The sequence below is a fragment of the Streptomyces sp. SID12501 genome (assembly GCF_010550245.1).
Lineage (GTDB): Bacteria > Actinomycetota > Actinomycetes > Streptomycetales > Streptomycetaceae > Streptomyces.
This window is the reverse complement of record NZ_JAAGLU010000017.1, coordinates 115344-170174: the sequence shown is the minus strand read 5'-3', so window position 1 is coordinate 170174 and position 54831 is coordinate 115344. Positions and strand designations below refer to the sequence as shown.

The 54831-nt window shown below is 70.4% G+C and carries 56 protein-coding genes and 4 pseudogenes (2 of these 60 running past the window's edge); 31 read left to right on the top strand and 29 right to left on the bottom strand.

Features of this window, described 5'->3' with window-relative positions; genetic code table 11:
- Nucleotides 1-1250: the end of a DEAD/DEAH box helicase gene (locus tag G3I71_RS21925; RefSeq protein ID WP_164316530.1), read on the top strand. It extends 1264 nt beyond the left edge of the window; only the last 1250 of its 2514 coding nucleotides appear in the window; its start codon lies beyond the left edge, outside the window; its stop codon occupies nt 1248-1250.
- A 19-nt stretch (nt 1251-1269) separates the two neighbouring features.
- Entirely contained in the window at nt 1270-2139 is an 870-nt protein-coding gene (locus G3I71_RS21920; protein ID WP_164316529.1) for an acyl-CoA thioesterase II, read from the top strand.
- Between the two features lie 15 nt (nt 2140-2154).
- On the opposite strand, the gene G3I71_RS21915 is transcribed toward G3I71_RS21920, so the two are convergent.
- Nucleotides 2155-3153, bottom strand: coding sequence for a DUF6397 family protein (locus G3I71_RS21915; RefSeq protein ID WP_164316528.1), 999 nt, complete (start codon nt 3151-3153; stop codon nt 2155-2157).
- A gap of 126 nt (nt 3154-3279) precedes the next feature.
- Nucleotides 3280-3693: a roadblock/LC7 domain-containing protein gene (locus tag G3I71_RS21910; protein ID WP_164316527.1), complete on the bottom strand. Its 414-nt coding sequence runs from the start codon at nt 3691-3693 to the stop codon at nt 3280-3282.
- A 95-nt stretch (nt 3694-3788) separates the two neighbouring features.
- Here G3I71_RS21910 and G3I71_RS21905 point away from each other — a divergent pair, with 95 nt between their 5' ends.
- A complete protein-coding gene (locus tag G3I71_RS21905) occupies nt 3789-4217 on the top strand; it encodes a PPOX class F420-dependent oxidoreductase (RefSeq protein ID WP_164316526.1) in 429 nt (142 codons plus the stop codon).
- 32 nt (nt 4218-4249) lie between these two features.
- Here G3I71_RS21905 and G3I71_RS21900 read toward each other — a convergent pair whose 3' ends face one another.
- The 5 genes from G3I71_RS21900 to G3I71_RS21880 form a co-directional block, all read right to left on the bottom strand.
- Complete coding sequence (locus G3I71_RS21900; protein WP_164316525.1) at nt 4250-4855, bottom strand: ATP/GTP-binding protein; 606 nt, start codon at nt 4853-4855, stop codon at nt 4250-4252.
- Between the two features lie 234 nt (nt 4856-5089).
- Nucleotides 5090-5503, bottom strand: a complete 414-nt coding sequence (locus G3I71_RS21895) for a DUF742 domain-containing protein (RefSeq protein WP_164316570.1) — start codon at nt 5501-5503, stop codon at nt 5090-5092.
- Nucleotides 5504-5525: 22 nt separating this feature from the next.
- On the bottom strand, nt 5526-5963 hold the full coding sequence (locus tag G3I71_RS21890) for a roadblock/LC7 domain-containing protein (RefSeq protein ID WP_164316524.1): 438 nt from the start codon (nt 5961-5963) through the stop codon (nt 5526-5528).
- Nucleotides 5960-8488 carry a nitrate- and nitrite sensing domain-containing protein gene (locus G3I71_RS21885; RefSeq protein WP_164316523.1) on the bottom strand — a complete coding sequence of 843 codons (2529 nt, stop codon included), beginning with the start codon at nt 8486-8488 and terminating at the stop codon, nt 5960-5962. Before G3I71_RS21885 ends, G3I71_RS21890 begins: the two co-directional genes overlap by 4 nt.
- A 64-nt stretch (nt 8489-8552) precedes the next feature.
- Nucleotides 8553-9329, bottom strand: a complete 777-nt coding sequence (locus G3I71_RS21880; RefSeq protein WP_164316522.1) for an MHYT domain-containing protein — start codon at nt 9327-9329, stop codon at nt 8553-8555.
- A 143-nt stretch (nt 9330-9472) separates the two neighbouring features.
- Here G3I71_RS21880 and G3I71_RS21875 point away from each other — a divergent pair, with 143 nt between their 5' ends.
- The 3 genes from G3I71_RS21875 to G3I71_RS21865 all read left to right on the top strand — a co-directional run bounded on the left by G3I71_RS21875 (nt 9473) and on the right by G3I71_RS21865 (nt 11576).
- Nucleotides 9473-10081, top strand: coding sequence for a class I SAM-dependent methyltransferase (locus tag G3I71_RS21875; protein ID WP_203730995.1), 609 nt, complete (start codon nt 9473-9475; stop codon nt 10079-10081).
- A gap of 132 nt (nt 10082-10213) precedes the next feature.
- Entirely contained in the window at nt 10214-10510 is a 297-nt protein-coding gene (locus G3I71_RS21870) for a hypothetical protein (protein WP_164316520.1), read from the top strand.
- Between the two features lie 136 nt (nt 10511-10646).
- Nucleotides 10647-11576, top strand: coding sequence for a hypothetical protein (locus tag G3I71_RS21865; RefSeq protein ID WP_164316519.1), 930 nt, complete (start codon nt 10647-10649; stop codon nt 11574-11576).
- Nucleotides 11577-11701: 125 nt separating this feature from the next.
- Here G3I71_RS21865 and G3I71_RS21860 read toward each other — a convergent pair whose 3' ends face one another.
- Together G3I71_RS21860 and G3I71_RS51280 are read right to left on the bottom strand one after the other, a co-directional pair.
- On the bottom strand, nt 11702-11884 hold the full coding sequence (locus G3I71_RS21860) for a hypothetical protein (RefSeq protein ID WP_164316518.1): 183 nt from the start codon (nt 11882-11884) through the stop codon (nt 11702-11704).
- Nucleotides 11885-11990: 106 nt separating this feature from the next.
- Nucleotides 11991-12148 (bottom strand): annotated as a pseudogene (locus tag G3I71_RS51280) (acyl-CoA desaturase); the annotation flags it as partial.
- Nucleotides 12149-12401: 253 nt separating this feature from the next.
- Here G3I71_RS51280 and G3I71_RS21855 point away from each other — a divergent pair.
- On the top strand, nt 12402-15257 hold the full coding sequence (locus tag G3I71_RS21855) for a DEAD/DEAH box helicase (protein ID WP_343243030.1): 2856 nt from the start codon (nt 12402-12404) through the stop codon (nt 15255-15257).
- Nucleotides 15254-16597, top strand: coding sequence for an SWF or SNF family helicase (locus G3I71_RS21850; protein ID WP_239149276.1), 1344 nt, complete (start codon nt 15254-15256; stop codon nt 16595-16597). The genes G3I71_RS21855 and G3I71_RS21850 overlap by 4 nt, the downstream gene beginning before the upstream one ends.
- A 116-nt stretch (nt 16598-16713) precedes the next feature.
- Here G3I71_RS21850 and G3I71_RS51275 read toward each other — a convergent pair whose 3' ends face one another.
- Nucleotides 16714-17406, bottom strand: a complete 693-nt coding sequence (locus tag G3I71_RS51275) for a hypothetical protein (protein ID WP_239149275.1) — start codon at nt 17404-17406, stop codon at nt 16714-16716.
- Nucleotides 17407-17771: 365 nt separating this feature from the next.
- A complete protein-coding gene (gene xylA, locus G3I71_RS21840; protein ID WP_164316517.1) occupies nt 17772-18938 on the bottom strand; it encodes a xylose isomerase in 1167 nt (388 codons plus the stop codon).
- Nucleotides 18939-19140: 202 nt separating this feature from the next.
- On the opposite strand from xylA, the gene xylB reads away from it, so the two are divergent.
- The 8 genes and pseudogenes from xylB to argG all read left to right on the top strand — a co-directional run bounded on the left by xylB (nt 19141) and on the right by argG (nt 28872).
- Nucleotides 19141-20586, top strand: coding sequence for a xylulokinase (gene xylB / locus G3I71_RS21835; protein ID WP_164316516.1), 1446 nt, complete (start codon nt 19141-19143; stop codon nt 20584-20586).
- 132 nt (nt 20587-20718) lie between these two features.
- Entirely contained in the window at nt 20719-21927 is a 1209-nt protein-coding gene (locus tag G3I71_RS21830; RefSeq protein ID WP_164316515.1) for an ROK family transcriptional regulator, read from the top strand.
- A 219-nt stretch (nt 21928-22146) separates the two neighbouring features.
- The gene (locus G3I71_RS21825) at nt 22147-23160 is read left to right on the top strand and encodes an acetamidase/formamidase family protein (protein ID WP_164316514.1); all 1014 of its coding nucleotides are present in this window, start codon (nt 22147-22149) and stop codon (nt 23158-23160) included.
- 119 nt (nt 23161-23279) lie between these two features.
- Nucleotides 23280-23879: an N-acetylmuramoyl-L-alanine amidase gene (locus tag G3I71_RS21820; protein WP_164316513.1), complete on the top strand. Its 600-nt coding sequence runs from the start codon at nt 23280-23282 to the stop codon at nt 23877-23879.
- Between the two features lie 106 nt (nt 23880-23985).
- Nucleotides 23986-25266: a GAF domain-containing protein gene (locus G3I71_RS21815; RefSeq protein WP_203730993.1), complete on the top strand. Its 1281-nt coding sequence runs from the start codon at nt 23986-23988 to the stop codon at nt 25264-25266.
- A 245-nt stretch (nt 25267-25511) separates the two neighbouring features.
- Nucleotides 25512-27035, top strand: a complete 1524-nt coding sequence (locus tag G3I71_RS21810; protein ID WP_164316512.1) for an aldehyde dehydrogenase family protein — start codon at nt 25512-25514, stop codon at nt 27033-27035.
- Nucleotides 27036-27074: 39 nt separating this feature from the next.
- Nucleotides 27075-27352 (top strand): annotated as a pseudogene (locus tag G3I71_RS21805) (VOC family protein); the annotation flags it as partial.
- A 65-nt stretch (nt 27353-27417) separates the two neighbouring features.
- On the top strand, nt 27418-28872 hold the full coding sequence (argG, locus tag G3I71_RS21800; protein WP_164316511.1) for an argininosuccinate synthase: 1455 nt from the start codon (nt 27418-27420) through the stop codon (nt 28870-28872).
- Nucleotides 28873-28960: 88 nt separating this feature from the next.
- Here the strand turns inward: argG and G3I71_RS21795 are convergent, their stop codons facing one another.
- From G3I71_RS21795 to G3I71_RS21755, 10 genes and pseudogenes are all read right to left on the bottom strand, one after another.
- Nucleotides 28961-30646, bottom strand: coding sequence for a HEAT repeat domain-containing protein (locus tag G3I71_RS21795; RefSeq protein WP_164316510.1), 1686 nt, complete (start codon nt 30644-30646; stop codon nt 28961-28963).
- Between the two features lie 775 nt (nt 30647-31421).
- Complete coding sequence (locus G3I71_RS21790) at nt 31422-32639, bottom strand: helix-turn-helix transcriptional regulator (protein ID WP_164316509.1); 1218 nt, start codon at nt 32637-32639, stop codon at nt 31422-31424.
- Between the two features lie 195 nt (nt 32640-32834).
- Nucleotides 32835-33050 (bottom strand): hypothetical protein, encoded by a 216-nt coding sequence (locus tag G3I71_RS21785; RefSeq protein WP_164316508.1) that lies wholly within the window; start codon nt 33048-33050, stop codon nt 32835-32837.
- A complete protein-coding gene (locus G3I71_RS21780; RefSeq protein ID WP_164316507.1) occupies nt 33038-33226 on the bottom strand; it encodes a hypothetical protein in 189 nt (62 codons plus the stop codon). Before G3I71_RS21780 ends, G3I71_RS21785 begins: the two co-directional genes overlap by 13 nt.
- Before the next feature lie 61 nt (nt 33227-33287).
- A complete protein-coding gene (locus G3I71_RS21775) occupies nt 33288-34247 on the bottom strand; it encodes a hypothetical protein (protein WP_203730990.1) in 960 nt (319 codons plus the stop codon).
- Nucleotides 34244-34888: a hypothetical protein gene (locus tag G3I71_RS21770; protein WP_164316506.1), complete on the bottom strand. Its 645-nt coding sequence runs from the start codon at nt 34886-34888 to the stop codon at nt 34244-34246. The genes G3I71_RS21775 and G3I71_RS21770 overlap by 4 nt, the downstream gene beginning before the upstream one ends.
- A gap of 5 nt (nt 34889-34893) precedes the next feature.
- Nucleotides 34894-35757 (bottom strand): HAD hydrolase family protein, encoded by an 864-nt coding sequence (locus tag G3I71_RS21765; protein WP_164316505.1) that lies wholly within the window; start codon nt 35755-35757, stop codon nt 34894-34896.
- Nucleotides 35754-35909: a hypothetical protein gene (locus tag G3I71_RS51270; RefSeq protein ID WP_239149274.1), complete on the bottom strand. Its 156-nt coding sequence runs from the start codon at nt 35907-35909 to the stop codon at nt 35754-35756. Before G3I71_RS51270 ends, G3I71_RS21765 begins: the two co-directional genes overlap by 4 nt.
- Nucleotides 35910-35939: 30 nt before the next feature.
- Nucleotides 35940-36038, bottom strand: a pseudogene (locus G3I71_RS52940) (HAD family hydrolase); the annotation flags it as partial.
- Between the two features lie 723 nt (nt 36039-36761).
- The gene (locus G3I71_RS21755; protein ID WP_164316504.1) at nt 36762-37115 is read right to left on the bottom strand and encodes a hypothetical protein; all 354 of its coding nucleotides are present in this window, start codon (nt 37113-37115) and stop codon (nt 36762-36764) included.
- Nucleotides 37116-37150: 35 nt separating this feature from the next.
- Here G3I71_RS21755 and G3I71_RS21750 point away from each other — a divergent pair, with 35 nt between their 5' ends.
- From G3I71_RS21750 to G3I71_RS21710, 9 genes are all read left to right on the top strand, one after another.
- Nucleotides 37151-37471 carry a hypothetical protein gene (locus G3I71_RS21750; RefSeq protein ID WP_164316503.1) on the top strand — a complete coding sequence of 107 codons (321 nt, stop codon included), beginning with the start codon at nt 37151-37153 and terminating at the stop codon, nt 37469-37471.
- A gap of 105 nt (nt 37472-37576) precedes the next feature.
- Entirely contained in the window at nt 37577-37756 is a 180-nt protein-coding gene (locus tag G3I71_RS21745; RefSeq protein WP_164316502.1) for a (2Fe-2S)-binding protein, read from the top strand.
- A 134-nt stretch (nt 37757-37890) separates the two neighbouring features.
- Nucleotides 37891-38286 carry a 6-carboxytetrahydropterin synthase gene (locus G3I71_RS21740; protein ID WP_164316501.1) on the top strand — a complete coding sequence of 132 codons (396 nt, stop codon included), beginning with the start codon at nt 37891-37893 and terminating at the stop codon, nt 38284-38286.
- Between the two features lie 148 nt (nt 38287-38434).
- The gene (locus G3I71_RS21735) at nt 38435-39106 is read left to right on the top strand and encodes a 7-carboxy-7-deazaguanine synthase QueE (protein WP_343243029.1); all 672 of its coding nucleotides are present in this window, start codon (nt 38435-38437) and stop codon (nt 39104-39106) included.
- Nucleotides 39107-39706, top strand: coding sequence for a GTP cyclohydrolase I FolE (gene folE / locus G3I71_RS21730; RefSeq protein ID WP_343243028.1), 600 nt, complete (start codon nt 39107-39109; stop codon nt 39704-39706). It abuts the gene before it with no gap.
- 14 nt (nt 39707-39720) lie between these two features.
- Entirely contained in the window at nt 39721-40878 is a 1158-nt protein-coding gene (locus G3I71_RS21725; RefSeq protein WP_203730988.1) for an IMP dehydrogenase, read from the top strand.
- Nucleotides 40875-41459 (top strand): phosphoribosyltransferase, encoded by a 585-nt coding sequence (locus tag G3I71_RS21720; RefSeq protein ID WP_164316500.1) that lies wholly within the window; start codon nt 40875-40877, stop codon nt 41457-41459. The genes G3I71_RS21725 and G3I71_RS21720 overlap by 4 nt, the downstream gene beginning before the upstream one ends.
- A complete protein-coding gene (locus tag G3I71_RS21715) occupies nt 41456-42724 on the top strand; it encodes a UbiD family decarboxylase (RefSeq protein WP_164316499.1) in 1269 nt (422 codons plus the stop codon). Before G3I71_RS21720 ends, G3I71_RS21715 begins: the two co-directional genes overlap by 4 nt.
- A 40-nt stretch (nt 42725-42764) precedes the next feature.
- Nucleotides 42765-43271 (top strand): NUDIX domain-containing protein, encoded by a 507-nt coding sequence (locus tag G3I71_RS21710; protein ID WP_164316498.1) that lies wholly within the window; start codon nt 42765-42767, stop codon nt 43269-43271.
- Here G3I71_RS21710 and G3I71_RS21705 read toward each other — a convergent pair.
- On the bottom strand, nt 43219-44145 hold the full coding sequence (locus G3I71_RS21705; protein WP_164316497.1) for a PfkB family carbohydrate kinase: 927 nt from the start codon (nt 44143-44145) through the stop codon (nt 43219-43221). The genes G3I71_RS21710 and G3I71_RS21705 overlap by 53 nt on opposite strands.
- A 52-nt stretch (nt 44146-44197) precedes the next feature.
- On the opposite strand from G3I71_RS21705, the gene G3I71_RS21700 reads away from it, so the two are divergent.
- Nucleotides 44198-45478, top strand: coding sequence for an MFS transporter (locus tag G3I71_RS21700; RefSeq protein WP_275409247.1), 1281 nt, complete (start codon nt 44198-44200; stop codon nt 45476-45478).
- Nucleotides 45475-46191: an HAD family hydrolase gene (locus G3I71_RS21695; protein WP_164316495.1), complete on the top strand. Its 717-nt coding sequence runs from the start codon at nt 45475-45477 to the stop codon at nt 46189-46191. The genes G3I71_RS21700 and G3I71_RS21695 overlap by 4 nt, the downstream gene beginning before the upstream one ends.
- A gap of 125 nt (nt 46192-46316) precedes the next feature.
- Here G3I71_RS21695 and G3I71_RS52935 read toward each other — a convergent pair.
- Nucleotides 46317-46478 (bottom strand): annotated as a pseudogene (locus G3I71_RS52935) (hypothetical protein); the annotation flags it as partial.
- Between G3I71_RS52935 and G3I71_RS21685 the strand changes: the two are divergent.
- Nucleotides 46408-46575 carry a hypothetical protein gene (locus G3I71_RS21685; RefSeq protein ID WP_164316407.1) on the top strand — a complete coding sequence of 56 codons (168 nt, stop codon included), beginning with the start codon at nt 46408-46410 and terminating at the stop codon, nt 46573-46575. The pseudogene G3I71_RS52935 and the gene G3I71_RS21685 overlap by 71 nt on opposite strands.
- Before the next feature lie 82 nt (nt 46576-46657).
- Here G3I71_RS21685 and G3I71_RS21680 read toward each other — a convergent pair whose 3' ends face one another.
- The 5 genes from G3I71_RS21680 to G3I71_RS21660 form a co-directional block, all read right to left on the bottom strand.
- Nucleotides 46658-47107, bottom strand: coding sequence for a condensation domain-containing protein (locus tag G3I71_RS21680; protein WP_239149285.1), 450 nt, complete (start codon nt 47105-47107; stop codon nt 46658-46660).
- The gene (locus G3I71_RS21675; protein WP_164316493.1) at nt 47104-49044 is read right to left on the bottom strand and encodes a condensation domain-containing protein; all 1941 of its coding nucleotides are present in this window, start codon (nt 49042-49044) and stop codon (nt 47104-47106) included. The genes G3I71_RS21680 and G3I71_RS21675 overlap by 4 nt, the downstream gene beginning before the upstream one ends.
- Complete coding sequence (locus tag G3I71_RS21670) at nt 49041-49280, bottom strand: MbtH family NRPS accessory protein (RefSeq protein WP_203730986.1); 240 nt, start codon at nt 49278-49280, stop codon at nt 49041-49043. The genes G3I71_RS21675 and G3I71_RS21670 overlap by 4 nt, the downstream gene beginning before the upstream one ends.
- A gap of 88 nt (nt 49281-49368) precedes the next feature.
- Nucleotides 49369-49593 (bottom strand): hypothetical protein, encoded by a 225-nt coding sequence (locus G3I71_RS21665; RefSeq protein ID WP_164316491.1) that lies wholly within the window; start codon nt 49591-49593, stop codon nt 49369-49371.
- A gap of 1203 nt (nt 49594-50796) precedes the next feature.
- On the bottom strand, nt 50797-51144 hold the full coding sequence (locus G3I71_RS21660; protein WP_164316490.1) for a hypothetical protein: 348 nt from the start codon (nt 51142-51144) through the stop codon (nt 50797-50799).
- Between the two features lie 243 nt (nt 51145-51387).
- On the opposite strand from G3I71_RS21660, the gene G3I71_RS21655 reads away from it, so the two are divergent.
- A complete protein-coding gene (locus G3I71_RS21655) occupies nt 51388-52368 on the top strand; it encodes a helix-turn-helix domain-containing protein (RefSeq protein WP_164316489.1) in 981 nt (326 codons plus the stop codon).
- A 307-nt stretch (nt 52369-52675) separates the two neighbouring features.
- Here the strand turns inward: G3I71_RS21655 and G3I71_RS51260 are convergent, their stop codons facing one another.
- Complete coding sequence (locus tag G3I71_RS51260; protein WP_239149272.1) at nt 52676-52825, bottom strand: hypothetical protein; 150 nt, start codon at nt 52823-52825, stop codon at nt 52676-52678.
- Between the two features lie 236 nt (nt 52826-53061).
- On the opposite strand from G3I71_RS51260, the gene G3I71_RS21645 reads away from it, so the two are divergent.
- On the top strand, nt 53062-54309 hold the full coding sequence (locus G3I71_RS21645; RefSeq protein WP_164316488.1) for a hypothetical protein: 1248 nt from the start codon (nt 53062-53064) through the stop codon (nt 54307-54309).
- Nucleotides 54310-54403: 94 nt separating this feature from the next.
- Nucleotides 54404-54831, top strand: partial view of a histidine kinase gene (locus G3I71_RS21640; protein WP_343243027.1) — the beginning only. It continues 1057 nt past the right edge of the window; the window shows 428 of its 1485 coding nt (coding positions 1-428); the start codon lies at nt 54404-54406; its stop codon lies beyond the right edge, outside the window.

Here is a 54831-nt window from a genome sequence, read left to right as displayed (position 1 = left end):
ACCCCGAGCCTCTGACGTCCCGCTTCCGGGTGACCCACACGATGCTTTTGTCGGTGATCGCCCGCCCCGGAAACGCCTTCGACGCGATGCGGCACCTGCTGGAGGACAACCACGAGCCGCGCAAGCAGCAGCTGCGGCACATCCGGCGCGCGATCGCCATCTACCGCTCGCTGCTGGACGGCGGCGTCGTCGAGAAGCTGGACGAGCCGGATGCGACCGGCCGTATCGTGCGCCTGACCGTGGACCTCCAGCAGGACTTCGCGCTCAACCAGCCGCTGTCCACCTTCGCGCTGGCCGCTTTCGAGCTTCTGGACCCGGAGTCGCCGTCGTACGCGTTGGACATGGTGTCGGTGGTCGAGTCCACGCTGGACGACCCGCGCCAGATTCTCGCGGCCCAGCAGAACAAGGCGCGCGGTGAGGCCGTCGGGGCGATGAAGGCGGACGGCGTCGAGTACGAGGAGCGCATGGAGCGCCTCCAGGACGTTTCGTACCCGAAGCCGTTGGAAGAGCTGCTCTTCCACGCCTACAACACGTACCGCAAGAGCCACCCGTGGGTCGGCGATCATCCTCTCTCCCCCAAATCAGTCATCCGTGACATGTACGAACGGGCCATGTCCTTCACCGAGTTGGTGTCCCACTACGATCTGGCCCGCACCGAGGGCATCGTGCTGCGCTATCTCGCCGGCGCCTTCAAGGCCCTCGACCACACCGTCCCCGACGACCTCAAGTCCGAGGACCTGCAGGATCTGATCGCCTGGCTGGGCGAGATGGTGCGCCAGGTCGACTCCAGCCTCCTGGACGAGTGGGAACAGCTCGCCAACCCGGAGGTGATGACCGCCGAGGAGGCCCAGGAGAAGGCGGACCAGGTCAAACCGGTCACGGCCAACGCGCGCGCGTTCCGTGTCCTCGTCCGCAACGCCATGTTCCGCCGCGTCGAGCTGGCCGCGCTCGACCAGGTGCAGGCGCTGGGCGAGTTGGACGCGGAGGCCGGCTGGGACGCCGACGCGTGGGGCGAGGCGATGGACAAGTACTGGGACGAGTACGAGGACCTCGGCACCGGCCCCGACGCCCGCGGCCCCCGGCTGCTGATGATCGAGGAGGAGCCGCAGAACAGGCTGTGGCGCGTCCGGCAGGCCTTCGCCGACCCGAACGGTGACCATGACTGGGGCATCAGCGCGGAGGTCGACCTCGTGGCCTCCGACGCGGAGAGCCGGGCAGTCATCAAGGTCACCGCCGTCGGCCAGCTGTGAGCACAGGAGAATCGCACGTATGACGAACGCAGCCGAGAGACTCGTCGACCTGCTCGATCTGGAGCAGATCGAGGTCAACATCTTCCGTGGCCGCAGCCCCGACGAATCCCTCCAGCGGGTCTTCGGCGGCCAGGTGGCGGGCCAGGCACTGGTCGCCGCCGGGCGCACCACGGACGGCGAGCGCCCGGTGCATTCGCTGCACGCGTACTTCCTTCGCCCGGGCCGGCCGGGCGTGCCGATCGTGTACCAGGTCGAACGGGTCCGTGACGGCCGGTCGTTCACGACCCGGCGGGTCACGGCCGTGCAGCAGGGCCGCACGATCTTCAATCTCACCGCCTCCTTTCACAAGCCCGAGGAAGGCAGCTTCGAACATCAGCTGCCGCCGGTCCGGAAGGTCCCCGATCCGGAGTCCCTGCCGAACGTCACCCAGGAGATCAAGGAGCATCTCGGCACGCTGCCCGAGCAGTTCGAGCGAATGGCGCGCCGTCAGCCCTTCGACATCCGTTATGTGGACCGATTGCTCTGGACCGCCGAGGAGGTCCAGCAGTTGGAACCGCGCAGTGCTGTGTGGATGCGCACGGTCGGTCCGCTGGGGGACGACCCGCTCGTCCACACGTGCGCGCTGACGTACGCCAGCGACATGACGCTGCTCGACGCCGTCCGCCTCCCGGTGGAGCCCTTGTTCGGCCCGCGGACCTTCGACATGGCCTCGCTGGACCACGCCATGTGGTTCCACCGGCCGTTCCGTGCGGACGAGTGGTTCCTGTACGACCAGGAGTCCCCCATCGCCACGGGCGGGCGCGGGCTGGCCCGCGGCCGGATCTACGACGTCGAGGGCAGGCTGCTCGTCTCCGTGGTCCAGGAGGGGCTGTTCCGAAAGCTGGGCTGAGGAGCCTCGTCCTGTTCAGACTCGCGCGGCGTGCTTCCGGTCCCGGGCGGGGCGTGGGTTTCTGCCGCGCAGTCGGCTCAACAGACCGCGGGTTCGCTCGGGTGCCTCGGGGCGGCTGTCCTGCTGCGGGGGCACGGACCGAACAGCCTCCTGCTCGAGCTCTTCGCCCGGGGGCGGGATCTGTTCCGCCCCCGGGCGCGGTGCGGGTCGGTGGTCACGGGCTTCGGCCAGGGTTCCGGTCAGGTCTGCGCGGAGCCAGCCGATCTCGTCCGGGTCTTCCGCCGTCATGATCCGTTCCGCGAGCCGGGCGGCGGGCGAACCCGGCACCCCGTGGGTCGGCTGCTCCGGCCGGAAGCGGTTCAAGTAAGAGCGTTCGTAAGGGTCGTTGACGAGTTCCGCGACCTGGGCGGGGTCGAGGAAGGACGCCACGACGGCGGCCCGCGCCCACGGGTCGTCGGCTGTTCGGAGCAGGAATCCCAGTTGTCGTCCCCGCCAGTTGCGGGGCCGCAGGTCAAGGCCTGCTTCGAGTCGGTCCCGCAGGCTCTGGGAAGTGCGGCCGGTCAGCAGCGGGGCGGAGTCCGTGCCTGCGGCGAACTGCCGTAGTTCGTCGGCGAGATACAACCAGACCACGGCCCTGTAGCGGTTGAGGTAGAAGTTCACCGGTGTCACCAGCCCAAGCCGCGCCAGGCGGGTGAACCGGGTGGGCGGTACATCCATGAGCTTCGCGCCATCCGCCGTACCCACCGCCCGGACGCGTTCTCGCAGTGTCCCCGGGAAATGTGCGTCGTTGCGCAGACGGTCGATCTCGTCGCGCGCGACGCGTCGGCCCCCACCCCCTTCGTCAGGCACGGTCCGGACACACCCGAGATGGACCGCGAGGTCGAACTCGCGGCGTTTCAGCCCCAGTTCGCGTGCGGCACGGCTGGGCGCGAACGGCGCGCCGGAGGTGCGGAGCGTGCCGGCGGCCGATGCGGTGGCCGTCTGGGTGGGTCGTGTGATGCTGACGCCGGACATGGTAGGTCTCCCCGTGGAGTGGATGGCCCGCGCCGTGTGCGCCGGCCTCGGGAAAAACCGTAGCCGGTTCGGCGCTCCGACCGGCGAGCCTGTGGATAACTCTCTCAGCGAGGCCGTATCCGCAGGTCAGATGTCTGACGCCGGAGTTTGCTCGGGTTGTCTGGCATCCACGTCGAGGTGTTCGCCGACCCGATTGACAAGCAGTGTCATCTCGTAGGCGATCTGGCCGATGTCGGCCTCCGCGGCGCTGAGTACGCACAGACAGCTGCCGGTGCCGGCCGCCGTGACGAACAGCACCGCGTCATCGAACTCGATCATCGTCTGACGCACCTTGCCCGCGCCGAAGTGGCGTCCCGAGCCTTTCGCCAGGCTGTGCAGGCCCGACGACACAGCTGCGAGATGCTCGGCGTCCTCTCGTCGAAGTCCTGTGCTGGCGCCTGTCACCAGCCCGTCGTTCGACAGGACTAGGGCATGCCGTATGTGTTCGACACGCTCGGTCAGATCGTCGAGCAGCCAGCCAAGTCCTTGGTTCTGCACCATGTTTGTGGTCTCCCCGTGCGGCAGGTCCTCCAAGCCGAAGGATCCGGTCAGTCAGCCTTCCCCACGGCCGACCCCCGAGCAAGGAGGATGGGTGCATGGCACAGAAGATGACTGCCGAGGAATGGCGGGCCTTCGTCTCGCACGGCACCCGCACCGGAAAACTGTCGACCGTCCGAGCCGACGGGAGCCCTCACGTGGCCCCGATCTGGTTTCTGCTCGACGGTGACGACCTTGTGTTCAACACGGGGAAGGACACGGTGAAGGGACGCAACCTGGCCCGTGACGGCCGGGTCGCCCTGTGCGTGGACGACGACCGGCCACCGTTCGCCTATGTGGTGATTCAGGGCCGGGCGACGCTGTCGGAGGAACTCGACGACGTCCGGCACTGGGCCGCGCGCATAGGCGCGCGCTACATGGGTGAGGCACGGGCCGAGGAGTTCGGTGCCCGCAACGGCGTTCCGGGGGAACTGCTCGTCCGCGTACACATCGAGAAGGTGTTGGCGCAGACGGCCGTCGCCCACTGAGGAGGACGCGGCTCAGCCGCGTCCTCCTCGCGTCAGCTCACGGAGTCGAGCAGCCGGGCGGTGTGCATCCGCCCGGCGTACTCGACCAGCCGGATCAGTACTTCTTTGCCCGAGTCGCGGTTGCGGGCGTCGCAGAGCACCACGGGCGTGCCCTGGTCGAGGTCGAGGGCGCGCGACACGTCCTGGGCGACGTAGGAGCGGGCGCCCGCGAAGCAGTTGACGGCCACCACGAACGGGATGTGCCGGTGCTCGAAGTAATCGACGGCGGGGAAGCAGTCCTCCAGTCGGCGGGTGTCCGCGAGGACGACGGCTCCGAGGGCGCCCTGCGACAGTTCGTCCCACAGAAACCAGAAACGGTCCTGGCCCGGCGTACCGAACAGGTACAGCGAGAGGCCTGAGCGGATGGTGATGCGGCCGAAGTCCATGGCGACGGTCGTCGTGACCTTCTGGTCCACGCCGTCGGTGTCGTCCACCAACTGGCCGGCCTCGCTCAGCAGTTCCTCGGTGCGCAGCGGCCTGATCTCACTGACCGCGCCCACCATGGTGGTCTTGCCCACGCCGAACCCGCCGGCGACCAGTATCTTCAACGCCAGGGCGGACGTCTCGTCGTCCGTGGCGTCGGAGTGCTCGGAGACCATCGATCACTTCTCTCGGGAGGGCCGGCAACGGTCGACGTCCATTGGTGCGTGCCGCGCCCTCGCGGTGGGTCCGCGCGCGGCGTCGCTGCGTGTGTGCGAGGTCAGCATCATGGCAACTGCCGGCCCCCGCCGGGGGATTGGACTGCTATTAGACCGATGTGACCGACTCGCACCCGTTCGGTGTCCGGAAGGGTGCACAACTCGGCGTGGTCCGGATGGTTCCGTGTCTCTCATCTACAGCGCCCTCAGTCCTTCGATCACCTCGCGCAGAATGCGTTCGTCGGGCAGCTGGGCAGGCGGCACCGGACGGCTGACGGTGACGCAGCCCAGCTCCAGCAGGTCGCCGAGCAACACCCTCACCACCCCTACGGGGAGGTCGGCGTCCGCGGCGAGTTCGGCGACGGACTGCGTCTCCGTACGGCACAGGTCGATGAGCGCCCGATGCTCGGGGCCGAGCGCGGTGTCGTCGTCCATGCCGGGCGCGCCCGGGTCGAGCGTGACGAGCGCGATCAGGTCGAAGCGGACCCCCGTGGGGCCGGATCTGGTGCGTCCGCCCGTCATGGCGTAAGGGCGCACGAGGGGCCCGGCCTCGTTGTCGTACCACTGGCTGCCCGGTTCCTGCGGGGTGCCTGTCGTGTCCTCGGTCATCTGCACGGACCGCCCTCTCGCCTCATCCTGCGGCGGGCGGGCGGCCCGCTGCCCGCGGCGCCGTGTGGAGGTGCTCACCCACGCGTTTCACCAGTCGCGCCATCTCGTACGCCACGAGGCCCATGTCGGCGGTCGCGGCGGTGAGCACCGCGAGGCAGGAGCCGTCGCCCGCGGCGGCGACGAACAGGAAGCCGTCGTCCATCTCCACCATGGTCTGGCGCACGCCACCGGCGCCGAAGTGGCGGCCTGCGCCCTTGGCCAGGCTGTGGAAGCCGGAGGCGACCGCGGCGAGGTGCTCCGCGTCCTCGCGTTTGAGATCGGTGGAGGCGCCCACCGCGAGTCCGTCGTTGGACAGCACCACCGCGTGCCGTACCTCGCTGACGCGCAGTACCAGGTCGTCCAGCAGCCAGTCGAGCTCACCGGACCGCCGATCCGCCCTCGTGCTCGAGTCCTTGATCATGCGCGGTCTCCTTCGCTGCTGTCGCTGCCGGTTTCGGGGCCTCGGGCGGCTCCGCGGCCGGGTGAACTGCCGCCACCGCGCACCCAGCCGTCGCGATAGGCCACCATGCGGTCCCGTACGGCCTCGGGGGTGCGCTTCTCCTCGTTCCGGGAACCCGGCGTGCGGGTCGGCTCCTCGGGGCGCTGTTCGCGCAGTTGCGGGGCGAGGTGCGCCTGCCGGACGCGGCGTGGGAGGTCGTCGGACTCCTCCGCGTCGCCAGGGTCCTCGGGCGTCCGGTGCAGTCGCAGGGCGGTCACTCCTGGTGGTGGGGTTTCGGGGGCGGTATCCGCCGGGGCCTGTGCGGTCGCCACCAGTGCGGGGCGGTCCGCCGGTGCCCGGACCGGTTCCTGGTGCGGGGCGGCGGCAGCGGGCACGCGCGCGTACTCGCGTTCGACGGCCGGCTCACGGTCCACCGCTGCGCGGGGGGAGCGTTCCGCCGCGCCACCGTGCAGCAGGGCCGTGGGCAGCAGGACGACCGCGGTCGTACCGCCGTAGGGAGAGGTCCGCAGGTGCACCTTGATGCCGTGCCGTGCGGCGAGTCTGCTGACCACGAAGAGGCCGAGCCGGTCGCTGTCGAACAGGTCGAGCGTCTCGGACTGTTCGATGCGGCGGTTCGCCTCGGCGAGGGTGTCCTTGCCCATCCCCAGTCCCCGGTCCTCGACCTCCACGGCATAGCCGTTGCCGACAGGTTCACCGGTGATGCGCACCCTGGTGTGCGGGGGTGAGAACTGGGCGGCGTTCTCGACGATCTCGGCCAGGAGATGCGTGAGGTCGGCGACCGCGGCGCCGGTGACGGACGCCTCGGGGAACTGACGTACCTCCACGCGCGCGTAGTCCTCGACTTCGGAGACGGCGGCGCGGACCACGTTCGTCAGGGAGACCGGCAGCCGCCAGGCCCTGCCGGGTGCCGCTCCGGAAAGGATGATCAGACTCTCCGCGTGGCGCCGCATACGTGTGGTGAGGTGGTCGAGCCGGAACAGGTCGCTGAGTTCGTTCGGGTCGTCGGACCTGCGCTCCATGCTGTCGAGGAGGCTCAGCTGACGGTGTACGAGGACCTGGCTGCGGCGCGCGAGGTTGACGAAGACGCCGGAGATGCCGCTGGCCAGTTCCGCGCGTTCCACGGCGGCGCGCAGGGCCGCGCGGTGCACGGTGCCCAGGGCCTCCGCGACCTGTTCGGTCTCGTCCTCGGCGGGCGGTCCGGGGGGCGCCTCGGCCCGGATGTCGATCTCCTCTCCCGCGCGCAGCTTGAGCATGGCCTGCGGGAGTTTGTGCCGGGCGATCTCCAGGGCGGTATTACGCAGACTCACCAGCTCGACGACGAGGCCCCGTCCGATGCGTACGGAGATCACCAGGGACGCGACGACGGAGGCCAGGCCGAACAGCACCGCAGCACCGGCGGGGGTGAGCAGGCCCCGGGTGAAGGGATCGGCCCGGTCCGCGACGTCGTGGCCGGCGTCCGCCTCGATGGCACGCATGCCGCCCTGCACGCGTGCGTGTGCCTTGGTCCAGGTGGCTTCGGGCGCGGCTGCGATCGCCTTGGTGCCCGGGCGTGCGCCCAGCACCTTGTCCTCGACAGCGGCCAGTGTGGAGTACGCGGTGCCTGCCGCGACGTTCTGCCAGGTCGCTCGTTCCGGCCCGCGCAGGTCCGAGGCGGTGGCTTCGAGGAGGGTGCGGCGGGTGTCGACGGCTCCGGTGAACAGCCGCAGCCGCGGCCCGTCGAGGCGGCCGGCGAGCCGCGCCCCGGCGAGAACGGCGTCCTCCTGGGCCAACGCCTCTCCCGCGCGGGAGAATTCGAGCAGTACGCGCGCGTCGGAGCCGAGTTCGGCGTCCTGGATACCGGTGAGCGCACCGCCCACGGCGAAGGCCGCCGAGATGCTCCTGGTGTACTGCGCGTACGTCTCGGCCCATCCGGTACGGCGGTCCAGTACCGAGGTCCGCAGCGTGCGCAGTTGTTCCACGCCGGCGACGAAGCTCTCCAGGCGCTCCGCGACTCCGGCGGGCAGTTCCTCGCCGTCGGCGACGGTGTTGCGGCCGCCGAGGCGCAGCTTCGCCACGGTCCGGTCGGTGCGCTCGCCGAGCGTCCTGAGGTCGATGCCCGGGACCGCCGCCGGATCGGTGGCGTGGCGTACGGCGGCCGTGCGTTCGGCCTGGAGTGCGGCGACGGCGGCGGCGACCGGCGCGCGCACCTGGGAGTCGACACGCTGCAACTGCCGCAGCCGGGCAACGTCCTGGGCTGTGGTGACGGTGGCGTACGCCCACAGCGCGAGCAGGGAGACAACCGGCACCATCAGGAGACAGACGATCTTGGCGCGGACGGTTCCCGGCCGCAGGCGCCAGCGTCCCTCACGTGTGGGTACCTCGTCGGGCAGGGCTCCGAACGATTCTTCGGAGTCTTCTTCGGCCGGCGGGCCGGCGTGCGCGCGGCGTCCGCGCGGCGGGGGCGCCGTCCCGGCGCCGGGTATCGGGGTCCTACGGGGTGTGCGCATGGCCTCCTCGCTCGTACGTCGTTCGGGGTGTGCTCGCCGGGCGTCGCCGACCCGGTGCGCGCGACTACCGGGCAGCGACGCTGTCGACCGGTCGCTGGGCGGACGCGGATGCCTCGCGTTCCCCGGCCGTCGGCGACAACGCGACGAACGCCGAGGTCAGGAAGAGGTAGGACCCGAGGCCGACGGCGAGGGGGAAGATGAACTGCATCGCCGTGGCCCCGGGCAGCGTCTCGCCGGAGGGCGTGACGGCCACCTGCACCGCGAACATCCCGGTGTAGTGCATGCTGCTGACGGCCGCCCCCATGACGAGCGAGGCGACGGTCACCGCGATCGGTGACTTGATGTTCAGCGCCGCCCACAGGGCCGCGGTGGCCGCGACGACGGCGATCACCACGGAGAGCGCGACGAGCGCCGGGTCGTACTTCACGTCACCGTGCAGCCGTACCGCCGCCATGCCGAGGTAGTGCATGCTCGCCACGCCCAGCCCGGTGGTGAGTCCACCGACGAAGAGCGCGCGGGCGCGGTCGTGCCCGTAGCCGACGGCGAAGACCCCGGCGGAGACTACGGCCATGGCGACGAGGAGGCTGAGGATGGTCAGCGGCACGTCGTAGCGGATGTCGGTGCCGCGGACGCTGAAGCCGAGCATGGCCACGAAGTGCATGGTCCAGATGCCGGTGCCGATCGCGGAGGCCGCGGTGACGAGCCAGTTGCGGCGCGAGCGGCCGGTCGCGCCGAGCGCACGGACGGTGCAGCGCAGCCCGAGAGCAGCGCCTATGCAGGCCATCACGTATGACAGTACGGGGGTCAGCCATCCGAAGGCGGCGTGGTCCAAGTGTCCCATGACCACGGGACGCTAGTGGGGGCACGGGAGCACAACGGGGGCGCATTTCGAAAGGTATTGAAATATGGCAGGGAATGGCGCCTGAACGATCGCGTCCCGCTCGAACGTGTGCGCCGCGGGGTACTTCTCGTCCGTGCGGGATCATGCGGAACATGAGTGACGACCACACACACGTCCAGGAGTTCTTCGCCGCCCGCGCGGCCCACTGGGACAGCAGGTTCCCGGACGACGGACCCGCTTACGCCGCCGCGGTCGCCGAGTTGCGGCTGCGCGAGGGGGCCCGTGTGCTGGACGCGGGCTGTGGCACCGGGCGGGCCCTGGCGCCGCTGCGTGACGCCGTGGGGCCCTCGGGAGTGGTTCTGGGGGCGGATCTGACCCCGGCCATGCTGGAGGCCGCCGTACGAGCAGGACGGGGCCGCGACGGGCAGCTGCTGCTCGCCGACGCGGCTGCTCTTCCGCTGCGTTCGGAGTCCCTCGACGCCGTGTTCGCGGCGGGCCTGATCGCGCACCTGCCGCAGCCCGGCGAGAATCTGCGGGAACTCGCGCGCGTGGTACGCCCCGGCGGCACCCTGGCGCTGTTCCACCCGATCGGCAGAGCCGCTCTCGCCGCCCGGCAGGGCCGCAGGATCACCCCCGCGGACCTGCGCGCGGAGGCCAGTCTCGGTCCGCTGCTCGCCGGTTCCGGGTGGCGGATGACGTCGTACGTGGACGAGGACGCACGGTTTCTGGCGCTGGCCGTGCGACCGGTCTGAGCCTGGCGGTCGTCGGAGTACTGGGCCCCTCACCGCACCTGCCCTCTTCTGTTGCCGGAACTCCGTCTCTACGTTGGACAGCAGCAGATGAACGATCAACCGTGGCAACCACGCAGGGGGAAGGTGGTCCGCATGTTCGGCGGTATCCAAAAATCGTTCACCGGCTTTCTCCGTTCCTGGCGCTCGGAAGCGAGCTCGGGGCGGGAGAAGCGCCCGCACAATCTCTTCGAGGCCGCCGCTGTGTATGTGTCGGCGTGCGCGGAGGACGACCAGGACCAGATGGACGAAGCCGTGGCCTGGGTGTCGCCGGAGGCACTGTCGTTCGGGGTGAACGAGCTGGCGTGCCGTGCCGTCATCGCCCTGGCCAGAGAGCGCGATGTGTCGCCGCGGACGGTCGCCCGGGAACTTCTCGGACTGCCGACGACCTGACCGAAGCGGGTACATCCGGTCGATTCCCCCCTGTCCGGCAGGAAAACAGCAGCTCCGGGCCGGGTGGGAGTCGTGACAACGGCCTTCGGATCGGATTAGGGTGCGCGCCGATGGACGAACAGATGGGGAGGCTGGGATGGCAGAGACGGACGAGGGAGCCGTCGCCACCGCGGACGACGCGCTCTATGTGCTCACGGCGATGCTGCTGACGCCCGCGCAGTTCCCGAGCGTGCTGGGCGACGACTATCCGGAGGCATGCGCGGCGCTCGGCCTGGCGCCTCTCGCCGACGGGTACGGGCTGGTGCTCGGCCAGGACGGGGACGGCGCGCGGTGGACGGTTGCCATCGACGACGTCTCCCTGGTCGCGGTCGCGATCGCGTCGTGGGACTGCGGCATGGAGTACGACCTGTCGCCGGAGGAGCACACGGTCGTCGCGGCCCTGCCCGGCTGGCCTCTCGCGGTCGCCGTCGCGGCTCCCGACGTGCCCGCCCCGCACGACCCGGGCCCCGAACTCACGGACCGGCCGCCACTCGCTCCGCCGGACACCACCTCGTGGGGGCCGGCGCAGCGGCGTCTGGGCGCCGACGAGATCGCGCGCCAGTGGGTGATCTGGCGGGAGCAGCTCAGCGACAAGGACTTCACCCTTCCGGGTGGTGGCAGGTCAGCGGCGCCCGAGGGCGAGCCGGACGGGGCCGGGGCGGACACGGACCGGGCTGCGGGCGCAACAGACTCGGCTGGGGACGCCGAGACCCCGCCCGAGGACACCCCTGGGCGGGCCGAGGACGCCGTGAGCCGGCCCAGGGCCGGCATCCGGCGCGTCCTCGCGGAGGCACGCGCGTATGTGGAGACCCCTCCGCCCCTCGGCCGCGTCCGCTCCTCCTTCGCTCCGGGCGACGCGCGGACACTGCGCGCCGACGGTCCCGGCTGGTCGATGGTCGCCAGGACCGACGACATCGCCTTCGTCCTGCTCGACGAGGAGCCCGGAGAGGTGCTGCCGGTGGGCCGGGGGCCGGAGCTGCCCGGACTCCTCGAAGCGCTCGACAAGATGGCCGTACGCCCCAGCTGAACCCCACCGGCCGAACGCCGCCCGGATCCCTGTGGTTCCGGGCGGCGTTCGGCAAGGCGATCGCGCTGCGGGCCACGCGGGGTGTCAGCCGGAGTGCGCCCCGCGCGGCATCGAATGGCGCCGCCTCAGCGGCCGATCTCCTTGCGTGTGACGCGGCGCAGCCTCCGCCGCTGTGCGGGGTCCAGTGCGAGATAGGCGGCCGCCGGGACTCCCAGCACTATCAGCAGCGCGGCCCACCAGGGCAACCAGATCCACAGGATGATCCCGGCTGCCACGCCCCCTGCGGCGATCTTCGCGTTCCTCGACATGAGTGTCGCCTCCTTCGCGGCCAGTGCCGCTCTCTGCCATGAAAAACGGGTCCGCGCCTCCCACAGTTCCGGACCGCGACCCTGAGACGTCCCTGAGACTCGACCCCTACTCGCCCCTGAGGGACTCTCCCACCTCGTACATGTGCCGCCGGGTCTGCCGGTACGAATCGACGAGCCGCGTCTCCGTATAGGGAATACCCAGATCACGGCAGTAGGAGCGCACCGTCGGCCTGCGAGCCGCAGATGCGGGCGGGGCATGGTCGGGCTCCGGGGTCTCTTCGGGGGTCGGGCCGACCCGACGAAACGTACGACTTGGCCACCCCTGGCGACCATGACGCCACCACCCGCGTCCATGGGGGAGGTACGGCCGCTACCGCCAGGGGGTTGCAGACACCCCTGGGAGTGGTGACCTGGGTCACCACTAAGCGATGTCGGGCAGGTCGCCGGGGTGCTGTACCCTCGGCGACTCGAACTCCAGTAGTCAACTTTGAGGAATGCGGCCATCGCTGTACAGAGGATTCCCGCGGCAACCCCCTCCGAGATCGCCGAACTGTCCCGCTGCTGCGCCGTGTTCGTGCCCGGCGATCCGGCCCGCGCCGGCCTGGTCGCGTTCTGGCGGCCCGAGGGAGACGCGCCGCCCGCCGTCGCCGCAGGAACCGTCGGCGACCTGACCGTGATCCTGGAAGGCGACCGTGGTGTCGCACCGGCACGGGTGACCGCCGTGCTGCTCCCGGTGCGTGAGGCGTTGCCGGTCCTCACGCGGGCGCGTGGCGCCGCACAGGGCCACAGGGCGACGGCGTTCTGGGGTACGGCCGCCGTTCTCGCCCTGCAACTGGCCGCGCGCGGACTGCTGTTGCCCGGCGTCTCCGCGGAGGATCACGACGCCTGGCGGGCCGGACCGCTCGGCGCGCCGGACCTGGAGCGCCTCCGCGAACTCGCCTTCGCGATGCCCCCGGAAGCGCATGCCGTGCCCTTGGAGGGGACGGAGCCGCCACGGTTGCCCGACCCGGAGCGGCTGCTGCGCGCCTTCCTGGACGCCGTGGCCGACACGCTCCCCCGCTCCCCCGCCGCCTCGCTCGCCGCGGGCGGGGCGGCCTACGCGGTGCGGGAACCGCAGCACGTGCCGGAGCAGCGCGTGTGGGCCTCCGAGGTCGCCGCCGGGCACGACGCGGGCGTACGGATCTCACTGCGGGTGGAGGTACCGGGGCTGGCGTCGGCCGGGCCGGACGAGACGGCACTGCGGTTCCGGGCCGTACTCCAGGTACACAGCGTGAGCGAGCCCGGACTGGTCGCGGACGCGGCCGACGTGTGGGCTTCGGCCGCCGCCCCCGGCCGCACCTTCGGCCCGCGGGCGCGGATGGACGCCCTGCTCACGCTGCGCCGTGCGGCCCGGACCTGGCCACCGCTCGCTCCTCTGCTCTCGGCCGCCGTGCCGGACGCCGTCGACCTGGCCGACGAAGAGGTCAGTGAACTGCTCGGGGAAGGCGCCCGCACCCTTTCCGCCGCCGGGGTCGAGGTGCACTGGCCCAAGGAGCTGGCCCGCAAGCTGACGGCCCGCGCGGTCGTCGGCCCGCCCGACGACGGCACGGGCCCCGAGAAGGTCCCGTCGGACACGCCGTCGTTCCTGTCCGCCGACGCGCTCCTCGCCTTCAACTGGTGGTTCGCACTGGGCGACCAGCAGCTCACGCGCGAAGAGCTGGACCGGCTCGCCGAGGCGAACCGCCCCGTGGTCCGCCTGCGTGACCAGTGGGTCCTCGTCGACCCTCGCGAGGTGCGCCGCGCCCACGCGCAGCAGGACCGCAAGATCACCCCCGTCGACGCCCTCAGCGCCGCTCTGACAGGCTCCACCGAGGTCGACGGCCGCCCGGTCGAGGTGCGGCCCACCGGGTGGCTGGCGGCCTTGCGGGACCGTATCTCGGACCCGGACGCACAGGACCCTGTCGGTCAGCCTGCCGCGCTCGCCGCCACACTGCGCGACTACCAGCTGCGGGGCCTCAACTGGCTGGCCCGGATGACATCCCTGGGCCTCGGCTGCTGTCTGGCCGACGACATGGGACTCGGCAAGACGATCACGTTGATCGCGTTGCATCTGCACCGGCAGACCGACGCGTCGGCAGCGGGGCCCACGCTCGTCGTCTGTCCGACGTCCCTGATGGGCAACTGGCAGCGCGAGATCGAACGGTTCGCGCCCGGTACGCCCGTAAGCCGCTTCCACGGGTCCCGGCGCAGTCTGGAGGCACTGGCCGACGGCGAGTTCGTGCTCACCACGTACGGCACGATGCGCCTGGACGCGCGGCGGCTGGCCGAGGTGCCGTGGGGCATGGTCGTGGCGGACGAGGCCCAGCACGTCAAGAACCCGTACTCGGAGACGGCCCGGGAGCTGCGTTCCATCGGTGCACGCGCACGCGTGGCGCTCACCGGCACCCCCGTGGAGAACAACCTGTCGGAACTGTGGGCGATCCTCGACTGGACGACTCCGGGACTGCTGGGCCGACTCGGCACATTCCGCTCGCGGTACGCGCAGTCCGTCGAGGGCGGTCAGGACCCGGCCGCCGCCGAACGTCTGACCCGGCTCGTACGCCCGTTCCTGCTGCGGCGGCGCAAGTCGGACCCGGGTATCGCTCCCGAGCTGCCGCCGAAGACGGAGACCGACCGTGCCGTGTCACTCACCAGGGAGCAGGCAGGGTTGTACGAAGCCGTGGTGCGGGAGACGCTCGCGGAGATCTCCGGCGCCGACAACATGGTGCGGCGCGGGCTGATCGTGAAGCTGCTGACCGGCCTGAAGCAGATTTGCAACCATCCGGCGCAGTTCCTCAAGGAGGACCGACCGAAAATCGCGGGACGCTCCGGGAAACTGGAGCTGCTGGACGAGTTGCTCGACACCATCCTCTCCGAGGGAGCGAGCGTTCTGGTCTTCACCCAGTACGTGCAAATGGCGCGGCTCCTGGAACAGCATCTGGCGGCACGCGGAGTGCCCACACAGTTCCTCCACGGCGGCACGCCCGTCGCGGAACGCGAGGCGATGGTGGAGCGTTTCCAGGAGGGTGAAGTACCCGTCTTCCTGCTGTCGTTGAAGGCCGCCGGCACGGGCCTGAACCTGACCAGGGCCGAGCACGTCGTGCACTACGACCGCTGGTGGAACCCCGCGGTCGAGGCCCAGGCCACGGACCGCGCGTACCGCATCGGCCAGAGCCGCCCCGTGCAGGTGCACCGGCTGATCGCCGAGGGCACGATCGAGGACCGCATCGCCGAGATGCTGAACCGCAAGCGGGCACTGGCCGACGCGGTGCTCGGCTCCGGCGAGGCCGCGCTCACGGAACTCACGGACACCGAACTGGCCGACCTGGTGCGGCTTCGAGGGGACGCGCGATGAATCAGCACGGCAGTGACCAGCACAACGGCGACGGGCACAGCGGTGACGACTACGACAGCGAGGCGTACGGGAGTGACGCGCCCGACGCCGACCCGGAGCGCACGTTCGCCGCGCTGCCTCCCCCACAAGGGCGCGGTTTCGCCGACACGTGGTGGGGGCGTGCCTGGCTGAAGTCTCTGGAGGACGCGGCGCTGGACTCGGAACAGGTGCGGGCGGGCCGCCGGCTCGCGCGCGCGGGAGCCGTGGGCGCCGTGTCGGTACGCCCGGGACGCATCACCGCCGTCGTCCAGGACCGCGACCTCACCACGCACCGCTCCGACGTCCTGCTGCAGGAGCTGTCCGACGAACAGTGGGACCGCTTTCTGGACATGGCGGTCGAGCGGGCCGGCCACATCGCGGCCCTGCTCGACCGGGACATGCCCCCGCACCTGGTGGAGGACTCCGCTGCCGCCGGAGTCGAACTCCTGCCCGGCATAGGTGATCTGGAGCCGGAGTGCGACTGCGGCGCCTGGGACCACTGCGGCCATACGGCCGCTCTCTGTTACCAGGTGGCGCGGCTGCTGGACCAGGACCCCTTCGTCCTGCTGCTGATGAGGGGACGCGGCGAACGCGCCCTGCTGGACGACGTACAGAGCCGTGGCGCTGTGCCCGCCGACGGGTCCGCCGGGCCGGAGGGCGTGGACGCGGCAGAGGCGTACGAGGCCGGGGACATCCTCCAGGCGCTGCCCGCTCTGCCTCCGCTGCCCGATGCGCCCGGGGCACCGCCGACCCTGGACACCGACGTTCCGCCCGCGCCCGGGGTGGACGCCGGCGCGCTGGAGTTCCTGGCCGCGCGGACGGCCGTGGAGGCACATCGGCTGCTCGCCGAGGCGCTCGGGGCCGGTCATGGACAGCGGCCGGTCGAGGCGGAGTTGACGATGACTCAGGACGCGGTTCGACTGGCCGTGGACAGCCCTTCGGAGACCGTTTCGGACCGGCTCGCGGTGGGATCGGGGCGCGGCCGGGAGCAGTTGGCGTCGGCCGTCTGCGCCTGGCGGTCCGGTGGCGCGGCGGCGTTGTCGGTCCTGGAGGAGGAGTGGACGGTCGAGGGCGAGGTGCTCGCACGCGCGCGTACCGCGCTCGACTCGGCCTGGGACGAGGACGAGCGGCCGGTGCTGCGGGCTGCCCGCAACCGGTGGACGGTGGTCGGCGCGGGCAGCCAGCTGCGTCTGGGGCGTGACGGTCGCTGGTGGCCGTATCGGAAGCAGAGTGGCCGTTGGGTGCTCGCCGGACGGGCAGCTCAGGACCCGGGGACCGCGCTGGCCTCGATGGGGCGCACAGCTGAGGAGGAATCCCTTTAGGGACCTCGCGAAAGGGGAGGAGTGCGACGGGTCGGGCCGCCATTCCTGCCGGTTCAGACCGGGAGAAGGCGACCCGACGAGCGGCACGCACGCGTGGATCTCGATCCGCCGGGCCGTCAGGTCAGTGGTGTGGTGAGTTTCCGGGTGTCGGGGCCGAGGTCACCGGCCAGGCTGCACGCGACGTTGTCGATGCCCACCCGGTAGCCCGTGGTGTCCGGATACTGCACCAGGCTGCCCTGGACGCTACCTGCGGGCTGTTCTGCCGCCTCGCGTTCCAGGGTTGGCCGACACAGGGCATAGGCGGCGTTCTTCAGTGCGGCGTCCGTCGCGTAACCGCCTTCGAGTTCGGCCACCTTCACGACCTCGGCGTCATGCGGATCCGCGCAGGCGCGCTTCGCGGCCTGTCCGGGATGGGCGGCATCGGCGTTGAAGCAGTCGCCGGTTCGCAGCATGTAGTACGGCACTTCGTCGCCGGCCAGCGGGATGAGCGACTCCAGGTCGCTCGGGAACTCGGACGGCAGGTCGGTGGGGAACTCGGACGGAAGCCCGGAAGGCAACGTGGGCAGTTTGGTGGGAAGCCTGGTGGGCAGTTCGGTCGGGATGCCGAACGACGGCTCGGGGGTTCCGCTTGAGCTCCGACTGCTTCCGGGCGGGTTCTTGTCCGGGGTGCCGTCGCCTCCAGAGAACATGAGCACCACCACGACGACGACTCCGACCGCGACGACCGCTGCGAGCAGGATGAACAGAGGGCTCGGACGCCTGCCGGGGCTTCGGTGACCGCCCTGGCCGTCGGGCGGTTCGGGCGGCACCGGCGGAGGCAGCCAGCCCCCGCCGCCCTGCGTAGGCGGTCCGTAGCCTCCAGGAGGAGGGCCGAAGCCACCGCTTCCGTAGCCTCCCCCGGAGGGCGGGCCGAAGCCACCGCCCGGAGGCGGACTGTCTCCCGGTGGCCCGGGCGGCTGAGGCGGTACGGGTGGCATGGCCATACCGCCAAGACTCGCCGCGAACCGGTCAGCCCGCGACCCCCACACGGAAGTTGATACGGACTCATGCCATGGATCGCACCATTCCGGAGAAATCCGCGTCAGGTCCGGTCACAGGGGATCAACCGGGGCACAGTTGTATGCGCCAGTGACCGGGGACGCCCATCGGTGGACAGGCACCCCCGGCTCACGACTCAACCTCGCGCGCCCAGCAGATGATCCATGGCCAGCTGGTCGAGCTGCTCGAAGGCCATCCCGCGCGCGGCCGTCGCCTCCACGTCGAACTCCTCGAAGGCCGAGCGGTCCGCGAGCAGGCCCGCCAGACCGTCCGCCGCCGTCTGCTGCGCCAGCTCGTCCAGACGCGAGGCGCGCAGCGCCGCCTGGACCTCCGGGTCGGCGCGGAAGGCGGCCGTCCGCTCCTTCAGGATGAGGTAGTTGCGCATGCATCCGGCCGCCGAAGCCCACACGCCGTCGAGGTCCTCGGTCCGCGGCGGCTTGAAGTCGAAGTGCTTCGGACCCGCGTAACCGGCGATCTCCAGGAGGTCGACCAGCCAGAAGGCGGCACGCAGGTCACCGGCGCCGAAGCGCAGGTCCTGGTCGTACTTGATGCCGGACTGACCGTTGAGGTCGATGTGGAAGAGCTTGCCCGCCCACAGGGCCTGGGCGATGCCGTGCGGGAAGTTCAGCCCGGCCATCTGCTCGTGGCCGACCTCGGGGTTGACGCCGTACATCTCCGGGCGCTCCAGGCGCTCGATGAAGGCCAGGGCGTGGCCGACCGTCGGCAGCAGGATGTCGCCGCGCGGCTCGTTGGGCTTGGGCTCGATCGCGAACTTCAGGTCGTAGCCCTGAGAGATCACGTACTCGCCGAGGAGGTCGAAGGCCTCCTTCATACGGTCGAGCGCGACCCGTACGTCCTTGGCGGCGCCGGACTCGGCGCCTTCCCGGCCACCCCAGGCCACGTAGGTCTCCGCGCCGAGTTCGACCGCGAGGTCGATGTTGCGGATCGTCTTGCGCAGCGCGTAGCGGCGGACCTCACGGTCGTTGGCGGTGAACGCGCCGTCCTTGAAGACGGGGTGCGTGAAGAGGTTGGTAGTGGCCATCGGCACCTTCATGCCGGTCGCGTCGAGGGCTTGGCGGAAGCGCTTGATGTGCGACTCGCGCTCGGCGTCCGAGGACCCGAAGGGAATCAGGTCGTCGTCGTGGAAGGTCACTCCGTGTGCACCGAGCTCGGACAGACGCTGCACTGTCTCGACCGGGTCGAGGGCACGGCGGGTGGCGTCACCGAACGGGTCCCGTCCCTGCCAGCCGACGGTCCACAGGCCGAAGGTGAACCTGTCCTCGGGGGTGGGCTGGTAGTTCATGCCGCGGCTCCTTGCTTGCTCCGACTATTTCGTCATGGCAGTTTACAAATTAGTATGCGGAAGCATCTCTGGGAAGAGACAACGTGTCCCTGAAACGTTTCCCTGAGCAGAGACTGAGGGTGGGGACGGGTCGCCGCGACCCGGACAAGCACCGGAAAACACCAGGCCAGATCCCGCGAAGCCGCGGAAGAGGGAGAACCCGATGTCAGCAGCCGAGGGTCCGCTCGTCGTCGGCGTGGACACGTCGACCCAGTCCACCAAGGCGCTGGTCGTCGACGCGGCCACCGGGCAGGTCGTGGCGAGCGGCCAGGCACCGCACACCGTCACCACCGGGGCAGGCCGCGAGAGCGACCCGCGGCAGTGGTGGAACGCCCTGTGCGAGGCACTGAGCCAATGCGGTGACGCGGCACGCGAGGCCGCCGCCGTGTCGATCGGCGGCCAGCAGCACGGGCTCGTCACCCTGGACGCCCACGGCGAGCCGGTTCGTCCGGCGCTGCTGTGGAACGACGTTCGCTCGGCACCCCAGGCCCGTCGGCTGGTCGAGGAACTCGGCGGCGCGAAGACCTGGGCGGAGCGCACCGGAAGCGTCCCGGGAGCCTCCTTCACCGTCACGAAGTGGGCCTGGCTGGCGGAGCACGAGCCGGAGGCGGTTCGCGCCGTCAAGGCCGTACGGCTCCCCCACGACTACCTCACCGAGCGTCTCACGGGCCAGGGCACCACCGACCGCGGCGACGCCTCCGGCACGGGCTGGTGGGCGTCCGGGACGGAGGCCTACGACGCGGAGGTGCTCGCGCACGTGGGGCTCGACCCCGCGCTGCTGCCGCGGGTGGTCCGGCCGGGTGAGGTCGCCGGGACCGTCCGTGACGGCCATGATCTGCCCTTCTCCAAGGGCACCCTGGTCGCCGCGGGCACCGGGGACAACGCCGCAGCCGCGCTGGGCCTCGGTCTGCGCCCCGGCACTCCGGTACTGAGCCTCGGCACGTCGGGCACGGTGTACGCGGTCTCGACGCACCGGCCCGCCGACCCGACCGGCACCGTCGCGGGCTTCGCCGACGCACGCGGCGACTGGCTGCCGCTGGCCTGCACGCTCAACTGCACGCTCGCTGTCGACCGCGTCGCGACCCTGCTCGGCCTGGACCGCGAGGCCGTCGAACCCGGTACGGCCGTCACCCTCCTGCCCTACCTGGACGGCGAGCGCACGCCCAACCTGCCGGGTGCCTCGGGGCTGCTGCACGGGCTTCGTCACGACACGACGGGCGGACAACTGCTCCAGGCCGCGTACGACGGGGCGGTGCACTCGCTTCTCGGCGCCCTCGATCTGGTGCTCGACGCGGATGCGGACCGCTCGGCACCGCTGCTGCTGATCGGCGGCGGCGCGCGCGGTACGGCCTGGCAGGAGACCGTACGCCGGCTGTCCGGGCGGCCCGTCCAGGTGCCCGAGGCCAAGGAACTGGTCGCGCTCGGCGCCGCGGCACAGGCGGCGGGCCTGCTGACCGGCGAGGACCCGGCCGCGGTGGCCCGCCGCTGGGACACGGCCCGGGGGCCGGTACTGGACGCGGTGGAGCGGGACCAGGCGACGCTGGACCGGATCGCCGGGGTACTCTCCGACGCATCGCCGCTGCTGGAACGGGGGACGGACGCCGTCTGACGGTCCGAGGGACGAACACGAACCGACGGAGCCGAACCGACTTCCGCCGAAGGACGCCGACCGCCCCTGACGCGGACGTACGTATGTCCGCGAACGTCGGCTCACGGACACCGACCGAGGACTGACGGAGGCATGACCGCACCGCTGCACGAGGCCCGTCCGCCCGGCGCCGGCGCCCGGCTGCCCGATACGCAGCAAGGCATGCGCCGCCGCAACCTCGCGCGCGTGATGCACACCGTCAGCGCCGAGGGGCAGCTGTCCCGTGCCGGGGTCGCCTCACGCATCGGGCTGACCCGGGCGGCGGTCTCGACGCTCGTGGACGAACTGATCCGCTCCGGGCTGCTCGAAGAGCTGGGCCCCGAGCGGCCCGGCCGGGTCGGGCGCCCCGGGTCGGCGCTCGCCGTGAGCGGGCGTGGTCCCGCCGGGATCGGCGCGGAGGTCGGTGTCGACCATCTCGCGGTCTGCGCGGTCGATCTGCGGGGCGCGGTGCGGGCGCGCGCCGTGCGCCACGGCGCCAACCGCGGGCGCTCCCCCGAACCGGTGATCGAGGAACTGACCGGGTTGGTGCGAGAGGTGATCGCCGAGGTGGAGCGCGAGGGCCTGTGGCCGGCCGGTCTCGCGGTCGCCGTGCCGGGGCTCGTGGCCCGCGACGGGCGCACGGTCGTCCGCGCCCCCAACCTCGACTGGCACGACACGGATCTCGGCGCGCTCCTGCCCGCAGTGTTCCCGCTGACCGTCGACAACGAGGCCAATCTCGGCGCGCTGGCGGAACTCTGGCTCGGAGACGGCACTCCGCCCGACTTCCTGCATGTGTCGGCCGAGATCGGCATCGGCGCGGCGGTGGTCGTGGACGGGCGGCTGCTGCGTGGAACGCGGGGGTTCGCGGGCGAGTTGGGACATGTGCCGGTCCGTCCGGAGGGGCCGGAGTGCGCGTGCGGTGGACGCGGGTGCCTGGAGCAGTACGCGGGTGAGGAGGCGGTCCTGCGATCGGCGGGGGTCGAGCCGGGAGAGGACCGCGTCGGGCTGCTCGCGGAACGCGCCGCCCAGGGCGACACGGATGTGCGGCGGGCCCTGGAGGAGGCCGGCACGGCACTCGGTATCGCGCTGACCGGGGCGGTCAATCTGCTGGACCCCGAGATCGTCGTCCTGGGCGGTGCCCTGTCCGGGCTCGCGCCGTGGCTGCTGCCGTCGCTGGAGGCGGAACTGGCCCGGCGTACGGCGGGACCCGCCTGTGCGGTTTCGGTGTCGCGGCTGGGACCCGAGGGTCCGCTGCTGGGCGCCGCGCATTCGGTGGTGCGCGCGGTGCTGGACGATCCGGGGGCGGTGGCCGGGCGGGGCTGAGTCGCCCCCGCCGCGGCTTCGATCCCCGGCACAGCAGGCCACCGTCACTCGTTGGAGTGGCCGAGTTATCCACATTCACTCGGTCATCCACCGAAATCCATAGGCCCTTCCTGCCCGACCGCGAAGCGCCGTAGCGTGATCCACCTGAGGCGCAGCCCGTCACGTTGCCGGTTGGTGCGCCCCGTCCGCCGACCTTCCGCAGAACGGAGCTGTGCAGCGATGACCGACCCCAGGATCTTGACCGTGCGCCCCGAACCGGGCGAGTACGCCTGGACGTTCGGCGGCGCGCCGCCCGTCGCGCGGATCACGCCGGGCACCGTCCTCGACCTGTATACGGAGGACTGCTTCGCCGGACGCGTGCGTTCCGAGAATGATCTGGTGTCCGAGGTGTGCGAGTTCCCGTTCCTGAACCCGCAGACAGGCCCCTTCCATGTGGAGGGCGCGGAACCGGGCGACACCGTCGCGGTGCACTTCGTGTCCATCGAACCGGCCCGGGACTGGGCGGCGTCGACAACGGTCCCGTTGTTCGGGGCGCTCACGTCCACCCACACCACGGCCACGCTGCAGCCACCGCTGCCGGAGACGGTCTGGATCTGGCAACTCGACCGGACGCGGCGCACGGCGCTGTTCCGCGCGCGGGACAGCGACATCGAGATCGAGCTGCCCATGGACCCGATGCACGGCACGGTGGGCGTGGCGCCCGCCAACCTGGAGGTGCGGTCCGCGCTGGTTCCCGACGCGCACGGCGGGAACATGGACACGCCGGAGATGCGCGCCGGTGTCACCTGCTATCTCGGAGTGAACGTCGAGGGTGCACTGCTCAGCCTCGGTGACGGTCACGCCCGCCAGGGCGAGGGCGAGACCTGTGGGGTCGCCGTCGAGTGTGCGATGAACACCGTGGTGATCGTCGAGCTGCTCAAGGGAGTTGCCACCCCCTGGCCGCGTATCGAGTCCGACACGCACATCATCTCGACCGGTTCGGCACGGCCGTTGGAGGACGCGTTCCGGATATCCCAGCTCGACCTGGTGCGATGGCTGGTGCGGGACTACGGGTTCAGTGAACTGGACGCGTACCAGTTCGCGTCGCAGGCCGTCGAGTCACCGCTGGCCAACGTCTGCGACACCAACTACACCTGCGTGGCCAAGATCCGCAAGGAGTGGCTGCCCGCCCGCGAGACCCATCGCGGGCTGCACGCGCAGTTGCGCGAGACGGCGACCGCACTCCAGCGTTGAGCCGAACACTTCTCAGGCTTCCGCATACTCCTGGCACACCAACGCGTCCCATATGCAGTAGTCCCCCAGTCCCTCCACAGCCCCGAGTCCCCTGCCCGCCGTCGAAAGGCACTTCACGCATGGAGCGGACCAGGTCGTTCCCCAGCAGACGACAGCTGTTGAAGAACTCGGCACTCACTGTCGGGTCCTACACCCTGCTTCCCACTCCTCGGGTCGGCGCCCAGCCCCGGTCCCTCGACTACCCGCTCGCCACGTGGGAGCCGGCGACCGCCGCCAACTACACGACGTCCAGCCGCCCGGTGACCCAGGTCCCCAGCCTCGTCGTCATTCATGTGACCCAGACGTCCTACGCCAACACCCTGGCCGTCTTCCAGCACCCTCGGAAGAAGGTGTCCGCGCACTACGTCGTACGGTCCGGCGACGGACACGTGGCGCAGTGCGTGCGGGAGCACGACATCGCCTGGCACGCGGGCGACTGGAACCACAACCTGCGCAGCATCGGCATCGAGCACGAAGGGTGGGTGGACCGCCCCGGCTGTTTCACGGACGCCCTGTACGAGAACTCCGCGAGGCTCACCGCGACGATCTGCACGCGCTACGGCATACCGAAGGAGCGCACGCACATCATCGGGCACTACGAAGTGCCTGGCACCGATCACACCGATCCCGGGCCCGACTGGGACTGGACGCGTTACATACGCCTCGTCAACACCGCCTGAGCGAAGCGGTGGTGCCGTCGACCGGTCTCCTGGCGTCGAAACGGTTGTCCCCGTCCATCCCCCGAGTGACGATGTCACCAGCCGCATCGCCTTCCGGGAGGCCCAGTTGACCGATCCATGGGTGGCCCTGGAACAGGGAGCAGACCCCGTCGAACGGGGACGGGTGCTGCGTCGCGCGCACGAAACGTTCACCGAGGCGGGGACGGTGACAAGGCCGGTGCGTTCCGTGGTGGCGGACTCCTGGAGACGTTCCGCCCGGGCCGGGGTGGGGCCGGACGGCACGGCAAGCGTGGATCTGATGGACGGCGACCTCGGCGCCTACCGTGCGGAGCATCCGCTGGCCCGTGTGATGCCCCTGTTCCGTGAGCTCATGGGCACCTTCGCCGCCGACGGCGAGCATCTGCTCGCGGTGTGCGACGCGCAGGGCAGACTGATGTGGGTCGAGGGGCATCCGGCCACCAGGCGGCAGGCGGGGCGGATCAACTTCGTACCGGGGGCGCGCTGGGCGGAGTCCGCGGTCGGTACGAACGCGCCTGGTACGGCGGTCGCCGTGGACCGGCCGGTGCAGGTGTTCGCGGCCGAGCACTTCATCCGGCAGGTGCAGCCGTGGACGTGCGCGGCGGCTCCGGTGCACGATCCGCGCACGGGACGGGTGCTCGGTGCCGTGGACATCACCGGCCGGGACGGGCTCGCGCATCCGCACAGCCTCGGGTTCGTGCAGGCGGTGGCTCGGGCCGCCGAGTCCCAGCTCGCGCTGCTCGCCCCGGCGGGCCCCGCCACGGACGCGCTCGAACTGACCGCGCTGGGCCGTGACGAGGCTCATCTGCTTGCCACCGGGCGCGCGTTGCGGCTCAGCCGTCGGCACAGCGAACTCCTCGTCCTGCTCACCCGCCATCCGGAAGGGCTGACCGGAGACGAGCTGCTGTGCGCCCTGTACGAGGACGAGTCGGTGACACCGGTGACGCTGCGCGCCGAACTGGCCCGGCTGCGCCGTGTCCTGGCGCCCGGGTTGCTGGCTTCGCGCCCGTACCGGCTGACGGTGCCGGTCGAGTCGGACATCGCGGTCGTGGAGCGCTCGATCGAGACCGGTGCGGTCACGACGGCGGTGCGGGCGTATGCCGGTCCGCTGCTGCCCGGTTCCCGGGCTCCGGCGGTGGCCCGGCTGCGGCGCAGACTCGCCGACGGACTGCGCACCGCGCTGGTCGCCCGCCGGGACCCGGACCTGCTGGCCGACTGGGCCCATACGCCGTGGGGCGAGGACGACCTCGACGTATGGCGTGCGCTCGCGGCAGTACGACCGACAGCGGCCGTACGGGCACGCCTGAACGAGTTGGAGTCGGAACAGGCCGCGCCGCGGCGTTGGGCACATCTGTCCGCCCGGCGTTGACAGAACGCCGGCACCGGAGGCCGGGGGCGCAGGTCACATGGCTCAGGCGGGTGTCCGACGACTGCCGGAAGCCCACGCTGCGCCGCCCTCGTAGGCATCACACGCCCGCGGCTGACCCCGCACGGACCCAACCCCGCCCCACCGCCCAGGCATCCGTGCGCAACCTGTCTGCAACCTCGCTGCTTCTAGCCTCGCGGCGAGAGCGGCCCAACGGCGGGCGGCTCTGCTGAAGGAGGCAGGCCATCATGACCCGTTACGCGGCGCCCGGTACCGACGGCGCGATCGTCTCCTACCAGGCGCGCTACGACCACTTCATCGGCGGCGAGTACGTGCCGCCGACCCGGGGGCAGTACTTCGAGAACCCGAGTCCGGTGAACGGGCAGCCGTTCACGGAGATCGCGCGGGGCACCGCCGAGGATGTGGAGCTCGCGCTCGACGCGGCGCACGCGGCGGCGCCGGCCTGGGGCCGTACGTCGGTGACCCAGCGGTCCGACATCCTGCTGAAGATCGCCGACCGGATGGAGGCGAATCTCGAGGCGCTGGCGGTCGCCGAGACCTGGGAGAACGGCAAGCCGGTACGGGAGACCCTCGCCGCCGACATCCCGCTCGCCATCGACCACTTCCGCTATTTCGCGGGAGCGATCCGCGCGCAGGAGGGGTCGCTCGGCGAGCTCGACGACGACACGGTGGCGTACCACTTCCATGAGCCGCTCGGTGTGGTCGCGCAGATCATCCCGTGGAACTTCCCCATCCTGATGGCAGTCTGGAAGCTGGCGCCCGCGCTCGCGGCGGGCAACGCGGTCGTGATCAAGCCCGCCGAGCAGACTCCGGCATCCCTCCACTACTGGATGAGTCTGGTCTCGGACCTGCTGCCGGCGGGTGTGGTGAACATCGTCAACGGCTTCGGGGTGGAGGCGGGCAAGCCGCTCGCGTCCAGCGCGCGGGTGGCGAAGGTGGCGTTCACGGGTGAGACCACGACGGGGCGGCTGATCATGCAGTACGCCTCGGAGAACATCAAGCCTGTCACGTTGGAGCTGGGCGGCAAGTCGCCGAACATCTTCTTCGACGACGTGTGGGCGGCGGACGACGACTTCCGCGACAAGGCGCTCGAAGGCTTCACCATGTTCGCGCTCAACCAGGGTGAGGTGTGCACCTGCCCGTCCCGTGCGCTGATCCAGCGCGGCAACTACGCCGAATTCCTCCAGGCGGCGGTCGCCCGCACCGAGCTCATCAAGCCGGGGCACCCGCTCGACACGGACACGATGATCGGCGCGCAGGCCTCCAACGACCAGCTGGAGAAGATCCTCTCGTATCTGGACATCGGCCGGCAGGAGGGGGCCAGGATCCTCACGGGTGGCGAACGCATCGAGTACGACGGTGAGTTGAAGGGCGGGTACTACGTCCAGCCGACCATCTTCGAGGGCGACAACCGGATGCGGATCTTCCAGGAGGAGATCTTCGGGCCCGTGGTGTCCGTGACCTCGTTCGGCGACTTCGACGACGCGATCAGGACCGCCAACGACACGCTGTACGGTCTCGGGGCGGGCGTGTGGACCCGGGACATGAACACCGCGTACCGGGCGGGCCGCGCGATCCAGGCGGGCCGGGTGTGGACCAACTGCTACCACGCGTATCCGGCGCACGCGGCGTTCGGCGGCTACAAGCAGTCCGGGATCGGCCGTGAGAACCACAAGATGATGCTGGACCACTATCAGCAGACGAAGAACATTCTTTGCAGCTACTCACCCAAGAAACTCGGGTTCTTCTAGCACTCCACCGACGGCCCGACCGAGGGAGTCACGGCAGAAGTGTCCGACAAACCCGCCGTCCGGGTAATCCGTCCGGTCGTCACGGCCGCCGACTACGACGCCGCGCTGCACTTCCACCGCGATGTGCCGGGCCTCCCGAGCGGGTGGCGTTCTCGTCCGACGGCGGGCGGGTGCCGATCCCCGGAGCGGGCCGGGCGAACCGCGCGGAGTTCATCGACGAGGTGAAGGCCGGCCGCCGCGTGGCCGGTCACATCCGGGTCGCCTTCGAGGTGAGCGACGTGACCGCGACCACGGCGAAGCCGACGGCGGCCGGGAGCTGAATCACCTCGGAATCCCCCAACCCGATTTTGCATGACCATGCATTCTCCTGCATAATATTTCTATGTCCAAGGTCCTCACTTCTCTTCCTGCCGGCGAGCGCGTCGGCATCGCCTTCTCGGGCGGGCTCGACACCTCGGTCGCGGTCGCGTGGATGCGCGACAAGGGTGCCGTCCCGTGCACCTACACCGCCGACATCGGCCAGTACGACGAGCCCGACATCGCCTCGGTGCCCGACCGCGCGAAGACCTACGGTGCCGAGATCGGGCGCCTGGTCGACTGCCGGGCCGCCCTGGTCGAGGAGGGCCTGGCCGCGCTGACCTGCGGCGCGTTCCACATCCGCTCCGGCGGGCGGGCGTACTTCAACACGACCCCCCTCGGCCGTGCCGTCACCGGCACGCTGCTGGTCCGGGCGATGCTGGAGGACGACGTCCAGATCTGGGGCGACGGCTCGACCTTCAAGGGCAACGACATCGAGCGGTTCTACCGCTACGGCCTGCTCGCCAACCCGCACCTGCGCATCTACAAGCCCTGGCTGGACGCCGACTTCGTCACCGAGCTCGGTGGCCGCAAGGAGATGTCCGAGTGGCTGGTCGCCCACCAGCTGCCGTACCGGGACTCGACAGAAAAGGCGTATTCCACCGACGCCAACATCTGGGGCGCCACCCACGAGGCGAAGACCCTGGAACACCTGGACACCGGCGTCGAGACCGTCGAGCCGATCATGGGCGTCCGGTTCTGGGACCCCGAGGTCGAGATCGCCACCGAGGACGTGACGATCGGCTTCGACCAGGGCCGTCCGGTCACCATCAACGGCAAGGAGTTCGCCTCCGCCGTCGACCTGGTCATGGAGGCCAACGCCGTCGGCGGCCGCCACGGCCTGGGCATGTCCGACCAGATCGAGAACCGCATCATCGAGGCCAAGAGCCGTGGCATCTATGAGGCCCCCGGCATGGCCCTCCTGCACGCCGCGTACGAGCGCCTCGTCAACGCCATCCACAACGAGGACACCCTCGCGCAGTACTACACCGAGGGCCGTCGTCTCGGCCGGCTGATGTACGAGGGCCGCTGGCTGGATCCGCAGGCCCTGATGATCCGGGAGTCACTGCAGCGGTGGGTCGGCGCGGCGGTCACGGGCGAGGTCACACTCCGCCTGCGGCGCGGCGAGGACTACTCGATCCTCGACACGAACGGCCCCGCCTTCAGCTACCACCCGGACAAGCTGTCCATGGAGCGCACCGAGGACTCGGCCTTCGGCCCGGTGGACCGGATCGGCCAGCTCACCATGCGTAACCTCGACATCGCCGACTCGCGCGCCAAGCTGGAGCAGTACGCGAGCCTCGGCCTGATCGGCACCGGCAGCCCCACCATCGGCGCCTCCCAGGCTGCTGCCACCGGGCTGATCGGCACCATGCCGGAGCTGCCGCAGGGTGGCGCCGAGGCCATCGCCTCGCGCGGCGAGGTCTCCGAAGAGGCCGCGCTCCTGGACCGCGCCGCGATGGAGTCCGGCACGGACTGACCTCCAGCGACGACAGGACTTGACGAAGAGGCCGGCTCTACGACGGATGTCGAGCCGGCCTCTTCGCATACGCAGCCGTGCGACCCCGTCAGGGGTGCCCGCTCGTCCTCAGCGCGTCGAGGACCCGTCCTGCCGCGTATCGGATGCGATGGGAGGCGGGTGACTGGGAGAACGCGGTGAGTACGCCGAGCAGATCGACGCCCGGGGGTGCGGCGGGCAGCTGCCCGTACCCGTCGACGTAGCGGTCGATCCCTGACAGGGCCTGGTGGCGGACCGATTCGGACGGGTCGTCGAGGTGGGACAGAAAGAGGGAGACGTCTCCCTCGTCGTCCTCGTCCAGGAGTGAGAGGACGGTCGCCGTGACCTCGTCGGACGGGTGGTCGATCACACGACGTAGGGCGGGGAGGATCTCGGGGTACCCGGCGAGCGCGTTACGGGTGTGCCAGAGGTTCGGTTCGTCGGTGGTGAGGAGGCCAAGCAGGGCCTCGGCCGTCGCGTCCCGGTCCCGGCGAGGCAGCCCGTGCCGGCCCAGGTGCTCCAGCCCTTTGATGGCCCCGGCCCGTATCTGCTGGTCCGGATCACGCAGGAGCGGCAGCAGCGTCTCGGTGGCCCCAGGGGCCACGAGTTCGCCCAGGACAGTGGCTGCGGTCGCCCGGACGTAAGGATGGCCGAGACCGGGACCCGGGTCGGGCCCGGGGGCGGAAACGGCGGCCGATCTGATCCACCGGACCGCCGTCGGTGTACCGATGGCGGCCAGCGCCCGTACGGCACTGGGGCCCGCTTCCGGGTGGTCGAGCCACCGTACGGCGGCGGGCACGGCACGGACGTCCCCCCACCCGCCGAGCGCGCTCAGGAGCCGGGCGGCGACCTCGGCGTCGGTCTCGGCCTCGAGTACCGACAGAAACGTGTCGGCCGTTCCCGACGGTCGCAGTACCGGCAGGAGTGACTCGGCCGTTCCGGACCGCCGCAGTGCGGTGAAGAGGGCGTCGACCGTTCCGGACAGCCACGAGGATGACAGCAGCGCGTCCGGCGGGCCGTGCCGCTGGTCGTCGGCGAGGAGCCCCACGACCACCCGCCGTACCTCGGGGCACTGGTCGCGCAGGCCGTCGAGGAGCGAGCCACGCAGACCGCGCCTGTGCCGCGCGGGCAGCATCTCCAGCGCTCGTGCACGCGAGAGGCCGTGGCCGTACCGGGCGGCGTTCAAGAGCTGCTCCACTACGGGCTTCTGGTTCAGCGAGGCGTAGAGGGCGCGCTGCGCGTGTCCCCACACGAGCGGCTCGGTGTCGCCGACCAACCTTACGAGCAGGGCCGGTTCGAGGGTCTCGCCCCGGCCGTGCAGGCCCACCAGCGCGTTGACTCGCAGATGCCAGTCGGTGTCCTCCGCCAGTCGCCGGAACGCCTCCGTGACGTCCGGCCCGGTCAGCCCCAGCCGCTCGGCGGCAAGCGAGGCCCGACGCCGTACGGACGGATCGGGGTCCCCCATCAACGCGACGACCACCGGGCTGGCCTCGTCACCGCCGAGCGGCCCCAGCGACCCGAGCGCGTCCGCGACTCCGGCCCGAACCAGGGCGTCGGAATCCCCAGCTGTCCCGACGACTGCCGCGCCCACCCCGGCGACGACGTCACCGTGCTCGCCGGCGGCCCACCGCCCCACCCGCCCAAGCCCTTTGACGGCGGCTGCTCTCCGCCCGGGTTCCCCCGCCGACAACTCCCGCGAAAGAAAGGCAACCTGATGCGTGGCACCGACTGCCCCACCACCCCGAACACCACCCATGCGCTCCCCCTCCGAATCCCGCTATGAGAATGACTGCTCGGACGGCTCGAGAGTTGTGCGAATTCCGGTGGCAAGCACGCGTCACCAGTCGAACACTGAAGGTGCGCCGATCCGGGACCTCTTCGGCGTGGAGATGTTTCCCCCATGACGGACCTTGGTGGGCAGGCGAGGGTGTTCGAGCCGGCAGTGATCGCACGGCCCAGCGCGTACGTGTACGCCGTCACACGGGCGGTCAACTGCTGGCCGTACGTGTCGAAGGTGTACGCCACCATGGAGTCCTCGGCGGACATCGTGCCACGCGGCGTGCACCGTAGGTGCACGTGCCGTCGGACGTCACCTGGTCGCGGGCGTTGTACGTATGTCGCCGAACCGGCCGGGTGGTGGGTGACGGCGCCGTAGGGCGAGGCCAGGGTCAGGCGATCGCCGGCCAGGTCGCAGGAGTAGGTGACGGTCTCGCCCTGGGCGGCGCCGATGGCCTCGGTCGCCTCGGCCTCGATGAGTCCCTGCAGGATGCACCCGCACAGCATCCTGATCGTCTCGACTCCGTCGGCCGTATGTAGGGGGCTGAGCAGCTGCAGCAGGACAGACCGGGACAAGACAATCGTGCACTCCGCCGGTCGAACTACGCTTTCACCAGGGAGACTTGCGCGATGGCCTGCTCTCGACCGAGCCCTGCTCACGCGCCAACTCCCGGTTTCTCCCACAGACACCGACCGCCCCGGCCGGGGCCAGGACCGGTTGTGCTCTCCGGTCGCGACGGCCCTGAGCGATTCCTCTAGATCGTGTTCTCAGCGACCGTACGCCACACCTCGGCCGCCAGGTCCGGCATGTTCCCGGCCTGCACCCTGGCGGCGATCTCCCGCAGCCGGCCGAGGGCGCCCTGCTCACCCGCGCGCAGGGCGAGCAGGCCGCGCAGGACGTCGTAGCGAATCTGGTCGCGGTAGGACAGCAGTTGCCGGCCGTCCTCGCCCGCCGTCAGCAGTTCGCCCGCACGGTCGGTCGCGCCCTGGTGGAAGGCGAGCTTCGCCTGCACATAGAGCAGTTCCTGCTGATGGCGCGGGGTTCCGATGAGCTTCAGGGCGGGTTCGGCCTCTGCGAGGAAGGACTCGGCGTCCTCCACCCGCGGCGGTGAGGCCTCCAGCGAGAGGGACGCGCCGACCAGCCGGAGCCGGATCCAGAGCTTCAGGTCGTCATGACTGTCCACGGCAGCCATGGCCTCGAGCAGGCGTTCCGTCGCGGCAGCGTGATTGCCCTGCCGGGCGGCCACCGTGCCGGCGCTCCAGAACGCCTCGGCCGCGAGCACCCCGGTCGTTCCCCGCAGTGACTGGCACACCTCGTCGGCCAGCCGCGCGGCTGCCGCCAGGTCGCCGAGCTCGGCCTGGACCGACACCAACAGAAGCTTGCTCCGCACGAGTTCGGCGGCGGAGAGCCGCAGCTGACGCTCGTCGCGGAGAGCCAGCACCTCGGTCACCGCGTCCCGGGCGGCTTTCGCGTCGCCGAGGTCACGGGCGCAGCGCGCGAGCCTGAGCCGGGCGCGAACCTGCAACGCGGCGCGTCCCAGTTCCTCGCTGAGAGCGTTGAGGCGGACGAGGGCCTCGTGTTCCTTACGGAAGTCGCCCACCACCTCGTACACCCGGGCCAGTTGGGTGAGCGCGTGCCAGCGGGTCAGCGGGTCCGCTTCGCCGGCCGCGTCGAGGCCCTGGGTGAGGAGCCTGCCTGTGTCACTGTCGAGATCACGCTCCGGCGTGGCGGCCACGGTCGCGACGAGGTCGGTGAGGCTGTCCTCGGGCCGGTCGTCCTCGAACGTCTCCCTGGGCACCCCGAGCCGCTCGGCCAGGTAGGCGACGGCCCGGTCGGTGGGCCGCCGGTTCCCGGACTCCAGCCTCGACAGATAGGCGGCCGACATGCCCGGTCCGGTGAGGTCAACCTGTGAGATGCCACGGTGTTGCCTGAGCTGGCGCAGGCGCTTGCCGAATGCTGGCTGCTGGAGCACATTGCACCTCTGTGCGGAAGTCTCTTCCTCCTCCCGGCGGGAACGACGCCCGGACGGGGGTGAGTCCAGTGACCCACCCCCGCATGATCCCACGCCTTGGCAACCTTGGAAAATATTGCCTTGATTGGCAATATCCAGCAGAATCAGTCGGTCAACAATTGACTCGCTGCAGCAATGCCCATCGGGACCCGGGCCTCACATGACCTCCAGGGCCGCGTTCGCCCGCCCCCGCCGCTCGAAGAACCGGAGGAGGCCGTACGCCGGCGACGCATACCCCAGCGCGACCACAGCCTCCCGCCCCAGGCTCGACCAGATCACGGCGAACGACGCGCCGTCGAAGAGGGCCCGCAGGTCCTCGATGGCGTGGCGCAGCGGGAGGACCGAACCGATCGCCTTCATCAAGTCCGGCATGGACTCCGGTGGCAGGCCGGCGCCGCTGACAAGGCCTTGTCGGCGGCGAACTCGCGGATGAGCCGCTGGGTCAGCTCGGCCGCCGGCAGGTCGTCCCAGTCGATGGGCCCGACGTCCTCGAAGAGTGCGACTGCGGTGTTGTTGGCGTGTACCCGGTCTGCCGTCTCGATGCTCATGGCGAGGTGTTCTCCTCAGAAGGCACCAATGGTCCGGTACGGAACATGACCGCGCGGGCGGTCAGATGGCGCCGAGCCGCTCCAGGCGTTCGCGGATCTGCCGGTAGGCGTCGAGACCCATAGCCTTCTGCCGGCGGCGCTCCTCGGGCTCGTCCTGGTGACCGAAGCGCCACCAGAGGATGCCCTCCTGCTTGTCCATGATCACGGATCGGTCCTTCTCGGCCGGCCCGCGCAGGAAGAGGGAAACGGTGTCGGGGGTGGTGAACGTGGTGTGGATTGCGCTGTGGTGCAGCGTGTAGCAGCTGCCCGGCGCCTCCCGGCGCACGATGTGCGGCGTCAGCTTCTCCAGCTTGCCCAGGGCCCGCGGGTCCGGGTGGTGACGGTCGAGGTGCTGGCGCGCCTCCGGGTCGGGGCCGTCGCCGTAGATGTCGCCGTCCGTGTGGTACCAGGTGTGCGTGTAACCGCCCGTCACGATGCGGCTGGAGAAGGAGAACCTGTGGTCGTGCGGGCGGTCGAAGTGATCGTCGGTGGAGATGTGCAGGTGCAGCCGGATACCCCGGTCGAGCGCGTCGTACAGGACGATGTAGTCGAGCAGTTGGTGGCGCTCGCACATGGCGAGGAGCTCCGGCTTGTTCTCCACGTCGTAGACGAGTTTGCGCAGGGACTCCTTGTCGTCCGCGATGCGCTGGACGAGGTCGCGGGTGATCTCGCCCGCCGCTTCGAAGTCGGTCCAGTCGACGGTGAGTCGGTCGAGTTGATCGACCACGGTTCCGCCTTGGGACGGAAGCGGGTCGGGCAGCGGCCCGCCGTGCGAGACCGGCGACTCCTGTGCGGTCTGGGCGATCGGTGCCGTGGCGGGTGTCTTCTCGTACTCGCTGCGGATCCGCCGGGCCACCGGTGAACCGGCGGCCGGCAGCCGACCGAGTTCGTCCGCCGGGCACCGCCCGGCCATGACGTCGGCGAGAGTGTCGGCGAAGACATCGAGGTCGGAGGTGCCGACCACATCACGGGTTGGGCTCATGGCGTTCTCCTCAGCGCGCGCACCGCTGTTGCCACGGCGTCCGCGGTGCGCTCCGGCGGATCGTCCGCGTCCGGGGTCGGTACGGGCCGGCCGCGGGCCTTCGCCGTGTGCAGAAGCTCGCGGCACGCGAGCGTCTGGTAGCCGAAGAAGGACGCTCGGGACGAGCCCGTGAAGCCGTCCCAGCAGCCGATCTCGGTGTCCTTGAAGTTGTCGCGACGCGCCCGGGCGACCTCGGGCGCGACATCGAGCAGGACCGTCAGGGCGGGTTCGGGGACCGGGTCGAAAGGCGACTCGGCCCAACGCGTGTCCAAGGGTTCACGGACCAGCGTCTTGGCGATGTCCCGGTAGTACCAGCCGTCCAGCACGGCGAGCGTGCCTGCGTCCGTCAGATCGGGGCGCAGCCGGGCCGGACCCGCATACCAGGAGGCTATGAGCAGGATCCAGTGCGCGGCCCCGTAGGTGTCGCCCTGCTTCTCGGGCGAAGACCAGATGAGCTCGCGCAGCAGGTCGGCGCTCGCCTCGGTTCCCGGATCGGCCGCCACGGTGTGCTTCCTGCCGGTGGGGGCGGTGCTGCCCGGTTCGAGCTCCTGTGTGACGAGGCGCGCGACCGTGGACTTCCCGCTGCCGTCGATACCCTCCATGACGTTCAGCACAGCCCGGCCGCCCCGTCCAGCAGGTAACGGACGATGCCGTCCTCGTCGTTGGCGGCTGTGACGACGGTGGCCCGCGCGAGGACGTCCGGGTGAGCGTTGGCGGGGGCGACGGCCCGGTCGGCGACGGCGAACATGGGCAGGTCGTTGAGGTGGTCGCCGTACACGGTCAGGGGCAGGTGTCCGAGACTCGTGGTGCGAACCAACTCGCGCACAGCGAAGCCCTTCTCGGCTTCGGGGTGCGCGACCTGGACCTCGGTCCAGCCGGGTACGTAGCGGTTGGCGGCGGCCAGGACGGTGGCCGTGGCGCCGAGAGCCTCCTCGAGGACCATGACGGCGGTCTTCGCCTGCTCGTCGGGGACGAAGGCGATCACCGCGGCGGTGCGCGTGCCGACGACCTCGGCGTACGGGTCCTGGTAGGCGCTGATCCGCGGATCGCCGTGCGCGCGCTTCTCCTGCGCGTACCAGGCGGTGGCCGAGTTGCTGCAGGGTCCGTGCAGGACACGGTCGTGGGTGCCGTCCCAGGTGGTCAGCACGGGTTCTGCGCCGAGTTGCGTGAGCGCGTCCAGCGCGGCGGTGGCCGTGTCCGGGCCGAGGGTGCGGTGAGCCAGGTGCCGGGTGGACGCGAGGTCGGTGAGGAATGCGCCGTTGAGCTCGATGACGGGCAGCGTCAGCCGCACGCCGGCGAGCAGACTGCGTATGGCGACGGCGCTGCGCGCGCTGGCCACGGTCAGCGAAGTGCCCGCGTCCAGCAGCGCGTTGAGTCCGTCGCGGGCGTACGCGCCGAGTGTGGCGTCAGAACGCAGCAGAGTTCCGTCGAGATCGAGGACGTGCAGTCCGGGGTGGCGGTGGTCGGTCATCGGCGAGCCTCCTCCAGGAGCCGGCCGGGAAGGAGCGCGGGGATCAGTTCGCGCGACTCCCCCATGGAACCGAGGACACGGTGGGCGGCGACGAGCCAGGTGCGCGGCGTGAGCGTCGCGAGGCCGAACACCTTCACGCCGGCTGCCCTCACGGAAGCGACTCCCCGTGCGCCGTCCTCGACGACCCGACATGCCCGGGGGTCCACGCCGAGGCGCCGTGCCGCGTGGAGGAAGAGGTCGGGGGCGGGCTTGGGGCGGTCGACCTGGTCGGCGCCGAAGATCCGGCCTTGCAGCCGGGAGCGAGGCCGGTCAGGCCGAGTGAGACGACGACCCGCTCGGCGGTGTCGTTGGAGACGACGCAGTAGGGGATACCGCGGGCATCGAGGTCGTCCAGCAACTCGTGGACTCCGTCCACCGCGGCGAGCTCCCGCGCGAAGGCGTCGAAGAGCCGGGCGTGGAAGCGGCGTCCGAAGTCGTCGGGGACCGTCGTGCCGGTTCGTCGGCGGACCGTTTCGGCCATGTCCGCGAAGGACTTCCCGAGGTAGTGCTCGACGGCCTCGGCGAACGTCGTCGGCGCCACCTCGTCCGTCGGCATCGCGGCCGGCAGACGGTTGCCCAGTGCCTCACTGCCCACGAGGACACGGCTGTTGTCGAAGACGACCGACTCGTGGTCCACCTGCCGCCCCCCCTTGGCTCACTTGATCGCGATTGCCAGATAAACCTAAGGCCGCGTTGACAAGTCAGTCAAGCATGGAAGTCGGAACTTGACAGTAGTTGGCAACGCCGACGCCGCTGAGCTGCCAGTCGATTATCAAGCTCAACTTCCCTCTTGATTCAGACACCCCTGGTAGTGCGGCCAACGACCTCCGACACCATCTGTCAAGTAATGTCAAGCCAAATTTGACAACACTCAACAGGAATCGCGAAAAGGGATGAACGATGGAGAACCTGTCCGGCCCGGCCGAGCAGACCCATAACCCGCTGCTTCCGGTAGACGCCCACTGTCATGGCTTGCCGACGTGGACTTCTCCGAGTTCTCCCTGCTCGACCTCGAACTCCTCGATCACGTCTGCGCACGGGAAGGGGTCCTCAGCATCCCGACCCTGTACCTGCACCACCACCGGCTGGACGAGTTCGAGAAGTTCATGCGCCGCTACGACGCCATGAGGCGTGCCGGACGCATCCCACACGTCGTCGGCGTCGCCCTGGAAGGCCCGCTGCTCTCCAGCCAAGCCGGCACGCCGGCCGACACCGTGTGGGCGCCGACGCTTGCGGAGCGGGAACGGCCGGCCCGCCTCGGTGACCTCGGTCTGTGCTGCATCGTCCTCTCCCCCGACGCCCTCTCCCCCGACGCCCACACGGTGTCGACCGCCACCCGGGCTTCGACCGGATCGTGCCGATGCTGCTCGGCCACGGAGCACGGCCCTCCCTGGGGCATTCCACACGCGCCGACCCCGGCCTCAGCGCCCGGCTGCTCAAGGACATCATCGGCATCTCCTGGGCCACGCAGTGGAACAGCGAGGGCGCCCGGGTGGTGACCGACCACCTGTTCAACGACATGCCGGACGTCCTGACCGTCCTCGCCGGCTGGATCGACTGCAACGACGCGGGAGTCCTGCCGATCATCGCCACCGGAACGGCCGAGGCCTGTGCCTGTCGGCCGACCCGCGGACCGGGCTCGTCGTCGCCTCGACCGGAATGGCCCCAGACGTGATCGACATCCACCCCCGCTGGTCATCGCGGACAGTGATCCGGACGTCATCGCGGACGTCCTCGACCTCGCCCTGGCCCTGCTGGGCGAGACCGTGGGGTGCGACGCATGACGTCGTCTCCACCCCAGGACCCACTGGTCTGCCTGTGCGCACCCGTCCCGGAGAGCGTCGTCCTGGCCGCACGGGCCTCGGGCGTTCGCGACGTGCCTGCCCTCCGGCGGCCCACCGCCGCCAGTACGGGCTGGGGAGACTGCCTGACCGACCTCGAGGAACTCCTCAACGAGTGACCGGCCGCGCGGTCGGCCCTCCGGTCACGTCTGGCCAATGGCGGTCATGGCCGCCAGCGGCCACCGGCATGTCATGACACCGAACCTTCACAGCCCGCAGGATCTCTGCAGGCACTCAACGCCATCCGAGCACCATGGAGAGGACCCGGACCGTGCTGTCCATCACCAAGGAGTTCCACTTCTCCGCGAGCCACCAACTGGCCGACCTTCCACCGGACCACCAGTGCGGCAGACTGCATGGCCACAACTACGTCGTGATGCTCGAACTGAGCGGGCACCCCGACCGGTTGGCCAAAGCCGGCTTCGTGCGCGACTACGGCGAACTGGGCGTTGTCAAGAAGTGGCTCGACGACACCGTCGATCACCGGCATCTCAACGACGTGCTGCCCGAGGTGAATCCCACGGCCGAGCACCTTGCCATGTGGATCTACCGGACGTGGGCTGCGGACTTCCCGGAACTGACCGCCGTGCGGATCTCCGAAACGCCCAGGACATGGGCGACGTACCGGCCCGCCGGACCCACCGACTGACCGCGTACACGACCGGGTTACCGGACGAGTTCTGCACGACCACCCGCACGCCGTTTTGAATCGACGAGCCCGGTCGGGCTCAAGGAGGTGGTGAAAATGGCGGTTCCGAAGCTCGTGGTAAACGAGATGTTCGGACCCACCTAACGCCATACAAGGCGAAGGGCCTTCCACCGGAAGGTCGTGTGCGTTCCTCCGTCTCGGCGGCTGCAATCTGACCTGCCGCTGGTGCGACACACCGTACACGTGGGACTGGAAGGGCGAGTCGGACACCGGCATCGCCTACCGTGCGGCGGACGAGCTGCACGCGATGACCGTCACCGAGGTCACCGAGCGACTGCTCGGCTTCGGTGTCGACCTGATCGTCATATCGGGCGGTGAACCGCTCAGCCAGCAGGACCGGGTACTGCCCGTGATCCAAGCCCTCGGAGAACACCGGGTGGCGGTCGAGTTCGAGACCAACGGCACCCTGGAGCCGTGCGACGCGCTGGTGGCGACCGGGGCCCGTTTCAACGTGTCTCCCAAACTCGCGCACTCGGGAGTCGCCGAGGAGCGGCGCATCGTTCCGCAGGCTCTGCGACGGTTCGCCCAACTGCCCTGGGTCTCCTTCAAGTTCGTGTGCGGCGACACCGGCGATCTGGCGGAGGTCGATGAACTGGTGCGCCGGTTCGATCTCAAGAACGTGTGGGTCATGCCCAGGGGGCAGTCCCCCGAGGAGATCGACTCGGGAATGCGCACGCTCGCCGAAGAAGTGACGGCACGCAAGTGGAATCTGTCCGGACGGCTGCATGTCAACGTGTGGGGAAGTAGACGGGGTGTCTGAGTGAGCAGCAGCATCGAAGTACTGACCGAGGACCTGGCCCTGCTGCAAGGGGAGGACAGGGACCCATTGGAGTCGATCGCCCGCCAGCTGCTGGTCGCGATCGGCGAGGATCCGGACCGTGAGGGGCTCCAGGAGACGCCGGCCCGTTACGCGCGGTGGTGGCGCGAGTTCACCGGGTACGACCCCGGGAGCGTGGACACCCTCTTCGAGACCACGGCGAGCGGCAGCCTGGTCGCCGTCTCCGGCATCAGCGTGTGGTCGCTGTGCGAGCACCACCTGCTGCCGTTCTCCTGCCGGATCACCATCGGCTATCTCCCCAGGCAGAAGATGCTGGGCCTCAGCAAGTTCGCCCGGATCGCGCACCAGCACGCCCACAAGCTGCAGTCGCAGGAGCAACTGTCGCAGCAGATCGCCGACGACATCGAGCGGCTCACCGGCTCGCCCGACGTGGCGGTCGTCGGCCGCGGCGAGCACCTGTGCATGGCGATGCGCGGCATCCGCACGCCCGCCACCATGACCACCGCCGTGTGGCGTGGTGCGCTCAAGGACGCCGCGCTGCGCAGTGAACTCATCGCGCTCACCAACGACCGCACCTGCTGAAGAAAGGACACGGCATGCGGATCTCCGAACCCAGGCGGACCGGACTGAGCTTCGACGACGTCCTGTTCGTGCCCCGGCGCACCTCGCTGACCAGCAGGCGGCAGGCCGACACCAGCAGTGAACTGCTGCCCGGCCTGACCCTGAGGGTGCCGGTCATCTCGGCCAACACCCAGTGGTGCACCGGCAACCGGATGGCCGCGGCGATGGCGCGACAGGGCGGCCTCGGCATCCTGCACCGGATGCAGACCGTCGAACAGCAGGTCGAACAGCTGGACGCGGTCAAGGCCGTACAGGTCGACGGCGAGCAGGCCGAGAGTGCCACACTCGACGCCTCGGGGCGGCTGCTGGCCGGCGCGGCCGTCGGCGGCACCGGCGACTGGCGCGAGCGCGCGGCCCAACTGGTCGCGCACGGCGTGGACATCCTGCTGGTGGACGTCGCGCACGGGCACAGCGACCAGGTGATCGACACCGTCAAGGAACTGCACTCCACGTATCCCGGCACCCCGCTCATCGCGGGCAACGTGGCCACGGCTGAGGGCGTACGGGATCTGGCGGCGGCCGGTGCCCAGTCGGTGAAGGTGGGGATCGGGCCGGGCGGCGTGTGCACCACGCGGCTGGTCGCGGGCACCGGCGTGCCGCAGCTGACCGCCGTCATGGACTGTGCCGACGCGGCCGCGGAGGCCGGGGTGACCATCATCGCCGACGGCGGCATCCGGCAGGCCGGTGACATCGCCAAGGCCCTCGCGGCCGGGGCGCACGCGGTGATGCTGGGCTCGGCGCTCGCGGGCGCGGACGAGAGCGAGGCCACCCCGGTGGAGCGGGACGGCCGCCACTACCGGGTCAGTAACGGCTTCGTCTCCCTCGGCATGGAGCTCACCCTGCGCAGGGCGGCCGGCGGCACGGTCACCCAGGAGGAGCTGCACGACTATGTGCCGGAGGGCGTCGAGGCGACCTTCCCGGCCTCCGGGTCGCTGACCCGTGCGCTGCGGCAGCTGGTGGGTGGCGTGCAGTCCGCGATGAGCTACTCGGGCGCCCGCGACCTGGGTGCCTTCCGCGCGCAGGCCGAGTTCATCCGGGTGACCGCCGCGGGCCGCGCGGAGAACGTGCCGCACGCACGCGAACGCTCGGTGCAGATCGACACCGACCATGCCGCGAAGGCGGTGGCGGGATGAGCGGGACTCAGGCCACCGCGCAGGACGCCGTGGCGGGCGAGCGGCCCGGCATGTGGACCAGGCAGGGCCCCTACCTGCTCGACATGGCCACCTTCGGGCAACTCCTGGAGGACATCGCGGACGAGGTACGGGCCGTCGGCTTCGTGCCGGACGCCGTGCTCGCCGTGGCCCGCGGCGGGCTCGCGGCGGGTGGGTATCTGACCTGCGCGCTGGACGTGCCGGTGATGCACACCCTGCGGGTGCGCCGAACTGCCGACGACAGCCGGTACGCCGCGAAACAGCGGCCCGTCGTCGACGGCCCGCCACCCGTCGGACTGAGCGCCGGCGACAAAGTGCTGGTCGTCGACGACATCGTGGGCACGGGCGCGACCGCCGACACGGTCCTGGAGTTCCTGGCCGCCGCCGGGATCGCCCGGCAGGACGTGCGGTTCGCTGCGGTGGTACGCAACCACCGCAGCGGCTACGAACCCGACCACTGCCCGGCGGTCGTCGACGACTGGATCGTCTTCCCCTGGGAGACGGCCCGGGAGGCCACGGACAACTGCCGTCCGTTCCCGGCCGCGGCACGGGTGCGCCGGTGAGCCGCGGACCGGGCGGCGGCTTCCCGGGCAGCGGGCTGGCCCGGGCGGCCGACGCCGCCGCACTCGGGCTGCCCGGCTGCTACGACGCCGTCGACCTGTACACGTACGACCGGCGGATCAGCAGCCGGGTCGAGGTCGCGCAGACGCTCGCCGGGATCGAGAAGGAGCACGGGGCCCGGCCGACGGTGGTGTTCACGGACATCGCCGAGCGGCCGGGGTCCGGGGTGCTGTGCCACCCGTATCCGAGGGAGGTGCTCCTGGCCGCGTTGGACACGACGGAGGAGAAGCATCTTCCCGAGATGTCCCGGCGGCTCGCCGGGCCCGTCCCGCCGCCCGGTACCGCCGCCCGGCCTGCCGTGGCGCGGCGGGAGTTGCCCGGGCTGCTGGACGACCTGCCGATCCTCCGGCACCGGCCGTCCGATGCCGGGCCGTACATCACGGCCGGGGTCGGCGTGACCACGCGGCCCGACGGCAGCGGCGTCAACCTGGGCTTCTACCGCACCCAGGTGGTTGGCCCCGACGAGGCGCGGATCTTCCTGGACCCGCGCACCGACGGGCACCGCAATCTGCTCGCCTGGCTGGAGACCGGCCGCCCCATGCCGATCTCCCTGTTCCTCGGCGCCGACCCGGCGCTGACCGTGGTGGCCGCCTCGCGGCTGCCGGCCGAGGGCGACGACTACGAGATCGCGGCGCGGCTCCTCGGCCGCTCGCTCGGCGTGGGCGGTTTTCCGCCGGTGCCTGACGACGCCACCCATGTCGTCACCGGGTTCGTCGAGGAACGGGACGAGGTCGAGGGGCCGTTCGGCGAGTTCAAGGGCTACTACGCCGAAGCGCGGCGCAGCAATGTCCTCACCGTCACCGGGGTGTCGGCCACGCCGGGTGCGCCGTGGCCGACGATCGTGGCGGGAGCCCGGTCGGGGCTGACCCTGATGAGTTTCCAGAACGAGTACCTGATGTACGCCCATCTGCAGGGCCTCGGGTATCCGATCAGGTCCGTGCACTACTCGATCAGGGCGCGGGGCGAGTTCCTGGCGTACATCGAAACGGACGCGCCGAGCCAGGAATTGGTGCGCGAGGCGATGGCCTTCGACGTACGCTCCAAGGTGGTCATCTGCGGTCCCGACCTCGCCAACCCAGGTCAGGCACTGGCCACTTACGGCTTCACCACCCGGACCGAGCCCTACTACCGCAAGGGCCGGGTGGAGGGGGAACGGATCGGACTGGCCCTGGTGATCCCACCGGACGGCTGGCCGACCGAGTACTGAACACCGCACCGACACCGCACCGAACGAGGACTGCACGACGATGGACCGATTCGCACGAGCGCTGCCCGCGGCCCTGCTGGTGATCCCCGGGCCGGACGGCACCGTGACCTTCATCCGCCAGCTCAAGGGGCCGTACGCGGACAACTGGCTGCTGCCCGGAGGTGGTATCGAGCCGGGCGAACCGGCGGAGGCGGCGGCGCGGCGGGAGGCGCTCGAGGAGACCGGCATCGCCGTGCGGTCCTGTTCGCTGTTCGCCGTCTACGAGTTCACCGGCATCTGGGAGAAGGGGGGCTATCACCTGCTGATGTTCGCCTTCCTGGCCGACGGTGCCTACGCGCTGCGGCCCGGATTCGCCGGGGACAACGTCGGTGCGATCCGGCAGGCCCGGATCGGTGAGATCGACATGCACTCCACAGATCTGCAGATCCTCACCGACGCCGGGCTGGCCTCCTACGACAAGGAGACCGTTGCCCGGGCGCTGGCCGCGGACGGCATCACGATGCACGCGCACCGGGTGGCTTCGACCGCCCGGTGCGGTGCGCCGTGAGCGACGGGTCCGCTGCCAGGGTCCGGCAGGTGCTCTGCCGGCAGCCGATCGTCAGCCGTGCCGCACGCAGCCCCAGGGCCAATGCCTCCTTGGGGCTCGCACCCCGTACGAGGTGGACGACGAACGCGGACGCCAGGGCGTCGCCGGCCCCGGTGTCGTCGGCGCAGGGCCCAGCCTCGGCGGGCAGGGTCAGCGGTACGGGCTGCTCGGTGGAGGCGACGGTGGCACCGGCCGCACCCGCCGTCACCACGACGACGCGGGGTCCGAGCCCGAGCAGGCGCTGCGCCTGCTCGGCCGGGGTGGCCCGCCGTCCGGTGAGTGCCTCGGCCTCACGGGCGTTGAGCAGCAGCACGTCGTACAGCGGCAGCAGATGGGCGCGCGGGCCGAAGTCCCCTTGCCGGGTGGGCAGACAGCACATCGGTGTCCCGTTGTTCCTGGCCTCCCCCGACACCCAGGTGAGCAGGTCCTCGTCGAGCCCGCCCTCGGCGACCACAGCCTTCGCCGTTGCGACGGTCCGGGCGAGGGCGGGTCCGGCGAGGGACTTGGCGGCGGCCGGGTCGGGCAGCGCTATGCGGGAGGTGATCTGCCGTCCCTCCACGTCGAGCAGGACGTCCCAGCGGCCTGTCCCGTCGGCGGTACGCAGCACGTGGAGCCCTACGCCGAGGTCGGTCAGCTCCGCCTCGATGTCCGCGGCGTCCTGACCGAACCCGGACAGGCCGGCGAAGACCGCACGGGCTCCGAGCCGGGCCGCGTTGACCCCGATGTTGCGGCCGACTCCGCCGTAGTGCCGTTGCACGCCCCAGAGTTCGGCCCCGCCCAGGGTGCCGGTGGCGAAGTACTTGCGGTCCACCACGAGCGAGCCCAGCACGAGCACGTCACACCCCACGGAATGACCCCCGGAAATCGAAGAGAGAGGAAAGGCATTGATGACAGAGGATACCGAAGTCGCCAGTCGGGGCAAGGGAATTGAATCGGCCTCGAAAGAACTCACGGACAGGCGCGAGACTCGCGCGTTCCGGTGGAAGTTCTGCCTAATTTATCTGGCCGGTGTCTTCGCCGCCACAAGTATGGGGAAAATGACGCCGATATCTGTGGCGCTGCGCGCGGACCTCTCTCTTTCCCTGACCCAAGTAGCATTGCTGACCTCAATGGTTACCGCGGTCGCAGCCGTACTGGGTCTGTTCGTCAGTTATCTGCTCCGGCCGCTGCCGCCGCACCACATGCTGGTCGCGGGGCTCGTGGTGATGGGGCTCGCCGGACTGTTCTGCGCCCGGACCGACAGCTTCGGCGCGATGCTGGGCGGCCGACTGGCGGAGAGCGTGGGGTACGTCGTCGTGGTGATCGTCGCCCCGGTCCTGCTGTTCGCGCTGGGCGACGGCAGGCGACTGACCGGCGCGCTGGCGATCTGGGGGACGTTCATGCCGGTGGGTCTGGCGCTCGGCTCCTTCGCGGGCGGAGTGCTGTCCGCGTGGCTCGACTGGCGGGGCTGGCTGACGGTGGCCGCGGTGGCGACGCTGGTGGTCGCGGCGGGTGCCACCCGGCTGCCGGCGGTGGCGGTGGCGACGCGGGCGGACGCGACGAGGCCGGGGAGCCAGGACCGGGCGGCGCGGGTGCGGCGGCTCGCACGTCCCGCCTCGCTGGCCGCCGGGTTCGCGACGGTCAGCGGGTCGATCGTCGCCTGCGTCACCCTCTACCCCACCTATCTGCACGAGGAGTTCGGCCTGTCCACCGAGTCGGCCGGTGCTCTGACCGGGGTGGTGTCGCTGGCCGGAGTGGCCGGTGGGTTCCTTGCGAGCTGGCTGCTGGTGCGGGGCGTCAGCACGACGTACCTCTTCCTGGTCTCGCTGTTGATGCCGGCGGGGGCCTTCGCCGCCTTCGCCGGGGCGGGGGGACTCGGGCTGTCGGTGGGCAGCGCCTTCGTCGTCGCGCTCGCCAACGAACTGGTGGTGGCAACGGTGTTCGCGGCGGTGCCGCTGGCTGTGCGTGCCGCCTCCGACCTCGGTGCCGCCAACGGTCTGATAGCCCAGTTGGGAAGTATCGGAGCACTGGCCACACCGCCCCTGGTCGGGCTCGCGGTGACGGCGGTCGACGGCTGGTGGGCCGTGGGCCCCTGTCTGCTGGCAGTGTGCGTGGCGGGCCTGGTGCTGTTGCAGATTGCCGTGCGGCAGTCGGCGCACGGCGACACGAGCGTGAAGGAGGCGGCATGACCGTCGAGTACGTGATCTTCGACTGGGCGGGCACCCTCACCCCGTGGCACACGGTGGACCTGCCGGGCATCTGGCAGGAGACCGCGGCCTCGCTGGACGGGGTCGGCGCGCGGGAGGCGCCCGAGGTGGGCGAGAGGCTGTTGCGAGCCGAGGCGGAGCTGATGGCGCGCTGCCGCGAGACTCAGTGCTCGGCCCGGCTCGACGAGGTCTTCGAACGCGCCGGGGTGACGCCCACACCACGGGCCCTGTCGGCCTACCAGCAGGCCTGGGAAGCACACACCCTGATCGACCCGCAGGCCCCGGAGACGCTGGAGGGGCTGCGCGAGCGGGGCCTGGGCATCGGCGTGCTCTCCAACACCCTGTGGCCGGCCGACTGGCACGACGAGATCTTCGAGCGGGACGGGGTACTGGGCCACGTCGACGCCACCGTCTACTCCAGCGAGGTGGCGTGGACCAAGCCGCACCCGGACATCTTCGCCGCGATGGTGGCGAAGCTGGGCGCGGTGTCGGCGGGTGCCTGCGCATTCGTCGGGGACCGGGCCTTCGAGGACGTGTACGGGGCTCAGCAGGCCGGAATGCGGACCATTCTGGTGCCGCACAGCAGCATTCCGGAGCAGGAATTGGGAACGCGGGACGCGATGCCGGACGCGGTGGTCAGAACGTTGAAGGACGTATTGACCGTGGTGGACGATTGGAACCGGCCTGAGCGATGAATTCGGGAACTCTCCGAAATCAATTGCTGTCCGTCGCGGTCCGGACCGGACCGGACCGCGACGGACACGCCGACGCGCAGAGCGAGGGTGTTGGCGAAGAAGCCAACCAGCGGCTGCAGTTCGGTCATGGTGCGGCCCGCGACAGGGGTTCCGACGGTGATGTCCCGCTGGCCGCTGGAGTGAGCCATCAGCACGTCGAACCCGGCGAGCAGCACCATGGACGGCGTCCCGCCCTCGCGGCGGGCGAGTTCGGTGGCGGACCGGGACAACTCCGGGCTCCAGCGCATCTCGTGGCGTGCGCCTCAGAAGCTCTGCACCGCGGGCCGCGACCGGTCGGTCGGCAGCGCCAGCACGGGCACGTCTGTCGGCGTCCACTTCCGGTAGCCGAGCCGGGAGTCCGGCTCGGCGCCCTTGAGCCACGAACGCTGTCAGCGCGTGTGGTCGGCGTACGTGAGCGGGATCGGCTTCAGCGGTGAGGGCTCACCCTGGCGGAAGGCGCCGCAGAGGACGACGAGTTCGCCGAGCACGATGGAACCGGCCGGCCGTCCGAGACCGCGTGGTGCAGGGTCATCGTGAATACGTGCGCGTCCGCCGCGAGGCACAGCGGCCTGCAGCGCAACAGGGGTCCTTCGCCCAGGTCGAAGGGGGTACGAGCCTCCCGGTCCACGCGTTCGCCGACGAGCGCCCCCTGCTCCGCCTCCCCGTCCGGGTGCACCTCCTCGACGGGCATCTTCCGGGCCGGCAGGATCGCCCGCTTCGGCTCGCCGTCCACTGAGGGGAAGTACGTCCGCAGCCCGTCGCGACGGGCCCACAGCGCCGTGAACGCCTGCCCCGGCACGGCCCGGTCGAGCATGCCGTCCAGCCATAGGGCGATGGGCATGTTGCAGAACGAGCTGTCCTCCGCGAGCCGACTCAGGAAGCAGAGCCTGCCCTGCGCATACGACAGGTGCGCGGCGTGGGCACGACCCGCGGCCGCTTCGGCGCGACGCCGAGACCCTCGGTCCTCGCCGCGAGGTCCGCCGGGGACGACGACCGCAGGAACTCCCGCAGGGGGATGTCCGGACCCAGCGCGTCCCGCAGCCGGGCGACGGCCCGTGTCGCCACCAGCGAATGCCCGCCGAGTGCGAGGAAGTCGGCGTCCCTCCCGACCTCGGGCAGTCCGAGTACCTGCCCCCGGACCTCGGCGACGGTCCGCTCGAGCGGTGTCCTGGGCAGGTCCGCCACACCGTCCGGTACAGCGCTGTCGGCGCCCGTGGGGTGGGGGAAGGCGGGCCAGTCGATCTCGCCGTCGGAGGTACGCGTGCGCTCACCGGCGACGAGTGCGGGCAGGTCCGCCGTACGGCGGACCTGCCGCTCGAACTCCTTGTGTACGCACCGCCCGACGAACGGCACCGGCCCGTCGGCGGCGCGCCAGGCCCCCTCGATCCGCCGGGTCTCCTCGTCAGGGAGGAGGGGGACCTGTCCGACGGCCGTACCGGGCTCGGCGGCGAGGTGCCCCAACAGCGTGCCGAAGCGCCGGACCAGCTCGGTCACGGTCGTCGGGGCGAAGAGGTCGGTGGCGTACTCGAGTGTGCCGTGCAGTTCGCCCGCACTGTCCGGCCACAGCTCCAGCGTCAGGTCGTACTTCGCCGTACCGGTGTGGTGGTCGACGGTGGTGACCCGCAGTCCACCGATCGCGTCGTCCATGGCCCGGTCGTCCAGCAGTGCGAAGCTCACCTGGGCTATGGGCGCATGGGCGGGACTGCGGGCGAGCGCCTCCTGGGTCACGTCGCGGACCCGGCCGACGAGTTCGCTGAAGGCGGGGTTGCCCGAGGTGTCCACCCTGAGGGCGATGGAGTTCACGAAGAAGCCGACCACGTTCTGGATCTCGTCCTGCGGCCGGTTCGCGACGGGCGTCGCGACCGTGACCTCGCCCTGCGTGGAACAACGGGACAACAGCGTGGAGAAGGCCGCGAGCAGCACCGTGAACGGGGTCGCCTGCTCGGCGCGGGCGACCTCCCGCACCGCCGGCCAGATGCCCGAGGGCAGCGTGAACCGGTGCAGCGTGCCGCGGAAACTCTGCACCGCGGCCCTCGGCCAGTCGATCGGCAGGTCGACGGTTGCGGGCGCCCTCCGCAGCGTCCGCCGCCAGTAGTCGAGCTGCGGAGCGAGTTCTTCATCGCGCCTCGGCTCGGCCTCCCAGGCCGTGTGGTCGGCGTACTCCACCCGCAGCGGCTCGAGTTCGGCCTCGGCGCCCCGGACACCGGCCGTGTAGAGCTTCATCAGCTCGTCGATCACCAAGCTCATGGACAAGCCGTCGCACACGCTGTGATGGATGACGAGGAGCAGGACGTGCTCCGCAGGGTCGCACTGGAAGAGCCGGACGCGGGCGAGCGGCCCGTGTTCGAACGGGAACGGCCGAGCGGCCTCGGCCTCCAGCGCCGCGACGAGTCCCGCCCCTGCGCCCGCGTCGTCCATCAGGACAACGGGCGTGAGGTCCTCCTCGATCTCCGGCAGGATCCGCCGCACCGGGCTGCCGCCGGGGGCCGGGAACACTGTCCGCAGCGACTCGTGCTGTGCGAACACCTGGCGCACCGCTGTCTGCAGCACCTCGGACTTGAGTGGACCGGTGAGCCGCAGCGCCACGGACAGGTCGAAGACCGCGCTGCCCGGGCTGAGCTGGTCCATGTACCACAGGCGTCGTTGTGCGGCCGACACCTCGAACCGGCCGTCGCGGGGCACGGGGACGACGGAGTCGCCGGTCCGGGCGCCGCGTCCGGCGAGGCGCTTGGCCACAAGCGCCCGTTTCGCGGGGGACATGGCATCGAGACGTGCGTGCGGGACGGCCTGCCGCGCAGGGCAGGTGGCGCTCATCGGACGGATTCCTTCTCGGACGACGCGGTCCGCGCCATGTGGGCGACCAGGCTCAGCGGTCGCATGTCTGTCCAGTTCGTGTTGATGAAGTGAATGCAGGAAGCACAGTCGGCGGCACTGTGGGAAACCGTCCAACCGTCCGGCACCTGAACGGACTCGGGCCACAGCGAATGCTGGCCTTCGGCGTTCACCACCACGAAGAAACGACCATTCGGGTCGTCGATGGAATTCGACATCACGCCTCACTCTTTAAGCTGGGTTCTTTTCTCGATGAGCAGCACGTCGACCGATTGTGGGGAAGGGACCCGAGCGGAGTCCGCGGAGTCAGTCCCACGCCCAGTTGTCGGGCGCCGCCTGCGCGGTGTCCTGAACGGAGACTTCCTGACCGGTCGACGCGGAGTCGGCCTCGGTCGCCTGCGCGGCGGAAATCACGGGAAGGGTGAAAATCACGGAGAGGACCGTCACTCCGAATGCCCTCTTGATACGACGACTCATCTCAACCTCACAGTTTTCGGGCGTGCCGAAGCAGGGCGAACCGGAGCGCGACATCACAGAGAGGGAAATTGCGTCCTTCCGGAGGCCCTCGCCTTCGTGGGAAGGCAGATCCGGTCGACTCACTAGAGCCTGACCGAGAGCAGGCCCCGTGTCAGCGATCTCCGATGGCAGGTGGCGGACATGGCCTACACAGGCCAACCGGGAGCACCGAACGCGCTGCCGGCCGCTCCGTGTCATGACCTGGCGGGCGGGCCCGGCGGTTGTGTTCGCCACTGGGGCGGGCTGGCCCGTTCTTCCCGCGACCATGCCTGTACCGGCACGCAGTTCACCTTCCCTCAAGTTTCACGAACTCTCAGGAATGAGCCGATATTCATCGCAACGGGCCTGCCCGACCAGGCCGTCAAAGCCCTTGGTCATGGGGGTGGTTGAGGAGGCGCTCCGGACCGGTCCCCTCACATCCGCGGACCGTTTCCACGACTTCGGCGGCCTGTCGCTGACAGCCATACGGAGCTGGATCCGCACTCACAAAGAGACCGGTGTGGAGATCGCTCCCCGGGCGCTGCTCGACAGTGGCACGATCGGCGAGTCCGCCGACGAGGTGGCCGTCCGGAAAAACAATCTTCCGCAAACCGTTCGATGGAGGAAGTGGCCCTGATCCAGGCGGCGGTGAGGCGGTGAGGCATCATGCACGGCTCACTCCCGACGATGTCGCCCTGGTCGGCGGGGACGAACGCGTCAGTTGCGCGGATCTCGACGCCGCGTCCGACGTCCTTGCTCCGGGATTGCGTGGCCAGGAGACCGGCTTCGCTCTCGTCCCGGTCGACCTCGTCAGCAAATCCGTGGTCGAACTGTCACTCATGCCTGAAGCGACTTCCGGCACCTTCCATCTGGCCGGCGGCCGGAGTCTCAAGCCGGCGACGGCGGCGAACTGGCTGCGCGGCATCGGGTACCGGATCACGGAATCATCGTTGACCGCCTGGCGGGACACGCCGTCCCAGGACGAAACGAACGCGGCCTTCCCGCTGCTCTCCTCATCTCACCGGGGGAAAGCTCGGAATGAGGGCTGCCTCCCCCTCGTTCGACGCGGAAAACGCCTGGGACGCTGCGGAAGCGCGGAATCAGCCTGCCAGAGACGAACAGGGAGTATTTCGCCGCGCGGGTTCACGCGTTTGCGAGGGAAGGGTTCTTCCCGCCCCACGCTGAGGGAGCGCGCTGAGCGCATGACGGCAGTGGTGGTCCAGGGCACACCTGGCCGGCTCAACCGACCTCGAACCCACCGTCGTCCGGCTGGAACGGGGCCTCTGACACCGCCCACACGGCGAGCGCCAGATCCGCCGTGCAGGAGGCTATCCGCCAGCCCCCGAACCAGATCCGGTCGAGCCACTCCGTCCAGGCGGCGGCGGCCAGTTTCTCGGCCTCCAGCAGGCTGATGGCCACCACGAATGTCATGGCCATCAATAAGGGCGGACTGGCGACGAGGCTGACGTGTTCCACTCCCGGCTGCGCATCACACCGGATCCGTTCGGATGCCATATCACAGAGCTGCTGAGCAGTTCCAGAGGCGGCCTGCCGATCCGGCTGAAGAACAACCTTGATGGCGAACATTCGAATAACATACGCATCTGTGAGCCCGTGGACAGGCCACAGGACAGGCCGCTTGCGGACATGACATTGAGATGCCACCGCACCGTTACATCCGCGGGGACGACCTCTGCGACCTCAAGAGCGGTGCCATGTCGTGTGTCAAGTGTGAGACCCCGATCACTCATGTTGATCAGAACATGCCTGTCAGTATGATGCGGCAGAACCGCGGCTATCTACTCGCCGCGGAAACGGGGGGATACCGTAATGCTGGAAAACGTCGGGCTGGCTACAAGGGATCAGAACGTCTACCGCACACTTCTGCTCCATCCGAGGTGGAAAATAGACGACATACAGCAGCATCTCGGCCTGCCGGAGGAAGAGGTCCGCACGGCACTCGACCGGCTCGCCTCGCTGTCCCTGCTGCGCCCCAGCACGGACGTCAATAGCTTCGTCACCACCAACCCCGAGATCGAACTCAAGCCCGTCTTCGAGCGCATGGAGGCCGAGCTCGACGAGCAGCGGGCCAAGCTCTTCCGTGACCGGGCGATGGCGGCGGCACTGGCCGCCGATTACACGGCGCTGCGTCTCCAGACGGGAGCGCAGGGCCTGGAACGCATCGAGGGCCTCGACAACGTTCGCATCCGTCTTCAGGAACTCGCCCGGAGCGCCACCTCCGAGGTCCGGGCATTCATGCCCGGCGGCGCTCTGAGCCCGGGGGCGCTGGAGGCTGCTCGCCCCCTGGACGAGAACACCCTGGCACGTGGTGTGCGCATGCAGACGATCCATCTGGACAGCGTGCGCAACGACCATCCCACGGTGGAATACGCCACATGGTTCACAGCGCGGGGAGGCCAGACACGTACGGTCCCCTCGCTGCCCATGCGCCTGATCCTGTGCGACCGCTCCATCGCCGTCATTCCGGTGAACCGGGAAGCCAGCCAGGAGGGCGCATTCGTCATCCACCTCTCCAGCGTGGTCGCGGCCCTCAGCGATCTGTTCGACCTTGTCTGGGACCGCGCCACCCCGCTCGGCGACGTCCCCGTCCTCCACTGCGACGGGCCCAGCGACCGCGATCTGACGATCCTGAAGATGCTGGAGGACGGCTTCACCGACGAGGGCATCGCGCGCAAGCTGGGCATCTCCATCCGCACGGTCCGCCGGCTGATGGCGGACCTGCTCAGGAGGCTCAACGCCCAGAGCCGCTTCCAGGCCGGCGCCGAAGCCGTACGCCTGGGCTGGCTCTGACGCCCCACGGGCAAGGGCCGGCCGGGCGGCGAGCCTCGGCCAGTCAGGTGGATGGCACCCGACGTGTCCCGCGAAAGGGCACGTTCGTCCTCGTCGATGTACCGCTCGCGGCGGAGACCCACGCCACTCCGGGCCAGACGTTGGTCCAGGTTCGTACGCGAGTGGCGGCGGCCCTTCGCGGGCCGGGCGATCGACGAGCGCGTGGCTCTCCTCGACACCGGCGTGCCCGTAGTGCACGGCTCGCTCGAGCCACCGGGGCCAGCAGGTCGGCCGCCACCTCCGGCTTCCCGGCTGCGGCTGCATTCCGTTACGCCGGGACGGCGGTCTTCTCGGGCTTGGCCCCGACCGGGATGCGATGCGGCCCCTCTCGGTCGTCCCGACCGGCCACGCCGAAACCGAACAGCACGGCCGCCGCGAGACCGACGGCCGTCATCACCCGGCCCCGGGTCGGGCCCACGTCGCCCTGAGCGTCGTCATACAGGATCGAACGGGTGCCGCCGGTGATCTGCCGCAGCGGTTCGAACTTCGCGAGGAAGCGGCGGAAGCCGGGCAGCGCCTCCGTATGCGGCGAAGCTCGAGAAGCCGGCGGTTCGCCGATCGGCCCGGGAGTCTGGCCGATCGGCCGACGCGGTCGCGCGAGAGGGCGCCTAGCGTCGTACCTACCGAGCCACCGCACTTCGAGGGGAATGTTCGATGGACCAGCAAGGGACGACCGCAGCACACGCCGACGCCACGGCCGTGGTCGGAGCGACCACAGAGTTCGAGCCGGACGTCATGGACCTGCTCGTGGAGACGCTGCGTCGTGCGGTCAGGTTCGAGTTGCCGACTGTGGGGACGGACACCCTGCTCGGCGCGCTGGTCATGGGGGACACGGACGCCGGTGCGGCGATCGCCCCGGGGATGCGGAAGGCCGGTGCGCTCAGCGGCGTGATCTCCGGCCGGGCGGGCGGTGGTTGGGTGAGTGACGACGAGGCGCGCGGTGTGCCGGTCGCGGCCGGTGCGGAAGCCGATGGGGCGGAGGCCGACGCCGCGTGGTGCGAGGCACGGTGGCGCTTCGGCCTCGGTTCGCGTGGATCGGCTTCGGAGAGCGGTCGGGAGCTGCCCGGGATGACCGGGGCGATGCGCGCGTGCCTGCTGCTCGCGCTCAGGTCGGCCCGCGCCGAGGGGACGATCTCGGTGCGCTGCCGCCATGTGGCCCGTGCCCTGCTCGACCTGCCGGGCGGCAGGGCGCAGGAAGCCCTGCTGCTGCAGAGGCTGGATCCGGCCGCCGCGGCAGCCGCGCTCGACGGAATCGACGCGAGCGCCCTGGCGGAGACCGAGGGGCCGGAATCCCGCGGCGTCACCCTTCTCCGCCGGGCCGGAACGCTGGGCAGGGACGGCAACCGCCTGACACGGGCGCTGACTTCGTGGACCTCCGGAACCTCCGTGAACGGCTCACCGGTGCTGTTCGCGGTGTCCGTCGAGGCCGTCCGGCAAGCGGTACGTTGCGGGCGCGCGGCGGCGGAGCCGGTGGATCTTCTGCTGGGAGTACTGGCCCTGGACCGGGCGCTGTCCGTAGCCGGGCGCGCGCTTCCCGGGAGTCTGAGGACAGCCAACGCTGCTGCGGCCCTGATGCGTCGGCACGGCATACGGCAGGATTCCCTGGTCTCCTCGGCCTCGGCGATCCCGTCCCCCGCTGTTCCCGACGGCGATGGCGTCAGCGACGGCAACAGCGTGCGGCTGTCGGCCGCCGCCAAGCGGATCATGGCGGTCGCACGGCTGTCCGCCGCCGAGCACGGTTCGCCCACGGTCGGCACGGTCCACCTGTTGTCCGCGCTGCTCGACGCGTCGGCGACGGATGCGGACGCCGGGGACGGTGCCACGGTCGTACGGCTGCTGGCTGCCGGTCAGGTGGATGTGGCCGCGCTGCGGGCAGAGTTGAGCCTCCGGCCGGCCGTATGACACCCGAGGCCCGCCGTGCGGCGACCGTCACCGCCACGGTTACCTTTCCTCCCGGGAGATCTACGGGGGTGGGACAGGGGTGATCATGAGTCAGGTGACCGATGACGCAGCGCCGCCGCGCCCGTCCGTACGGCTGGGGCGCACACTTGCCGGTGTGGCTCGGTGGGTGCGCGGCGAGACGGCCGAGAGCTGGGCCGGGGTATGTGCCGCCGGGTGCCGTACGGTCGTCGCAGAGGCGCTGGTCTGTGCCCTGGTGGCAGCCTTCTGCCTGTTGCCGCTGCTGCTCGCGCCCCCGGAACGGCCGGTGTCGGCGGTACTGGAGGGGGTGTGGGCGGCGCTCATCGTCCCCGCTCGGCGCGGTCGGCCGGTCGCCGCCGTGCTGTGCGCCTCACTGCTGCTCGTGGGCGCAAACGTATGGACGCTGGCGGTGGTGCCGTTGATCGTGCTGTCCGCCACCCGTCGTATCGCACCGACACGGCGTGTGTGGCAGGCCGCCGGGGTGGCCTGCGCCGCCGTCGGTGT

Bases quoted from the DNA above. Each gene is read 5' to 3' on its own strand.
- G3I71_RS21920 (WP_164316529.1), top strand. From the start codon at position 1,270: ATGACGAACGCAGCCGAGAGACTCGTCGACCTGCTCGATCTGGAGCAG.
- G3I71_RS21915 (WP_164316528.1), bottom strand. From the start codon at position 3,153: ATGTCCGGCGTCAGCATCACACGACCCACCCAGACGGCCACCGCATCG.
- G3I71_RS21910 (WP_164316527.1), bottom strand. From the start codon at position 3,693: ATGGTGCAGAACCAAGGACTTGGCTGGCTGCTCGACGATCTGACCGAG.
- G3I71_RS21905 (WP_164316526.1), top strand. From the start codon at position 3,789: ATGGCACAGAAGATGACTGCCGAGGAATGGCGGGCCTTCGTCTCGCAC.
- G3I71_RS21900 (WP_164316525.1), bottom strand. From the start codon at position 4,855: ATGGTCTCCGAGCACTCCGACGCCACGGACGACGAGACGTCCGCCCTG.
- G3I71_RS21895 (WP_164316570.1), bottom strand. From the start codon at position 5,503: ATGACCGAGGACACGACAGGCACCCCGCAGGAACCGGGCAGCCAGTGG.
- G3I71_RS21890 (WP_164316524.1), bottom strand. From the start codon at position 5,963: ATGATCAAGGACTCGAGCACGAGGGCGGATCGGCGGTCCGGTGAGCTC.
- G3I71_RS21885 (WP_164316523.1), bottom strand. From the start codon at position 8,488: ATGCGCACACCCCGTAGGACCCCGATACCCGGCGCCGGGACGGCGCCC.
- G3I71_RS21880 (WP_164316522.1), bottom strand. From the start codon at position 9,329: ATGGGACACTTGGACCACGCCGCCTTCGGATGGCTGACCCCCGTACTG.
- G3I71_RS21875 (WP_203730995.1), top strand. From the start codon at position 9,473: ATGCGGAACATGAGTGACGACCACACACACGTCCAGGAGTTCTTCGCC.
- G3I71_RS21870 (WP_164316520.1), top strand. From the start codon at position 10,214: ATGTTCGGCGGTATCCAAAAATCGTTCACCGGCTTTCTCCGTTCCTGG.
- G3I71_RS21865 (WP_164316519.1), top strand. From the start codon at position 10,647: ATGGCAGAGACGGACGAGGGAGCCGTCGCCACCGCGGACGACGCGCTC.
- G3I71_RS21860 (WP_164316518.1), bottom strand. From the start codon at position 11,884: ATGTCGAGGAACGCGAAGATCGCCGCAGGGGGCGTGGCAGCCGGGATC.
- G3I71_RS21850 (WP_239149276.1), top strand. From the start codon at position 15,254: ATGAATCAGCACGGCAGTGACCAGCACAACGGCGACGGGCACAGCGGT.
- xylA (WP_164316517.1), bottom strand. From the start codon at position 18,938: ATGAACTACCAGCCCACCCCCGAGGACAGGTTCACCTTCGGCCTGTGG.
- xylB (WP_164316516.1), top strand. From the start codon at position 19,141: ATGTCAGCAGCCGAGGGTCCGCTCGTCGTCGGCGTGGACACGTCGACC.
- G3I71_RS21830 (WP_164316515.1), top strand. From the start codon at position 20,719: ATGACCGCACCGCTGCACGAGGCCCGTCCGCCCGGCGCCGGCGCCCGG.
- G3I71_RS21825 (WP_164316514.1), top strand. From the start codon at position 22,147: ATGACCGACCCCAGGATCTTGACCGTGCGCCCCGAACCGGGCGAGTAC.
- G3I71_RS21820 (WP_164316513.1), top strand. From the start codon at position 23,280: ATGGAGCGGACCAGGTCGTTCCCCAGCAGACGACAGCTGTTGAAGAAC.
- G3I71_RS21810 (WP_164316512.1), top strand. From the start codon at position 25,512: ATGACCCGTTACGCGGCGCCCGGTACCGACGGCGCGATCGTCTCCTAC.
- argG (WP_164316511.1), top strand. From the start codon at position 27,418: ATGTCCAAGGTCCTCACTTCTCTTCCTGCCGGCGAGCGCGTCGGCATC.
- G3I71_RS21795 (WP_164316510.1), bottom strand. From the start codon at position 30,646: ATGGGTGGTGTTCGGGGTGGTGGGGCAGTCGGTGCCACGCATCAGGTT.
- G3I71_RS21785 (WP_164316508.1), bottom strand. From the start codon at position 33,050: ATGCCGGACTTGATGAAGGCGATCGGTTCGGTCCTCCCGCTGCGCCAC.
- G3I71_RS21780 (WP_164316507.1), bottom strand. From the start codon at position 33,226: ATGAGCATCGAGACGGCAGACCGGGTACACGCCAACAACACCGCAGTC.
- G3I71_RS21775 (WP_203730990.1), bottom strand. From the start codon at position 34,247: ATGAGCCCAACCCGTGATGTGGTCGGCACCTCCGACCTCGATGTCTTC.
- G3I71_RS21770 (WP_164316506.1), bottom strand. From the start codon at position 34,888: ATGGAGGGTATCGACGGCAGCGGGAAGTCCACGGTCGCGCGCCTCGTC.
- G3I71_RS21765 (WP_164316505.1), bottom strand. From the start codon at position 35,757: ATGACCGACCACCGCCACCCCGGACTGCACGTCCTCGATCTCGACGGA.
- G3I71_RS21745 (WP_164316502.1), top strand. From the start codon at position 37,577: ATGACGTCGTCTCCACCCCAGGACCCACTGGTCTGCCTGTGCGCACCC.
- G3I71_RS21740 (WP_164316501.1), top strand. From the start codon at position 37,891: ATGGAGAGGACCCGGACCGTGCTGTCCATCACCAAGGAGTTCCACTTC.
- G3I71_RS21725 (WP_203730988.1), top strand. From the start codon at position 39,721: ATGCGGATCTCCGAACCCAGGCGGACCGGACTGAGCTTCGACGACGTC.
- G3I71_RS21720 (WP_164316500.1), top strand. From the start codon at position 40,875: ATGAGCGGGACTCAGGCCACCGCGCAGGACGCCGTGGCGGGCGAGCGG.
- G3I71_RS21710 (WP_164316498.1), top strand. From the start codon at position 42,765: ATGGACCGATTCGCACGAGCGCTGCCCGCGGCCCTGCTGGTGATCCCC.
- G3I71_RS21700 (WP_275409247.1), top strand. From the start codon at position 44,198: ATGACAGAGGATACCGAAGTCGCCAGTCGGGGCAAGGGAATTGAATCG.
- G3I71_RS21695 (WP_164316495.1), top strand. From the start codon at position 45,475: ATGACCGTCGAGTACGTGATCTTCGACTGGGCGGGCACCCTCACCCCG.
- G3I71_RS21685 (WP_164316407.1), top strand. From the start codon at position 46,408: ATGGACGGCGTCCCGCCCTCGCGGCGGGCGAGTTCGGTGGCGGACCGG.
- G3I71_RS21675 (WP_164316493.1), bottom strand. From the start codon at position 49,044: ATGAGCGCCACCTGCCCTGCGCGGCAGGCCGTCCCGCACGCACGTCTC.
- G3I71_RS21670 (WP_203730986.1), bottom strand. From the start codon at position 49,280: ATGTCGAATTCCATCGACGACCCGAATGGTCGTTTCTTCGTGGTGGTG.
- G3I71_RS21665 (WP_164316491.1), bottom strand. From the start codon at position 49,593: ATGTCGCGCTCCGGTTCGCCCTGCTTCGGCACGCCCGAAAACTGTGAG.
- G3I71_RS21660 (WP_164316490.1), bottom strand. From the start codon at position 51,144: ATGTTCGCCATCAAGGTTGTTCTTCAGCCGGATCGGCAGGCCGCCTCT.
- G3I71_RS21655 (WP_164316489.1), top strand. From the start codon at position 51,388: ATGCTGGAAAACGTCGGGCTGGCTACAAGGGATCAGAACGTCTACCGC.
- G3I71_RS21645 (WP_164316488.1), top strand. From the start codon at position 53,062: ATGGACCAGCAAGGGACGACCGCAGCACACGCCGACGCCACGGCCGTG.